Raw genomic sequence first — 54,131 nt, 5'->3', positions numbered from 1 at the left:
CGGACTAAGCCGCACGTCAACATCGGCACCATCGGTCACATTGACCACGGTAAGACGACCCTCACGGCCGCCATTACCAAGGTGCTGCACGACGCGTACCCGGACCTGAACGAGGCCTCGGCCTTCGACCAGATCGACAAGGCTCCTGAGGAGCGCCAGCGCGGTATCACGATCTCGATCGCGCACGTCGAGTACCAGACCGAGTCGCGTCACTACGCCCACGTCGACTGCCCCGGTCACGCGGACTACATCAAGAACATGATCACGGGTGCCGCGCAGATGGACGGCGCGATCCTCGTGGTTGCCGCCACCGACGGCCCGATGCCGCAGACCAAGGAGCACGTGCTCCTGGCCCGCCAGGTCGGCGTTCCGTACATCGTCGTCGCCCTGAACAAGGCCGACATGGTGGACGACGAGGAGATCCTGGAGCTCGTCGAGCTCGAGGTCCGTGAGCTCCTCTCCGAGTACGAGTTCCCGGGCGACGACCTGCCGGTCGTCAAGGTCTCGGCGCTCAAGGCGCTCGAGGGCGACAAGGAGTGGGGCCAGTCGGTCCTGAACCTGATGGCCGCCGTCGACGAGGCGATCCCGCAGCCCGAGCGTGACGTCGACAAGCCGTTCCTGATGCCGATCGAGGACGTCTTCACGATCACCGGTCGTGGCACCGTCGTCACCGGTCGTATCGAGCGTGGTGTCCTCAAGGTCAACGAGACCGTCGACATCGTCGGTATCAAGACCGAGAAGACCACCACCACGGTCACCGGCATCGAGATGTTCCGCAAGCTGCTCGACGAGGGCCAGGCCGGTGAGAACGTCGGTCTGCTCCTCCGTGGCATCAAGCGCGAGGACGTCGAGCGCGGCCAGGTCATCATCAAGCCCGGTTCGGTCACCCCGCACACCGAGTTCGAGGCCCAGGCGTACATCCTGTCCAAGGACGAGGGTGGCCGTCACACGCCGTTCTTCAACAACTACCGCCCGCAGTTCTACTTCCGTACGACTGACGTGACCGGTGTCGTTACCCTCCCCGAGGGCACCGAGATGGTCATGCCGGGCGACAACACCGCCATGACGGTCGCGCTGATCCAGCCGGTCGCCATGGAGGAGGGCCTGAAGTTCGCCATCCGTGAGGGTGGCCGGACCGTGGGCGCCGGCCAGGTCGTCAAGATCGTCAAGTAAGTACCTGACGATTGACCTGGTAGCTCGCTGAGCTGTCAGAAGAGCCCCGCACCTTTCGAGGTGCGGGGCTCTTCGCGTGGTCCGGAGGTTTCGGGCCGCGCGCCATGGGGCCTCAGGGCCGCCAGGACCACGGCCGGGCGTCCACCCCGAGCCCCACGGCGAGGACCCGGCCGTCGCGCACGTACAGGGTGGGCGGCCCGACGGGCACGACACCCCGCGCCCGCTTCACCACCCGCCCCGCGCCCGCCAGTTGGACGAGCCCCTGCTCGTCCGTGCCCAGCACGTACCCGCCCGCGGCGCCGACCGGCCCGTACCCGTCGAGCGTGACCGCGGGCGCGGCGCCGCCGTCGGGCCGTACGGAGGTGAGGCGCGGCGACGCGGGGGAGCCGGGGTCCCGCAGCGCCTTCTTCGGGTCGGTGGACGTGCGGTACAGCAGCTGTACGCCGTCGCCCAGCGGGACCGGCGCCACCGCGTCGACGGCGAGCGGCAGCCGGGAGGCGGCGGGGGCGAGCTGCCTGTCGGGCGCGGACTGCGTCCAGTGGTGCACGGTGTCGGCGCCCGCCGCGAAGACGTGCACGCGCCCGCCCCGGTCGACGACGGCGCTCAGTCCCTCCTGCACCGACTCCCCGCCGAGATCGCGCCAGGGCGACCAGGCGCCGTCGGCCGCGCGGATCCGGGTGCTGATGCCGCGGTCCGCGTTGCGCACGAAGAGGTGGACGCGCCCGTCCGGCGCCGCCACGGCCAGCGGCGGCCCGATCCGCCGCCCCCGGTCGTCGCCCCGCTCGGGGTTGCCGAGCCCCTTCCACGCGCCGAACTTCCCGTCGGGGGCGGCCTGTTCGAGGAGCACGACCTCCCGGGTGTTGGCGCCGGAGCGCCCCTGGAGCGAGGAGAACCGCAGCCCGAACAGCAGCTGACGCCCGTCGGCCAGGGTCGTACCACCGAGCACCGGGGCGAGCGGCGAGCCGCCGAGGTCCTGCGGCGCGCCCCAGCTGTCGTCCGGGTTCCGGCTCCACCGCACCGCGCGCAGTCCGAGCACACCGTAGGCCCGGGTGCCGTCGTCGGAGACGAGCAGCCGGGTGCCGGGGTGACGGTAGTGGGTGGAGCGCACCCACCCCTTCCAGTTGGTGAGCGGCCGCGTCCCGCCGACGTTGTAGTCCCCGCAGCCCCCGGGATTCCCGCAGTCCCACCGCTTGTCGCCGCCGTACGGGACGAGGTGCGCGGCCTTCTCGGCGAGCACCTTCGGGGGGAGGTTCTTGGGCCAGTGGCGGTTGTAGTAGGCGCGGTAGGCGGTGGCGAGGAAGGCGTTGCCCTGCTCGGCGTGCCGGATCATCGCGGCCCAGGCGAAGGAGGCGGCGGCGGTGTGGTCGGCGTGGTCGGAGTAGCCGGGCTGCTCGGAGTCGTGCGAGCGGTCGGCCGGGGAGCTGTGCTGGATGTCCGGATCGGGGTCGAGGGTCTGTACGAGGGTGGGGGCGTAGTCGGCGAGCAGCCCGGCCAGCACGTCGACCATGTCGTCGTACGTGTAGCTCTTGGCCTGCCGCAACGGTGACCCGGTGGCGATGACGACGGGCAGCTGGAGGCTCCGGTCCTCCCACAAGCTGGGCAGCCCCATCCGCCCCCCGAGCGAAGTGTGCATGGCGGTGTTGAGGAACACCAACTCCACGCTGCGGCCCTGGTGTTGGAGCCTGTTGACCTCGGCGCGGTGTCCGCCGCGCAGCTCGGCCACGGACTTCTCCCAGGGCGTGTACTTGTCGAGCCCGAGGAGGGTGGCGTACGCCTGCCGCAGGCCCTGGTGGCGGGCGGAGGAGTAGGCGGCCTTGTCGTACACGGGCGGCGAGGTGTCACTGACCACCCGGTTGTCCCCGTTGGCCTCCCCGCCGGTGACGTACACGCTGACCAGCGGCACCCCGGAGTCCAGGGTGTGCTGGGTGTCCGGGTTCATGAAGTACAGGTCGTCGTCGGGGTGGGCGAGGATCTGGAGGAGCAGGGGCCTGCGCGCCGGGGCGAGCGGCGCGTCCGGACGGCTCTTCGCGGCCCGCCCGCTCGCGGGCACGGAGCACCCCGTCATCCCGGCAGCGATCCCGACGGCGGCCGCCCCACCGAGAACCGCCCGCCGACTGAACCTGCCTGCGCCACCGCGCTGCGCGCGACCGCTTACGTCGTACACGTACGTTCCGTCCGCCGGATGCCTGGGGGGTCAGGGGCGATGGTATCCAGGGCGCCGGCGGGGGGCGGCGGCGGATGTCTCACGTTCGGCAGCCGGGGCAGTGGCCTGGCTCGGGGGCGCGGAAGGCCCGGTCGCAGGTCTCGCAGGTCTGGAGGGGGTCCGGGCGGGCCGGGGCCGGAGGCAAGGGCGGGGGCAGCAGCACGGCGAGGCGGTGGGCGAGCAGGGATGCCGGGTGGCGCAGGGAGTCCGGGAGGTTCGCGCACAGGGTGCGGCGTACGGCGTCGGGGTCGGCCCCTCGGTCCAGCCAGGCGGTGACGGCCGGGGCGAGACGGCGTATGTCCCGCTCGGCGAGCAGCAGCCGGGGGTCGTCGCGGCGCAGCCGGGCGAGGAGCTCCGCCGCTGCTGGGTGAGGGGCCGTGTCCGGCTCGGGCGTCGGCTGGGCCGGGGGCTCCGTGGAGGGTGGTTCGGGTGGCGGCGCCGAAGGTTGAACTGGCTTTCTGCGGTGGGCTGTTGGGGGAGCGGGGTGGCTCGCGCCGGGCTGGTTGCAGGACACGGTACGGGTGACGACCCGGCCGCTGGGCAGCCGCTCCCGGCTGCGCCGCAGGTAGCCGTGCGCCTCCAACTCCCGCAGCGCGGCGGCGATGCGGGCCTCGCTCTCGGGGAACCGTTCCGCGAGGGCCTTGATGCCGATGCGGGTTCCGGCGGGGAGCGACTGGATGTGGACGGCGAGGCCGATCGCCAGCAGGGAGAGTTCCCGGTGCTGGGCGAGGTGGTTGCCGATGACGGTGTACCGGCTGGTGTGCCGGGTGTTGGCGTGGACGACACCGGACCGGGGGGCGTCGTCGAGAACGGGGGACGAGGTGCGCGAGTGCGCGCTAAGGTGCTGAGCAGCCATGGGGAAGGGTCGCTTCCTTGTTGGTCAGGCCCTCGATCGGGATGCCAGTCCCGGCCGGGGGCCGATGCGTGTAGGGGCTTTGTCGCCGCCCCGCGCCGGTGTCCGCACCCGGGGCCGCCGCGGCGAGCATATGCCAGCCAACTGCCCGCAAATCCACCCGAGTTGGCCGATGTCACCCATCCGGGTGAGGGGGCTGGAGGGGTTTGGAAAGGTGTCACCCCTTCGGTCTCCAAAGCCTTTGATGTCGCGGCCCACCGCACCCCGGCCACCCGCGTCCCGGCCCACCGGGTCGCGGTGCACCGGGTCGCGGGGGGTGCGATGCGGTGCGGCGGGGGAGCGGCGCCGTAGGGGCGCCGCGACGCCGCCCAGGATGATCGTCCCCGGCGCCAAGGAGTCGCCCGAGGACGTGTTTGAGCTCTTTGGTGCGGCCGCACCGGAAGGCGTGGTCGCCGTGGCCGTGCATCACGCTGCGTATAGGGAATGGGATGATTCGGTGAGCGGTGCTGACGAGAATTCCGGGAGCCGGGGGCCATCGGAACCCGTCCTGACCGACGAATTGCGGGCGCAGGCGAAAAGGGCCCCGGGAAGCTGGCTGTATTCCATCGATCCGGCGTACGACCCGAGGGGGGCGGTCCCGCCCTATGCGGTGATCGGCGCCTGGTCGGTCGGCGAGGGTGGCGAGCCGGGGGCGTTCCATCACAATCCCCAGTACCGGCCGTCACCCCTGGCCCTGGGGCTGCCCGCGCCGACGGACGCGGTCGACGCGGCGATGCAGCTGGCGGCCACGGGGCACGGGCCGGACGCGGACGTGGTCGGTCGTCTTGCCGGGGCCACGGTGTTCCTGGTCCCGACGGCCGAACCGGGCCTCGCCCTCTACGCCGACGCGGAGGGCCGCTTCGTTCCCGTGCTGACCGACCCGAAGCACGCCCCGAACGCGGCCCCGCAACTCCAGGCCGTCACCTGCGCCCAGCTCCTCGCATCCCTGCCTTCCGACGTCGCCCTCAAGCTGAACCCCGGCAGCCGGGTTTCGGTGCGGATCCCCTCGGCGGATGTGCGGGCGGTCATCAGCTGACGTAGGCGGTGGGGGCGGCGACCGCCCCCTCGCCCCGGCGAAGGGTGATCACCAGTGGGGCAGGCCGGGCCGGGGTTCAGCGAGCCGGATGCGTGAGCGCGTGTGACGTGGGGTACGCTTCCCGGCTGCGATTGGCCAGGCAATGGCCCCGTATGGCAGACTGTCGGGGTTGCTCGGTTGAGTGCCGATGCTGCGCGCCTCCCGCCGGGAGGACCGGAAGCGAGTCCCACAGTACTCGTCGTCCCTGATCAGGGGCGGACGTACGGGAATCTTCCGGGAAGTGTCAGCGGGGCTCCGGCCAGGCGTCCGGTGGGTGTTCTGCCCCCGTCTGCGAGGTCCTGTGGCCCGCATCCCCTTGGTTGGGAAATCCCGTATGGGATTTCTGCGTAGAGGGAGTGCGACACGCCCGACCGCGTGGGTCGGAGGTGGGAGTCGGTAGAGCCCCCGGGTTCCAGAGCGTTACGAGACAAAGGACTACTAGGTAGCCATGGCGGGACAGAAGATCCGCATCCGGCTCAAGGCCTACGACCACGAGGTCATCGACTCCTCGGCGAAGAAGATCGTCGAGACGGTGACCCGCACTGGTGCGTCGGTCGCGGGCCCGGTGCCGCTGCCCACTGAGAAGAACGTGTACTGCGTCATCAAGTCGCCGCACAAGTACAAGGACTCTCGCGAGCACTTCGAGATGCGCACGCACAAGCGCCTCATCGACATCCTCGACCCCACGCCGAAGACGGTTGACTCGCTGATGCGTCTCGACCTGCCGGCCGGCGTCGACATCGAGATCAAGCTCTGAAGGGACGGGCCGAGATGAGCAAGAACATCAAGGGCGTCCTGGGCGAGAAGCTCGGCATGACCCAGGTCTGGGACGAGAACAACCGCGTCGTCCCGGTCACCGTCGTCAAGGCCGGGCCGTGCGTCGTGACGCAGGTTCGCACCAACGACGTCGACGGCTACGAGTCGGTCCAGATCGCCTTCGGCGAGATCGACCCGCGCAAGGTGAACAAGCCCCTCAAGGGTCACTTCGCCAAGGCCGACGTGACCCCGCGCCGCCACCTGGTGGAGCTCCGCACCCCTGACGCCAGCGAGTACACGCTGGGCCAGGAGATCACTGCCGAGGTGTTCGAGTCCGGCGTCAAGGTCGACGTCACGGGCAAGAGCAAGGGCAAGGGCTTCGCCGGTGTCATGAAGCGTCACAACTTCAAGGGCCTGGGCGCCGGTCACGGTACCCAGCGCAAGCACCGCTCGCCCGGTTCCATCGGTGGCTGCGCCACCCCTGGCCGTGTGTTCAAGGGCCTCCGCATGGCGGGCCGCATGGGCAACGAGCGCGTGACCACCCAGAACCTGACCGTCCACGCTGTTGACGCGGAGAAGGGTCTGCTGCTCATCAAGGGCGCGGTCCCCGGTCCGAACGGCGGCCTCGTCCTGGTCCGTACCGCGGCCAAGGGGGCCTGAGGTAACGATGAGCACCATTGACATCCTTTCGCCGGCAGGCGACAAGGCCGGGACCGTCGAGCTCCCCGCGGAGATCTTCGACGCGAAGACCAGCGTTCCGCTGATCCACCAGGTCGTCGTCGCTCAGCTGGCCGCTGCCCGCCAGGGCACGCACAAGACCAAGACCCGTGGCGAAGTCCGCGGTGGTGGCAAGAAGCCTTACCGCCAGAAGGGCACCGGCCGCGCGCGTCAGGGTTCGACCCGTGCGCCGCAGTTCGCCGGCGGTGGCGTCGTCCACGGCCCCGTGCCGCGTGACTACTCGCAGCGCACCCCGAAGAAGATGAAGGTCGCCGCTCTGCGCGGTGCCCTCTCCGACCGGGCGCGCCACTCCCGCATCCACGTCGTCACCGGCGTGGTCGAGGGAACGGCTTCCACCAAGGCCGCCAAGACGCTGTTCGGCAAGATCTCGGAGCGCAAGAACCTGCTCCTGGTCGTCGACCGCGCCGACGAGGCCGCGTGGCTGTCCGCCCGCAACCTGCCCCAGGTCCACATCCTGGAGCCGGGCCAGCTGAACACGTACGACGTGCTCGTCTCCGACGACGTGGTCTTCACCCAGGCCGCTCTCGAGTCCTTCGTGTCTGGCCCCAAGGCCGATGACAACGAGGGGAGCGAAGCCTGATGGCCGAGATCACCAGCAAGACCTTCACGGACCCGCGCGACATTCTCGTCAAGCCGGTTGTGTCCGAGAAGAGCTACGCGCTGCTCGACGAGAACAAGTACACGTTCATCGTCAAGCCGGGCTCCAACAAGACCCAGATCAAGCAGGCCGTGGAAGCGGTCTTCTCGGTCAAGGTCACCGGGGTCAACACGATCAACCGCCAGGGCAAGCGCAAGCGCACGAAGACCGGTTTCGGCAAGCGTGCCGACACCAAGCGCGCCATCGTGACCCTTGCTGAGGGCGACCGTATCGACATCTTCGGCCAGGCCTCCTAACGGAGCGCCCTGGTCCGAATATCGGACGAGGACTGAGAAATGGGTATCCGCAAGTACAAGCCGACGACTCCGGGCCGTCGTGGCTCCAGCGTCGCCGACTTCGTCGAGATCACGCGGTCCACGCCGGAGAAGTCGCTGGTCCGCCCCCTGCACAGCAAGGGCGGCCGTAACAACACCGGTCGTGTGACCGTCCGACACCAGGGCGGTGGCCACAAGCGCGCCTACCGCGTGATCGACTTCCGTCGTCACGACAAGGACGGCGTGCCGGCCAAGGTCGCTCACATCGAGTACGACCCGAACCGCACCGCGCGCATCGCGCTCCTGCACTACGCAGACGGCGAGAAGCGCTACATCATCGCGCCCCGTGGCCTGAGCCAGGGTGACCGCGTTGAGAACGGCCCCGGGGCCGACATCAAGCCGGGCAACAACCTGGCGCTGCGCAACATCCCGGTCGGTACGACCATCCACGCCATCGAGCTGCGTCCCGGCGGCGGTGCGAAGTTCGCCCGCTCCGCGGGTGCTTCGGTGCAGCTGCTGGCGAAGGAGGGCACGATGGCCCACCTTCGTATGCCGTCCGGCGAAATTCGCCTGGTCGACGCCCGCTGCCGCGCCACCATCGGCGAGGTCGGCAACGCCGAGCAGTCGAACATCAACTGGGGCAAGGCCGGCCGCATGCGCTGGAAGGGCGTCCGCCCGACCGTCCGCGGTGTCGCGATGAACCCGGTTGACCACCCGCACGGTGGTGGTGAGGGCAAGACCAGTGGTGGTCGCCACCCGGTCTCCCCGTGGGGTCAGAAGGAGGGTCGTACTCGCTCGCCGAAGAAGGCATCGAGCAAGTACATCGTCCGCCGCCGCAAGACGAACAAGAAGCGCTAGGAGCGGGTTTAGATGCCGCGCAGTCTCAAGAAGGGACCCTTCGTCGACGGACACCTCATCAAGAAGGTGGACGCTCAGAACGAAGCTGGTACCAAGAACGTCATCAAGACCTGGTCCCGTCGCTCGATGATCATCCCGGCCATGCTCGGCCACACGATCGCGGTGCACAACGGCAAGACCCACGTCCCGGTGTTTGTCTCCGAGTCGATGGTCGGCCACAAGCTCGGTGAGTTCTCGCCGACTCGCACCTTCCGCGGCCACGTCAAGGACGACCGGAAGTCGAAGCGCCGCTAACGCGGGGTGGAATGACCATGACAGACACTGGAAGGACAACCATGGAAGCCAGGGCCCAGGCGCGGTACATCCGCGTTACGCCCATGAAGGCCCGCCGAGTGGTGGACCTTATCCGTGGCATGGATGCCACGGAGGCTCAGGCGGTCCTGCGTTTCGCCCCGCAGGCCGCGAGCGTGCCGGTCGGCAAGGTGCTGGACAGCGCCATTGCCAACGCCGCGCACAACTACGACCACACGGACGCCTCTTCGCTGTTCATCAGCGAGGCGTTTGTGGACGAGGGTCCGACCCTGAAGCGGTTCCGTCCGCGTGCTCAGGGCCGTGCCTACCGGATCCGTAAGCGGACCAGCCACATCACCGTGGTCGTCAGCAGCAAGGAAGGAACCCGGTAATGGGCCAGAAGGTTAACCCGCATGGGTTCCGGCTCGGTATCACCACGGACTTCAAGTCCCGCTGGTACGCCGACAAGCTGTACAAGGACTACGTCAAGGAAGACGTCGCCATCCGTCGGATGATGACGTCCGGCATGGAGCGCGCCGGCATCTCGAAGGTTGAGATCGAGCGCACCCGTGACCGCGTGCGGGTGGACATCCACACCGCGCGTCCCGGCATCGTCATCGGCCGCCGTGGCGCCGAGGCCGACCGCATCCGCGGTGACCTCGAGAAGCTCACGGGCAAGCAGGTCCAGCTGAACATCCTCGAGGTCAAGAACCCCGAGATGGACGCTCAGCTGGTTGCCCAGGCCGTTGCCGAGCAGCTCTCCTCCCGCGTCTCCTTCCGTCGTGCCATGCGCAAGAGCATGCAGGGCACCATGAAGGCCGGCGCCAAGGGCATCAAGATCCAGTGCGGTGGCCGTCTCGGCGGCGCCGAGATGTCCCGCTCGGAGTTCTACCGCGAAGGCCGTGTGCCGCTGCACACCCTGCGCGCGAACATCGACTACGGCTTCTTCGAGGCCAAGACGACCTTCGGCCGCATCGGCGTGAAGGTCTGGATCTACAAGGGCGACGTCAAGAACATCGCCGAGGTTCGCGCCGAGAACGCAGCGGCCCGTGCGGGTAACCGCCCGGCCCGTGGTGGCGCCAACGACCGTCCGGCCGGTGGCCGCGGTGGCCGTGGCGGCGAGCGTGGCGGTCGCGGCCGCAAGCCGCAGCAGGCTGCGCCGGCTGCCGAGGCCCCCAAGGCCGAGGCTCCCGCCGCCGCCGCTCCGGCTGAGAGCACCGGAACGGAGGCCTGACCGAAATGCTGATCCCCCGTAGGGTCAAGCACCGCAAGCAGCACCACCCCAAGCGCCGCGGTATGGCCAAGGGTGGTACGACGGTTGCGTTCGGCGAGTACGGCATTCAGGCCCTCACGCCGGCGTACGTGACCAACCGCCAGATCGAGGCGGCTCGTATCGCGATGACCCGCCACATCAAGCGTGGCGGCAAGGTCTGGATCAACATCTACCCGGACCGCCCGCTGACGAAGAAGCCTGCCGAGACCCGCATGGGTTCCGGTAAGGGTTCTCCGGAGTGGTGGGTCGCGAACGTTCACCCGGGCCGGGTGATGTTCGAGCTGTCCTACCCGAACGAGAAGATTGCTCGTGAGGCGCTCACCCGAGCTGCTCACAAGCTCCCGATGAAGTGCCGCATCGTCCGGCGCGAGGCAGGTGAGGCGTGATGTCGGCCGGAACCAAGGCGTCCGAACTGCGCGAGCTGGGTGACGAGGAGCTTCTCGGCAAGCTCCGCGAAGCCAAGGAAGAGCTGTTCAACCTCCGCTTCCAGGCGGCGACGGGCCAGCTCGAGAACCACGGTCGGCTCAAGTCCGTCCGTAAGGACATCGCCCGGATCTACACCCTGATGCGCGAGCGCGAGCTGGGCATCGAGACGGTGGAGAGCGTCTGATGAGCGAGAAGAATGTGACTGAGACGACTGAGCAGCGCGGATTCCGCAAGACCCGTGAGGGTCTGGTCGTCAGCGACAAGATGGACAAGACCGTCGTCGTCGCTGTCGAGGACCGTGTGAAGCACGCGCTGTACGGCAAGGTCATCCGCCGTACGAACAAGCTCAAGGCGCACGACGAGCAGAACGCTGCCGGTGTCGGCGACCGCGTCCTCATCATGGAGACGCGTCCGCTGTCGGCGAGCAAGCGCTGGCGCATCGTCGAGATCCTCGAGAAGGCCAAGTAAGTAATTCTCTGGGGGGTTTCCCTCAGAGTGGTTCCGCCAGGCTCGGTGGGGGCCGCACCTCGTAAGAGGACCGTGGTCCCCGCCGGGAACCGGCAGACGATCAGGAGATAGACGTGATCCAGCAGGAGTCGCGACTGCGCGTCGCCGACAACACTGGTGCGAAGGAAATCCTTTGCATCCGTGTGCTCGGTGGCTCCGGTCGCCGCTACGCGGGTATCGGTGACGTCATCGTCGCCACCGTCAAGGACGCGATCCCCGGTGGCAACGTGAAGAAGGGCGACGTCGTCAAGGCTGTCGTCGTGCGCACCGTCAAGGAGCGTCGTCGTCAGGACGGCTCGTACATCCGCTTCGACGAGAACGCGGCCGTCATCCTCAAGAACGATGGCGACCCCCGCGGCACCCGCATCTTCGGCCCGGTGGGCCGGGAGCTGCGCGAGAAGAAGTTCATGAAGATCATCTCGCTCGCGCCGGAGGTGCTGTAAGCATGAAGATCAAGAAGGGCGACCTGGTTCAGGTCATCACCGGTAAGGACAAGGGCAAGCAGGGCAAGGTCATCGCGGCCTTCCCCCGCGAGGACCGCGTCCTGGTCGAGGGTGTCAACCGGGTCAAGAAGCACACCAAGGCCGGCCAGACCGCTCGCGGTTCGCAGACCGGTGGCATTGTGACGACCGAGGCCCCGATCCACGTGAGCAACGTTCAGCTCGTCGTGGAGAAGGACGGCAACAAGGTCGTTACCCGCGTCGGTTTCCGCTTCGACGACGAGGGCAACAAGATCCGCGTTGCCAAGCGGACGGGTGAGGACATCTGATGGCTACCACCACCACTCCGCGTCTCAAGACGAAGTACCGCGAGGAGATCGCGGGCAAGCTGCGTGAGGAGTTCTCGTACGAGAACGTCATGCAGGTTCCCGGCCTCGTGAAGATCGTGGTCAACATGGGTGTGGGCGACGCCGCCCGCGACTCCAAGTTGATGGATGGCGCGGTTCGCGACCTCACCACGATCACCGGCCAGAAGCCGGCCGTCACCAAGGCCCGCAAGTCCATCGCGCAGTTCAAGCTGCGTGAGGGTCAGCCGATCGGCTGCCACGTCACCCTCCGTGGTGACCGCATGTGGGAGTTCCTGGACCGTACGCTGTCGCTCGCGCTGCCGCGTATCCGTGACTTCCGTGGTCTGTCGCCGAAGCAGTTCGACGGCCGTGGCAACTACACCTTCGGTCTCACCGAGCAGGTCATGTTCCACGAGATCGACCAGGACAAGATCGACCGTACCCGGGGTATGGACATCACCGTGGTCACCACGGCGACCAACGACGACGAGGGCCGCGCGCTCCTTCGTCACCTCGGCTTCCCCTTCAAGGAGGCGTAAGCGAGATGGCGAAGAAGGCTCTCATCGCGAAGGCTGCCCGCAAGCCCAAGTTCGGTGTGCGTGCGTACACCCGCTGCCAGCGTTGCGGTCGCCCCCACTCCGTGTACCGCAAGTTCGGCCTGTGCCGCGTGTGCCTCCGTGAGATGGCTCACCGTGGCGAGCTGCCGGGCGTGACCAAGAGCTCCTGGTAATTCCCCTCTGTCCTCAGGGACTTGGGAATTTCCGGACGCTCTCGGTAAGTATCTGGTCGGCGGATGCCCTCCCTCACATGCCGTAGGCTTGTGGGGTTGGGCGTCCGCCGCCCATAACGACTTACTACGCCGTAGGTCCCCGCACCGCACCCGTCCCGCCACTGAGTGGGGAGAGGGATGGCGCATACAGGAAACCGCGGCGAGAGAGGCCGAAGGCCGATTCATGACCATGACTGACCCGATCGCAGACATGCTCACTCGTCTGCGCAACGCAAACTCGGCGTACCACGACACCGTCGTGATGCCGCACAGCAAGATCAAGTCGCACATCGCGGAGATCCTCCAGCAGGAGGGCTTCATCACCGGCTGGAAGGTCGAGGACGCCGAGGTCGGCAAGAACCTCGTCCTCGAGCTGAAGTTCGGGCCGAACCGTGAGCGCTCCATCGCGGGCATCAAGCGGATCTCGAAGCCCGGTCTGCGTGTGTACGCGAAGTCCACCAACCTGCCGAAGGTGCTCGGCGGCCTGGGCGTGGCGATCATCTCCACGTCGCACGGTCTGCTCACCGGTCAGCAGGCAGGCAAGAAGGGCGTAGGTGGGGAAGTCCTCGCCTACGTCTGGTAGTCGGGAACGGAGGAAAAGCTAATGTCGCGAATCGGCAAGCTCCCCATCCAGGTTCCCGCCGGTGTGGACGTCACCATCGATGGCCGTACGGTTCACGTGAAGGGCCCCAAGGGCTCCCTCACGCACGCCGTTGCGGCTCCCATCGAGATCGTGAAGGGTGAGGACGGCGTTCTGAACGTCACCCGCCCCAACGACGAGCGTCAGAACAAGGCCCTGCACGGCCTGTCCCGCACGCTGGTGGCCAACATGATCACCGGTGTGACCCAGGGATACACCAAGGCGCTCGAGATCAGCGGTGTCGGTTACCGCGTCCAGGCGAAGGGCTCCAACCTGGAGTTCGCGCTGGGCTACAGCCACCCGATCACCGTAGAGGCCCCCGAAGGCATCACCTTCAAGGTCGAGTCGCCCACGAAGTTCTCGGTCGAGGGCATCGACAAGCAGAAGGTCGGCGAGGTCGCCGCCAACATCCGCAAGCTGCGGAAGCCCGACCCGTACAAGGCCAAGGGTGTCAAGTACGCCGGCGAGGTCATCCGCCGCAAGGTCGGAAAGGCTGGTAAGTAAGCCATGGCATACGGTGTGAAGATCGCCAAGGGCGACGCTTACAAGCGTGCCGCCAAGGCACGTCGCCACGTCCGCATCCGCAAGCACGTGTCGGGTACGGCGGAGCGTCCGCGCCTCGTCGTGACGCGTTCCAACCGCGGTATCACCGCTCAGGTCATCGACGACCTCAAGGGTCACACCCTGGCGTCGGCGTCGAACCTGGACGCTTCGATCCGCGGTGGCGAGGGCGACAAGTCCGCGCAGGCCAAGCAGGTCGGTGCCCTGGTCGCTGAGCGCGCCAAGGCCGCCGGCGTCGAGGCCGTCGTGTTCGACCGTGGTGGCAACAGGTACGCCGGGCGCATTGCCGCTCTGGCTGACGCCGCCCGCGAAGCCGGGCTGAAGTTCTAAGCCCCGGTTCCGGGACTAACGGACGTAACAGAGAGAGGTAAATCCAATGGCTGGACCCCAGCGCCGCGGAAGCGGTGCCGGTGGCGGCGAGCGGCGGGACCGGAAGGGTCGCGACGGTGGCGCTGCCGCCGAGAAGACCGCTTACGTTGAGCGCGTTGTCGCGATCAACCGCGTTGCCAAGGTTGTCAAGGGTGGTCGCCGCTTCAGCTTCACCGCGCTGGTCGTGGTGGGCGACGGTGACGGCACCGTAGGTGTCGGTTACGGCAAGGCCAAGGAAGTTCCCGCGGCCATCGCCAAGGGTGTCGAAGAGGCCAAGAAGCACTTCTTCAAGGTCCCGCGCATCCAGGGCACCATCCCGCACCCGATCCAGGGCGAGAAGGCGGCCGGCGTTGTCCTGCTGAAGCCTGCTTCCCCCGGTACCGGTGTTATCGCCGGTGGCCCGGTGCGCGCGGTGCTCGAGTGCGCCGGCGTTCACGACATCCTGTCGAAGTCGCTCGGCTCCGACAACGCGATCAACATCGTGCACGCGACCGTGGAGGCCCTCCGTGGCCTGCAGCGTCCCGAGGAGATCGCGGCGCGCCGTGGTCTGCCCCTCGAGGACGTCGCCCCCGCGGCTCTGCTTCGTGCGCGTGCGGGAGCGGGTGCGTAATGGCCCGTCTCAAGATCACGCAGACGAAGTCGTACATCGGCAGCAAGCAGAACCACCGCGACACCCTGCGTTCGCTCGGGCTCAAGCGCCTGAACGACGTGGTTGTCAAGGAGGACCGTCCCGAGTTCCGCGGCATGGTGCACACCGTCCGCCACCTCGTGACGGTTGAGGAGGTCGACTGACATGGCGGAGCAGAACCCGCTGAAGGTCCACAACCTCCGGCCCGCCCCGGGTGCCAAGACCGCCAAGACCCGTGTGGGTCGTGGTGAGGCGTCCAAGGGTAAGACCGCAGGTCGTGGTACCAAGGGCACCAAGGCTCGTTACCAGGTGCCGGAGCGCTTCGAGGGTGGCCAGATGCCCCTTCACATGCGTCTCCCGAAGCTCAAGGGCTTCAAGAACCCGTTCCGCACCGAGTACCAGGTGGTCAACCTGGACAAGCTCGGCGCTCTCTACCCCGAGGGTGGAGAGGTCACGGTGGCCGACCTGGTCGCCAAGGGCGCGGTGCGCAAGAACAGCCTCGTCAAGGTCCTGGGCCAGGGCGAGATCTCCGTGGCGCTGCAGGTGACGGTTGACGCCGTCTCCGGCTCCGCCAAGGAGAAGATTGCCGCCGCCGGCGGCACCGTCACCGAGCTCGTCTGAGACAGCTTGATGGCTTGAACATCCGACCGGGGATGCCTCTCAAATGGGGCATCCCCGGTTGGTCGTTCCTAGGGGGGCACGGTCGCCGGTAAGGTGGCGTGCACTGTCTAAGTTCCGTGCTGTGTGCCTGGACGGCTCCGGCACGGTTTTTTGGCAGATCAAGACTTCCGTCCTTATTCGTCGAACCTCAAGACCGTCACCCTGACGCACTTGCGCGGGGGTCGCAGGAGGCACCGTGCTCACCGCGTTCGCCCAGGCGTTCAAGACGCCTGACCTGCGCAAGAAGCTGCTCTTCACACTCGGCATCATCGTGATCTACCGGCTCGGTACGCATGTGCCGATGCCTGGGGTGAGCTACAAGAACGTCCAGATCTGTGTGGACCAGGCTCAGCAGAACAGCGGTCTGTTCAGCTTGGTGAACATGTTCAGCGGCGGTGCGCTGCTGCAGATCACGATCTTCGCGCTCGGCATCATGCCGTACATCACGGCGAGCATCATCCTGCAGCTGCTGACCGTGGTGATCCCACGCCTGGAAGCCCTCAAGAAGGAGGGGCAGGCGGGTACGGCGAAGATCACGCAGTACACGCGTTACCTGACCGTCGCGCTGGCCATCCTGCAGGGCACCGGCCTCGTCGCCACCGCCCGCAACGGCGCGCTCTTCAACGGCTGCCAGGTCGCCACCGAGATCATCCCGAACCGCTCGATCTTCACTACCATCACCATGGTCATCACGATGACCGCCGGTACCGCCTGTGTCATGTGGCTCGGTGAGATCATCACCGACCGCGGCATCGGCAACGGCATGTCCATCCTGATGTTCATCTCGATCGCCTCCAGCTTCCCGGGCTCCCTGTGGGCCATCAAGAAGCAGGGCCACCTCGCCGGTGGCTGGATCGAGTTCGGCACCGTGGTCCTGGTCGGTCTCGTCATGGTTGGGCTCGTGGTCTTCGTCGAGCAGGCCCAGCGGCGCATCCCGGTGCAGTACGCGAAGCGCATGATCGGCCGCCGTTCGTACGGCGGCACCTCGACCTACATCCCGCTGAAGGTCAACCAGGCCGGTGTGATCCCGGTCATCTTCGCCTCGTCGCTGCTCTACATTCCGGCGCTGATCGTCCAGTTCTCGAACTCCAAGGCGGGCTGGGCGACCTGGATCAAGGACAACTTGACCAAGGGCGACCATCCTTACTACATCGTCAGCTACTTCCTCCTGATCGTGTTCTTCGCCTTCTTCTACGTGGCGATCTCGTTCAACCCCGAGGAAGTCGCCGACAACATGAAGAAGTATGGTGGCTTCATCCCGGGCATCCGGGCTGGCCGACCGACCGCTGAGTACCTGAGCTACGTACTCAACCGGATCACCTGGCCGGGGTCGCTGTATCTGGGGCTGATCGCGCTCGTTCCGACAATGGCGTTGATCATCTTCGGCGGCGTCCAGAGCTTCCCGCTCGGCGGGACGAGCATCCTCATCATCGTGGGTGTGGGTCTGGAAACCGTTAAGCAGATCGAGAGCCAGCTTCAGCAGCGCAATTACGAAGGGTTCCTCCGCTGATGCGAATCGTCCTCGTCGGACCGCCCGGTGCAGGCAAGGGAACGCAGGCCGCGTTCCTTGCCCAGAACCTGGCGATCCCGCACATCTCCACGGGCGACCTCTTCCGTGCCAACATCAGCCAGGGCACGGACCTCGGCAAGCAGGCCAAGGCGTACATGGACGCCGGCAACCTGGTGCCGGACGAGGTCACCATCGGGATGGCCAAGGACCGCATGGAAGCGCCGGACGCCGAGAACGGCTTCCTGCTCGACGGCTTCCCGCGCAATGTGGTGCAGGCCGAGGCGCTGGACGAGGTGCTCAAGGCCGACGGTGTGAAGCTGGACGCCGTGCTCGACCTGGAAGTCCCCGAGGACGAGGTCGTCAAGCGCATCGCCGGTCGGCGCATCTGCCGCAACGACAGCTCGCACGTCTTCCACGTGGCGTACAACGCCCCGCAGCAGGACGGCGTCTGCGACAAGTGCGGCGGTGAGCTGTACCAGCGCGGTGACGACACCGAGGACACCGTGCGCAAGCGGCTCGAGGTCTACCACAGCGAGACCGAGCCGATCATCGACTACTACCGTGCGCAGGGGCTGGTCATCACCATCTCCGCCCTCGGGAAGGTCGACGAGGTCACCAAGAAGGCGATGGACGCGTTGCGCCGCGAAGCGGCGTAGTTCGCGCCCGGTGCGGGTTGCGGCCGCGGTGCCCCCTGGCGGGGGTGCCGCGGCCGTTCTGCGTCTCCGGGTGCCGTTCCCGGGGGCTCCGCCCCCGGACCCCCGTTCGCGCCTCAAGGGCGCTCGTCCTCAATCTCCCCCAAGGCCTTGAGGGCCAGGGGGGACCCCCATGACGGGCTGAGGATGCGCATGCTGGCCAGCACCAGCACTGCCAGGGGCGCGGGGAACTGCGCGAGGAGCGAGCACGGTCCGCAGGGCCTGAGCGGGCTGGGGGTGCGCGACGCCGCACGGTCGGCCACGTACGGGCCGGACCCGAAGACCGAGGCCCCGGGGCTTGGGCGGGAAGCCTTATCGTTGGGGGTGACCCGTAGCCGTCCAGAAAGGCGTGAGCCGCACATGGTGGAGATCAAGACCCCCGAGCAGATCGCGAAGATGCGCGAGGCGGGGCTGGTCGTCGCCGCGATCCACGCCGCCACCCGCGAGGCCGCGGTGCCCGGGTCCACGACGAAGGACCTGGACGAGGTGGCCCGCAAGGTGATCGCCGAGCACGGTGCCAAGTCGAACTTCCTGGGGTACGGCGGTTTCCCCGCGACGATCTGCACCTCGGTCAACGAGGTCGTCGTGCACGGCATCCCGGACGACAAGACCGTCCTCAAGGACGGCGACATCATCTCGATCGACGCCGGCGCGATCATCGACGGCTGGCACGGCGACGCCGCGTACACCGCGTTCGTGGGCAGCGGGCACGCGCCCGAGCTGGTCGAGCTCTCCCGGGTGACCGAGGAGTCGATGTGGGCCGGTATCGCCGCGGTGAAGAAGGGCAACAAGCTCATCGACGTCTCGCGCGCGATCGAGTCCTACATCCGCCGCCAGCCGCGCCCCTCGACCGGCAAGTACGGCATCGTCGAGGACTACGGGGGCCACGGCATCGGGTCCGAGATGCACATGGACCCGCACCTGCTGAACTACGTCGACAAGCGCCGCATGCTGGGCCGCCACAACCCGAAGCTGATCCCGGGCTTCTGCCTGGCGATCGAGCCGATGGTCTCGCTCGGCACCCCCCGCACCGAGGTCCTCGAGGACGACTGGACGGTCATCACGACGGACGGTTCCTGGTCCTCGCACTGGGAGCACTCCGTGGCCCTGACCGAGAACGGTCCGCTGGTCCTGACGATGCCGGACTGCGGCAAGGCGAAGCTGGCGGAGTACGGCGTCACCACCGCACCGGACCCGCTGGGCTGAGGCCCCGCGCCCGTGCGGAGCCGGGGGCCGGACCCCCTGGCGTAACGATCTCCGCGTTGGGGCAAACTCATCTGATTCGTCTTTTCGAGTGCCCTGACGTAGACTGATGCGTCGGCTCTCGTGTACCCGTGTGTCCACACACGGCTGCGGGAGTCGATCAAGGTAGCCGATTCGAAAGGCGAAGCGTGGCCAAGAAGCAAGGTGCCATCGAAATCGAGGGCACCGTGATCGAGTCCCTCCCGAACGCCATGTTCAAGGTGGAACTCCAGAACGGTCACAAGGTCCTCGCGCACATCAGCGGCAAGATGCGGATGCACTACATCCGTATCCTCCCGGATGACCGGGTCGTGGTGGAGCTTTCTCCCTACGACCTGACGCGTGGCCGGATCGTCTACCGGTACAAGTAGATCTTGCCCACGCCGCCGTTCCGGCGGTGGTGGCACTGACCCGGAGAACCTGACATCCCATGAAGGTCAAGCCGAGCGTCAAGAAGATCTGCGACAAGTGCAAGGTGATCCGCCGTCACGGCCGGGTCATGGTCATCTGCGACAACCTGCGCCACAAGCAGCGCCAGGGCTGACGCACGCCGACCGACCTGCACTTCGCAGTTCTTCCCGCGACGCGAGCAAAACGTACATACGCAGCATCCACCTGGCCGGTTTCCCCGGCTGGTGACACCTCCGGCGGGGGCCGGGGACCCGAAACGTACCTAGTACGGCGGTCGGGAGCGGTGCTGCGGAAGACCCCCGAAAACAACTGGAGCCAGTAAATGGCACGCGTTTCCGGTGTTGACATCCCGCGCGAAAAGCGTGTGGAGATCGCACTCACCTACGTCTTCGGTATCGGGCGCACCCGGTCCAAGGAGATCCTCGCCTCGACCGGCGTGAACCCGAACACCCGCGTTCGTGACCTGGCCGAAGAGGACCTGGTCAAGATCCGCGAGTACGTGGACGCCAACCTCCGCACCGAGGGTGACCTTCGCCGTGAGGTTGCCGCCGACATCCGCCGCAAGGTCGAGATCGGCTGCTACCAGGGTCTGCGCCACCGTCGTGGTCTGCCGGTCCACGGTCAGCGCACCAGCACGAACGCTCGTACCCGCAAGGGCCCGCGTCGCGCCATCGCCGGTAAGAAGAAGCCGGGCAAGAAGTAGTCCACAGCGGACGCTTTTCAGCGGTCTTCGCTGTAGGACCGATCACCTCCCCTCTCCAGCTGGAGTAAGACATGCCCCCCAAGGGTCGTCAGGGCGCTGCCAAGAAGGTGCGCCGCAAGGAAAAGAAGAACGTCGCTCACGGCCACGCGCACATCAAGAGCACGTTCAACAACACCATCGTCTCGATCACGGACCCCTCGGGCAACGTGATCTCCTGGGCGTCCGCCGGCCACGTCGGCTTCAAGGGCTCCCGCAAGTCGACTCCGTTCGCCGCGCAGATGGCCGCCGAGTCGGCCGCCCGCCGCGCGCAGGAGCACGGCATGCGCAAGGTTGACGTCTTCGTCAAGGGCCCGGGCTCCGGTCGCGAGACCGCGATCCGCTCCCTCCAGGCCACTGGCCTCGAGGTCGGCTCGATCCAGGACGTCACCCCGACGCCGCACAACGGCTGCCGTCCCCCGAAGCGCCGCCGCGTCTGACGCACGGCCTGGTGTCGGCTCGGCAGTCGGCTGGGGGTCCGGGGGTTATCCCCCGGGACATCGCAGTACGGCTGCCGTCCCCCGAAGCGCCGCCGCGTCTGACGCACGGCTGCTTCGAGGATTGCCTTGAAGGATCGGGCGGTACGGCTCATTCGGGCCGTGCCGCCCGTACCCTTGCAGTACGCAGTACCCAGCAGGGCATCAAATAGTGGGTGCCCATGACTGAAGGATCTCCCCATGCTTATCGCTCAGCGCCCTTCGCTGACCGAAGAGGTCGTTGACGAGTACCGCTCGCGGTTCGTCATCGAGCCCCTGGAGCCCGGCTTCGGCTACACGCTCGGCAACTCCCTGCGTCGTACGCTCCTCTCCTCGATCCCCGGTGCCGCTGTCACCAGCATCCGGATCGACGGTGTCCTGCACGAGTTCACCACCGTGCCGGGCGTCAAGGAGGACGTCACCGACCTCATCCTGAACATCAAGCAGCTGGTCGTCTCCTCGGAGCACGACGAGCCGGTCGTGATGTACCTGCGCAAGCAGGGTCCCGGCCTGGTCACCGCTGCTGACATCGCCCCGCCGGCCGGTGTCGAGGTGCACAACCCCGACCTGGTGCTCGCCACGCTCAACGGCAAGGGCAAGCTGGAGATGGAGCTGACCGTCGAGCGCGGTCGCGGCTACGTCTCCGCCGTGCAGAACAAGCAGCTGGGCCAGGAGATCGGCCGCATCCCGGTCGACTCCATCTACTCCCCGGTGCTCAAGGTCACGTACAAGGTCGAGGCGACCCGTGTCGAGCAGCGCACCGACTTCGACAAGCTGATCGTCGACGTCGAGACCAAGCAGGCCATGCGTCCCCGTGACGCCATGGCGTCGGCCGGTAAGACCCTGGTCGAGCTGTTCGGTCTGGCGCGCGAGCTCAACATCGACGCCGAGGGCATCGACATGGGCCCGTCCCCCACGGACGCCGCCCTCGCTGCCGACCTGGCGCTGCCGATCGAGGAGCTTGAGCTCACCGTTCGGTCGTACAACTGCCTCAAGCGTGAGGGCATCCACTCCGTGGGTGAGCTCGTGGCGCGCTCCGAGGCCGACCTGCTCGACATCCGCAACTTCGGTGCGAAGTCGATCGACGAGGTCAAGGCGAAGCTGGCCGGTATGGGCCTCGCCCTGAAGGACTCGCCTCCCGGCTTCGACCCGACCGCCGCGGCCGATGCGTTCGGCGCGGACGACGACGCGGATGCCGGGTTCGTGGAGACCGAGCAGTACTAAGAGCTCGGGCCATCCGGTCCGTTCTTGGGTGCGGGTGCTCTGTGCTTGATCGCGCAGTTCCCCGCGCCCCTTCCGGAAGCGCCCCTTCGGGGCAGCTCCCGGATCTCCGACGGGCGACCGCCCTGCTCGGACACTGACCCCGGTACCTGATACGGCCGGGGCAGACATCAAGGAGAAACACCATGCCGCGTCCCGCAAAGGGTGCTCGTCTCGGCGGCGGCGCCGCGCACGAGAAGCTGCTCCTCGCCAACCTGGCGAAGTCGCTCTTCGAGCACGGCCGCATCACGACGACCGAGGCCAAGGCCCGCCGCCTGCGTCCGGTCGCCGAGCGCCTGATCACCAAGGCGAAGAAGGGCGACATCCACAACCGTCGCCTGGTGCTGCAGACGATCACCGACAAGGGCATCGTCCACACCCTCTTCACCGAGATCGCGCCCCGCTACGAGGAGCGTCCGGGTGGCTACACCCGTATCACCAAGATCGGCAACCGCCGTGGTGACAACGCTCCGATGGCCGTGATCGAGCTGGTCGAGGGCGAGATCGCCAAGAAGGCGACCGTCGCCGAGGCCGAGGCCGCCACCGTGCGCGCCGTCAAGGAGTCCGACGCCAAGGCTGCTGAGGCCGAGGTCGTCGAGGACGCCAAGCCGGCCGACGAGGCGAAGGACGCGTAAGCGTTCTGAAGGCTGGTGAACGGGCCCGTTCCCTTCGGGGGGCGGGCCCGTTCTGCTGTGTGGATGCTTTGAGAGGATCTGTTACGTGAGTGATGAGGTGGAGCCCGGCCTCGTCCGGGTGCGGCTCGATCTGTCGTACGACGGCAAGGACTTCTCCGGCTGGGCCCGGCAGCCGCTGGGGCGCCGGACGGTGCAGGGCGAGATCGAGGACGCGCTGCGCACGGTGACGCGGTCGGACGTGAACTTCGACCTGACGGTCGCCGGGCGCACGGACGCCGGGGTGCACGCGCGCGGTCAGGTCGCGCACGTCGACCTGCCCGAGGCGGTGTGGGCCGAGCACCGCGAGAAGCTGCTGCGGCGCATGGCCGGGCGGCTGCCGCACGACGTGCGGATCTGGCGGATCGAGGAGGCCCCGAGCGGCTTCAACGCGCGGTTCTCGGCGATCTGGCGGCGGTACGCGTACCGGGTGACCGACCATGTGGGCGGTGTGGACCCGCTGTTGCGCGGTCATGTGCTGTGGCACGACTGGGAGTTGGACGTCGAGGCCATGAACGCGGCCTCCGCCGCCCTGCTCGGCGAGCACGACTTCGCGGCGTACTGCAAGAAGCGCGAGGGCGCCACCACCATCCGCACGCTCCAGGAACTGTCCTGGGTGCGCGGCGACGACGGGATCGTCACCGCGACCGTGCGCGCGGACGCCTTCTGCCACAACATGGTGCGCTCACTGGTCGGGGCGCTGCTGCACGTGGGCGACGGGCACCGGGGCCCGGAGTGGCCCGGGAAGGTGCTCGCGGCGGCGGTGCGCGACTCCTCCGTGCACGTGGTGAAGCCGCACGGCCTCACCCTGGAGGAAGTCGGTTACCCCGCCGACGAGTTGCTGGCCGCGCGCAGCAAGGAGGCGCGCAACATGCGGACGCTGCCCGGGAGTTCAGCCGGCGGGCCGGGCGGCTGCTGCTGAGGCCTGGTTGCGGCCGCGGGCGACGATCTGGTCGAAGGTGAACTTGGCGAGGTCGTCGCCCGCCGAGAAGACGGCTCCGTCGCCCTTGGTCACGTTCTTGCCGTTGGCGAAGCCGCCGGTCGTGAAGTAGGCGTAGCGGCCATAGGAGTTGGTGGTGCTGCGGCAGACCGAGCCGCCCCGGCAGAAGGTGTCCACGCCCGCGCCGGACAGCGAGGCGATGCCGCCGGAGGCCTGGTCCTTCGCCTTCTTCGCCGCGGTGTCGGTGTCGAAGACGGCGACCCCCACCGTGACCGCGATCCCGTCCTTGGTGAAGGTGGCCCGGATGACCTGGCGGCAGCCGTTGCCGCTCAGGGCCGAGCCGAGCGAGCCCTGGGTGACCGAGGAGCAGTCGGTGACCTGGTCGGTGGGGCCCTTGGCGTAGACGCCGCTGCCCAGCGTCAGGCTCTTGCCGGGGAAGAGGGTGTCGGCGCCGAGCGGGGCCGTGTCCTTCTTCGCGCTGGAGACGTAGTCGTACGGGTTGGGCGGGGGCGGCGGGGCCACCTGGGAGAACGACGGCTGCGGCCGCGCGCTGCTGCTGGGCAGCGCCTGGGGAGAGGGCAACTGGTCGGCGGACTTGCCGTCGTCCGAGGAGCCCGCGTTGACGATCACGGTGGCCACGACCGCGACGACCGCCGCCGTCGCCACCGCGCCGCCCCCCAGGAACAGCCATTTCCTGCGTCTGCTGCGCGCGGCCGACTGGTCGGCGAGCGCCGCCCAGTCGGGTGTCTGCTGATCCCCCGGGCCCCACCCGGGTCCCCCATGCCCAAAGCTCATGCCGCGCATCCTAATTCGATTGTTCAGGGGGGCACGGCCTGGGTGACAATCCGCCCATGGGACATCTTGAGGCTGCACACCTGGAGTACTACCTGCCGGACGGGCGGGTGCTGCTCGGCGACGCTTCGTTCCGGGTGGCGGAGGGCTCGGTGGTGGCCCTGGTCGGCGCCAACGGGGCCGGAAAGACGACGCTCCTTCGCATGATCTCCGGTGAGCTCCAGCCGCATGGCGGCTCGGTGTCGGTGAGCGGCGGGCTCGGGGTGATGCCGCAGTTCGTCGGTTCGGTGCGCGACGAGCGGACCGTGCGCGACCTGCTGGTCTCCGTCGCGCAGCCGCGGATCAGGAAGGCGGCGGCCGAGGTGGACGCGGCCGAGCACCTGATCATGACGGTGGACGACGAGGCCGCGCAGATGAAGTACGCGCAGGCGCTCAGCGACTGGGCCGAGGCGCACGGCTACGAGGCCGAGACGGTCTGGGACATGTGCACGATGGCCGCGCTCGGCATGCCGTACGACAAGGCCCAGTTCCGCGAGGTGCGCACGCTCAGCGGGGGCGAGCAGAAGCGCCTGGTCCTCGAGGCGCTGCTGCGCGGGCCCGACGAGGTGCTGCTCCTGGACGAGCCGGACAACTATCTGGACGTGCCGGGCAAGCGCTGGCTGGAGGAGCGGCTGCGCGAGACCCGCAAGACCGTCCTGTTCGTCTCGCACGACCGGGAGCTGCTCTCGCGGGCCGCCGAGCGGATCGTGAGCCTGGAGCCGAGCCCGGCGGGGACGGACGTGTGGGTGCACGGCGGCGGGTTCTCCACCTACCATGACGCCCGCCGGGAGCGGTTCGCGCGGTTCGAGGAGCTCAAGCGGCGCTGGGACGAGGAGCACGCGCGGCTGAAGGCGCTGGTGCTGCGGCTGCGCAACCAGGCGGCGAGCAGCCCGGACATGGCGTCGCGCTACCACGCGATGCAGACCCGCTTCAAGCGGTTCGAGGAGGCGGGCCCGCCGCCGGAGCCGCCGCGCGAGCAGGAGATCACCATGCGGCTGCGCGGCGGCCGTACCGGGGTGCGCGCTCTGACCTGCGAGAACCTTGAGCTCACCGGGCTGATGAAGCCGTTCTCGCTGGAGGTCTTCTACGGCGAGCGGGTCGCGGTCCTCGGCTCCAACGGCTCCGGGAAGTCGCACTTCCTGCGGCTGCTGGCGGGGGACCCGTCGGTGGCGTACACCGGGAACTGGAAGCTGGGGGCGCGTGTCGTTCCCGGGCACTTCGCGCAGACCCACGCCCACCCCGAGCTGCTCGGGCGCACGCTCGTCGACATCCTGTGGAGCGAGCACGCCAAGGACCGCGGGGCGGCGATGGGGGTGCTGCGCCGCTACGAGCTGGAGCGGCAGGGGGACCAGCCCTTCGAGAAGCTGTCGGGCGGCCAGCAGGCCCGCTTCCAGATCCTGCTCCTGGAGCTGGCCGGCACCACGGCGCTGCTGCTCGACGAGCCGACGGACAACCTCGACCTGGAGTCGGCGGAGGCATTGCAGGACGGTCTGGAGTCGTACGACGGCACGGTGCTCGCGGTCACCCACGACCGCTGGTTCTCGAAGTCGTTCGACCGCTATCTGGTCTTCGGTTCGGACGGGGTGGTGCGTGAGACGCCGGAGCCGGTGTGGGACGAGCGCCGCGTGGAGCGTGCGCGCTAGGCGTTTGCCCAGCTCAGACCCCGATAGGGCCGGAAGCGGCCAGGATGCCCCCGGGCCGTTTTGACCCGCTCGGGGGCGCCCGGGTATTCTTCTGGTTTGTTATGCGTATTGGCTTGGTCGTTCTCACGCGATGGGCCCTTACGTAAGTTTCCTGGAGCAGTTACCAGTGGCTCGCATACGGGCAGCGTCCCCGGCATTGTGAGCCCCAGCTGCATGATCGCTTCAGGGTGCAGTGTGTTTGGACCCCATCCACTAAGAAGCGAAGGCTACGAAGTGCGTACGTACAGCCCCAAGCCCGGCGACATCACTCGCCAGTGGCACGTCATTGATGCCCGGGACGTCGTCCTGGGTCGTCTGGCGACCACCGCCGCGAACCTCCTCCGGGGCAAGCACAAGCCCGTGTATGCGCCCCACATGGACATGGGTGACTTCGTCATCATCATCAACGCCGACAAGGTTCACCTGTCCGGCAACAAGAAGACCCAGAAGATGGCCTACCGCCACTCCGGCTACCCGGGCGGTCTCCGCTCGGTGCGCTACGACGACCTCCTGGCGAACAACCCGGAGAAGGCCGTCGAGAAGGCCATCAAGGGCATGATCCCCAAGAACACCCTGGGCCGTCAGATGCTCTCGAAGCTGAAGGTCTACTCGGGCGACCAGCACCCCCACGCTGCCCAGCAGCCGGTGCCGTTCGAGATCACCCAGGTCGCGCAGTAGTTCCGGCCACCCCCTAAGACGTAAAGAAATCTGAGGAGAATCGTGGCCGAGACCACCGTCGAGACCCCGCTCGAGGGCGACGAGACCTACGCCGAAGTGACCACCTTCGAGTCCGAGGTGCCCGTCGAGGGCGAGTACACCTCCGAGTCGATGGCCTCCCGCTTCGGGGACCCGCAGCCGGCCGCCGGCCTGGGTCGTCGCAAGAACGCCATCGCCCGCGTCCGGATCGTCCCGGGCACCGGCAAGTGGAAGATCAACGGGCGTACGCTCGAGGACTACTTCCCGAACAAGGTCCACCAGCAGGAAGTCAACGAGCCCTTCAAGGTGCTCGAGCTCGACAACCGCTACGACGTCATCGCCCGCATCTCGGGTGGCGGCGTGTCCGGTCAGGCCGGCGCCCTGCGCCTCGGCGTGGCCCGTGCGCTGAACGAGGCTGACGTGGACAACAACCGCGGCGCCCTCAAGAAGGCCGGCTTCCTCTCCCGCGACGACCGTGCGGTCGAGCGCAAGAAGGCCGGTCTCAAGAAGGCCCGCAAGGCCCCGCAGTACAGCAAGCGCTAAATCCGCGCCTGCCACTACGGCTCTCGTTCGCCCCGGCAGCACTCTCGGTGCTGCCGGGGCGTTCGTCTATCTACCCCGCACTTTGAGGTTTTCGGAGGACAGACGTGGGACGACTCTTCGGCACGGACGGCGTGCGCGGCGTCGCCAATTCGGATCTGACGGCGGAGCTCGCGCTCGGCCTGTCGGTCGCGGCGGCACACGTGCTCGCCGAGGCGGGGACCTTCGAGGGCCATCGGCCGACCGCGGTGGTCGGGCGGGACCCCCGGGCGTCGGGAGAGTTCCTGGAGGCCGCGGTCGTCGCGGGCCTCGCGAGCGCGGGCGTGGACGTCCTGCGGGTCGGTGTGCTGCCCACCCCCGCGGTGGCGTACCTCACCGGTGTGCTGGGCGCCGACCTCGGTGTGATGCTCTCGGCCAGCCACAACGCCATGCCGGACAACGGTGTCAAGTTCTTCGCGCGCGGCGGCCACAAGCTCGCCGACGAGCTGGAGGACCGCATCGAGTCGATCTACGAGCAGCACCGCACGGGTGAGCCCTGGGAGCGCCCGACCGGGGCCGGCGTGGGCCGGGTCCGGACGTACGACGAGGGCTTCGACCGGTACGTGGCCCACCTCATCGGGGTGCTGCCCAACCGCCTCGACGGGCTGAAGGTCGTCCTGGACGAGGCGCACGGCGCGGCCGCCCGGGTCTCGCCGGAGGCGTTCGCGCGGGCCGGCGCCGAGGTCGTCACGATCGGTGCCGAGCCGGACGGGCTCAACATCAACGACGGCTGCGGCTCGACCCACCTCGACCTGCTGAAGGCGGCCGTCGTCGAGCACGGCGCCGACCTCGGCATCGCGCACGACGGCGACGCCGACCGCTGCCTGGCCGTGGACGGCGCGGGCAACGAGGTCGACGGCGACCAGATCCTCGCGGTCCTGGCCCTCGCCATGCGCGAGGCGGGCACGCTGCGCGGCAACACCGTCGTCGGCACCGTGATGTCCAACCTGGGCTTCAAGCTCGCCATGGAGGGCGAGGGCATCCAGCTCGTCCAGACCGCGGTCGGCGACCGCTACGTCCTGGAGTCGATGAAGGAGCACGGCTACGCGCTCGGCGGCGAGCAGTCCGGCCACGTGATCATCCTGGATCACGCGACCACCGGCGACGGCACGCTGACCGGCCTGATGCTGGCCGCCCGGGTGGCCGCCACCCGCCGCACGCTCGCCGACCTCGCCGGGGTCATGGAGCGCCTGCCGCAGGTGCTGGTCAACGTCCCCGACGTCGACAAGTCCCGCGTCTCCACCTCCGCCGAGCTGGGCGCCGCGGTCGCCGAGGCCGAGCGCGAGCTGGGCGCCACCGGCCGGGTGCTGCTGCGCCCCTCGGGGACCGAGCCGCTGGTCCGCGTCATGGTCGAGGCCGCCGACATCGAGCAGGCCCGCTCGGTGGCGGGCCGCCTCGCCGATGTCGTCAAGTCGGCGCTCGGTTAAGGCGGTCGACGCTCGCGCGGCCCGCCCGGAGAACCTTCCGGGCGGGCCGCGTGTGTGTGCGGGGCCCTGTCAGAGCTTGCGCAGGGAGATCTTCTGGATCTTGTGGTCGGGCCCCTTGCGCACGACCAGGGTGGCCCGGCCGCGCGTGGGGGCCACGTTCTCCACCAGGTTGGGCCGGTTGATGGTCCGCCAGGTCGTCCGGGCGTAGTCGAGCGCCTCCTCCTCGGACACCTGGGTGTACTTGCGGAAGTACGAGAACGGGTTCTGGAAGGCCGTCTCGCGCAGCTTGCGGAAGCGGTTGAGGTACCAGGTCTCGATGTCCTCGGTCCGCGCGTCCACGTACACGCTGAAGTCGAAGTAGTCCGCGAGGCCGACCCGGGTGCGGCCGTCCTGGCCCGGCAGCGCGGGTTGCAGGACGTTGAGGCCCTCCACGATCAGGATGTCCGGGCGGCGCACCACGAGCCGCTCGTCCGGGACGATGTCGTAGATCAGGTGGGAGTAGACGGGCGCGCTGACCTCGTCCTTGCCCGCCTTGATGTCCGCGACGAACCGGGTCAGGGCGCGCCGGTCGTACGACTCGGGGAAGCCCTTGCGCGACATCAGGCCGCGGCGCTGGAGCTCGGCCATCGGGTACAGGAAGCCGTCGGTGGTGACCAGTTCGACCCGGGGGTGCTCGGGCCAGCGGGCCAGCAGCGCCTGGAGCAGTCGGGCCACCGTCGACTTGCCGACCGCCACGGAGCCCGCGACCCCTATGACGAACGGGGTGCCGCGCTGGGTGCCGTGGCCGTTGCCCGCGTCGCCCAGGAACGTGTTGAGGGTGCCGCGCAGCTGGGCGGTGGCCTCCACGTACAGGTTCAGGAGCCGGGACAGCGGCAGGTAGATGTCGCGCACTTCGTCGAGGTCGATGACGTCCCCGAGCCCGCGCAGCCGCTCGACCTCCTCGGCGGTGAGCGGCAACGGCGTCTTGTCGCGCAGGGCGCTCCACTCTGCGCGCGTCAGGTCCACGTAGGGAGTCGCCTCCGGCTTGCGGTGGGCGCTCCGTGGCGGCGAAGTGATCACGACTCCATTGTTGCGGCTGTATGACGTGCGTGGGGGGTGGGGTGGGTCACGTGGCGCACAGCACGAAATCCGGACGAAGGGACGGACCGGGCGCCGGGTGTCCCGGGAACGGGGGGTCTCGGTCGTAGGCTGCCGCCATGTGCGGAATCGTGGGTTATGTGGGCGGGCAGTCGGCGCTGGACGTCGTGGTGGCGGGGCTGAAGCGGCTGGAGTACCGCGGCTACGACTCGGCGGGCGTCGCGGTCCTCGCGGACGGCGGGCTGGCCGCGGCGAAGAAGGCCGGGAAGCTGGTCAATCTGGAGAAGGCGCTCCTGGAGGCGCCGCTGCCCGCAGGGGCGACCGGCATCGGGCACACCCGGTGGGCCACGCACGGCGGGCCCACCGACGCGAACGCGCACCCGCACCTGGACAACGCCGGGCGGGTCGCGGTCGTGCACAACGGGATCATCGAGAACTTCGCCGCGCTGCGGGCCGAGCTCGCCGAGCGCGGCCACCAGCTGGACTCCGAGACGGACACCGAGGTCGTCGCGCACCTGGTCGCCGAGTGCTACTCCTCGGTCGAGGACCTGGCCGAGGCCATGCGGCAGGTGTGCCGTCGGCTCGAAGGCGCGTTCACGCTGGTCGCGGTGCACGCCGACGAGCCGGACGTCGTGGTGGGCGCGCGGCGCAACTCGCCGCTCGTGGTGGGCGTGGGCGAGGGCGAGGCCTTCCTCGCCTCCGACGTCGCCGCGTTCATCGCGCACACCCGCTCGGCGATCGAACTCGGCCAGGACCAGGTCGTCGAGCTGCGCCGCGACGGCGTCACCGTCACCGACTTCGACGGGGCGCCCGCCGAGACCCGGGCCTACCACGTCGACTGGGACGCCTCCGCCGCCGAGAAGGGCGGCTACGACTACTTCATGCTCAAGGAGATCGCCGAGCAGCCCAAGGCCGTCGCCGACACGCTGCTCGGCCGGATCGACGCGGCGGGCTCGCTGACCCTGGACGAGCTGCGCATCCCCGACTCGGTGCTCCGCGAGGTCGACAAGGTCGTCGTGGTGGCGTGCGGTACGGCGTACCACGCGGGCATGATCGCCAAGCTCGCGATCGAGCACTGGACCAGGATTCCCTGCGAGACGGAGCTGGCCAGTGAGTTCCGCTACCGGGACCCGATCCTCGACCAGCGCACGCTCGTCATCGCCATCTCGCAGTCCGGCGAGACCATGGACACCCTGATGGCGCTGCGGCACGCCCGCGAGCAGGGGGCGAAGGTGCTGGCGATCTGCAACACCAACGGCTCCACGATCCCGCGCGAATCCGACGCCGTCCTGTACACGCACGCGGGTCCCGAGGTCGCCGTCGCCTCGACGAAGGCCTTCCTCACCCAGCTGGTGGCCTGCTACCTCGTCGCGCTGTACCTCGGCCAGGTGCGCGGGACCAAGTGGGGCGACGAGGTCCGGGCCGTCGTCCGCGACCTCGCCGCGATCGCCTGCGAGGTGGACCAGGTCCTCGAAACCATGGAGCCCGTACGGGAGTTGGCGCGCTCGCTCGCCGACAAGAACACCGTGCTCTTCCTCGGCCGGCACGTGGGCTACCCGGTCGCCCTCGAAGGCGCGCTCAAGCTCAAGGAGCTGGCGTACATGCACGCCGAGGGGTTCGCGGCGGGCGAGCTCAAGCACGGGCCGATCGCGTTGATCGAGGAGGACCTGCCGGTGGTCGTGGTCGTCCCGTCGCCGCGCGGGCGTTCCGTTCTGCACGACAAGATCGTGTCGAACATCCAGGAGATCCGGGCCCGGGGGGCGCGGACCATCGTGATCGCGGAGCAGGGGGACGAGGCGGTGGTGCCGTACGCCGACCACCTCATCCGCATCCCGGTCACGCCCACGCTGCTCCAGCCGCTCGTGGCGACCGTGCCGCTCCAGGTCTTCGCGTGCGAGCTGGCCACGGCGCGGGGCAACGAGGTCGACCAGCCGCGCAACCTCGCCAAGTCCGTGACGGTGGAGTAAGCGCGTGATCATCGGGGTCGGGATCGACGTGGCCGAGGTCGAGCGGTTCGGGGAGTCCATCGAGCGGACTCCCGCGATGCTGCGGCGGCTGTTCGTGGACAGCGAGCTGATACTGCCCGGCGGGGAGCGGCGCGGGGTCGCCTCGCTTGCGGTGCGGTTCGCCGCGAAGGAGGCGCTCGCGAAGGCGCTGGGGGCGCCGGCGGGGCTGCTGTGGACGGATGCGGAGGTGTACGTGGAGGAGAGTGGGCAGCCGCGGCTTCGGGTGCGGGGGTCTGTTGCCGCTCGGGCGGCCGAGCTGGGGGTTCGGCACTGGCATGTTTCGCTCAGCCACGATGCGGGGGTGGCGTCGGCGGTGGTCATCGCCGAGGGCTGACCCCTGGGGCCCCGCCCCAGACCCCCTGAGGGGCTCCGCCCCTCGGACCCCGGCGGGGGCTCCGCCCCCACACCCCCGTTCGCGCCTAAAGGGCGCTCGTCCTCAAACGCCGGACGGGCTGAGGTTGCCCCTGCTGGCCCCCCCTACAGGGGCGCGGTCACCGCATGCTGCCAGGGGCGCGGGGAACTGCGCGAGAAGCGAGCACGGTCCGCGGGCGGAGGCGGGGTTGGCGGGTGCGGGGGACTGCGGCTGGGCGGGGCTGGCCGGGAGCCCGGCGGGTTTCGGGGAGGGGCGGGGTGGGGGAGAGTGGGCGGCATGCGTACTGGCTATGACGTCGACACCGTCCGGGCCGCGGAGGCCGAGCTCATGGCCCGGCTCCCACCCGGCACCCTCATGCAGCGCGCCGCCGCAGGCCTCGCCGCCGCCTGCGCGGACCTGCTCGGCCGGGTGTACGGCACCAGAGTCGTCCTGCTCGTCGGCAGCGGCGACAACGGCGGGGACGCCCTGTACGCCGGCGCCCGCCTGGCCCGCCGCGGCGCGGGCGTCAGCGCGGTGCTGCTCGCCCCCGACCGCGCCCACCCCGAGGGGCTCGCCGCCCTCACCCGGGCCGGCGGCCGGGTCGCCGACGACCCGTACGAGGTGCTGGCCGTCGCCGACCTCGTACTCGACGGCATCACCGGCATCGGTGGCCGCGGCGGTCTGCGCCCCGACGCGGTGCCCGTGGCCCGCGCCGCCCGCGGCTCCAACGCGCTGGTCGTCGCCGTGGACCTGCCCAGCGGCGTGGACGCGGGCACCGGCGCGGTGTCCGGCGAGGCGCTGCGGGCGGACGCCACGGTCACGTTCGGCGCGTACAAGCCAGGCCTGCTCATCGACCCGGCGCGCGAGTACGCGGGGGCCGTGCGGCTCGTCCCGATCGGCCTCGACCTCCCCTCCGTCCCGGCCGTCGAGGCCCTCCAGCACGCCGCCGTGGCCGACCTGTTGCCCACCCCGGCCGCCGAGAGCGACAAGTACCGCAGGGGTGTCGTCGGGGTCGTGGCCGGGTCGGCCCGCTACCCCGGCGCGGCCGTCCTCGCGGTCGCCGGGGCGCTGCGCGGCGGGGCCGGGGCCGTGCGTTATGTCGGCCCCGGCGGCGACGCGGTGATCGCGCGCTTCCCCGAGACCCTGGTGTCGGACGGGCCGCCCGCCAAGGCCGGCCGGGTGCAGGCCTGGGTGGTGGGCCCCGGGCTCGGCGACGGCCCGGGCGTCGAGGAGGTGCTCGCGTCGGACGTGCCGGTCCTGGTGGACGCGGACGGACTGCGCGGGCTCGACCCCGATGCCGTACGGGCCCGCCCCGCCGCCACCCTGCTGACCCCGCACGCGGGCGAGGCGGCCGCGCTGCTCGGCGTCCCGCGCGAGCGGGTCGAGGCGGAGCGGCTCGTCTCGGTGCGGGAGCTGGCCGCGCGCTATGGCGCCACCGTCCTCCTGAAGGGTTCGACCACTCTGGTCGCGGACGCCGACGGGCCGGTCCGGGTCAACCCGACCGGCACCCCCTGGCTCGCCACCGCGGGCAGCGGCGACGTCCTCTCGGGCCTCGCGGGCTCCCTGCTCGCCACCGGCCTGCCCGCCCGGGACGCGGCGTCGGCGGCCGCCTACCTGCACGGCCTGGCCGGGCGGCACGCCGCCCAGGGCGCCCCCACGACGGCGTACGCGGTGGCCGAGGCGCTGCCGGGCGTGTGGCGGGACGTGGCTCGCGCTTCGGCCGGGTGAGGGCGCCGGGCGGGCGCCGCGGCTGACGGGGGCCGCCTTCGCGGGGCCCCCGCACACCGCCGCCGCGCCCGCGGGGGCGCCCCGCCGCCCGCCGCCGGGTGACATGTGCCGCGCGGCTTCCGCGACACGCCCGGGGCGCGGGGTTCGCTGGGCACATGAGCCAGGGACAAAAACGTAAGAAACGCCAGAAATGGGGAGCCTGCGGGCTGGTGCTCGCGGCCGTCCTCACGGTCGGGGCCGCCGCGCCCGGTACCGGGGACCCGCTGCCCCCGCCGCCCGTCCGCCCCGTCGCACCGGCGCCTCCCGCCCCGCCCGCGCCGGGCGAGGCCGACACCGGCGGCATCGCGCCCGCCGTCCCCGCGCCGGGCGGCGGCCTGCACGAGACCGCCGAGGTGCTGGTGCCGGGGGTCGTGACCGAGGGGCAGGCGGCGCCGATGGACACCCCCGACCAGGTGCTGCCGCCGCTCGTCTACCAGCCCGGCGCCGCGGAGGACCGGGTCGAACCCGTCGCGGCGCCGGAGGGCGCGTACCGGCTCGTGGAGTACGTACCGCAGAGCGAGGTCGCCGCGAAGCCCGGAAGTTGCACCGCCAAGACCGGGCCGTACCAGAAGCAGGTCGAGCGCTGGCTGGGGCTCAAGGCGGACGGCAGGCAGTCCGCCTCGGACTGCGCCGCCATCCGCAAGTTCCAGCAGGCGCAGGGGATTTCCCCGGCCATCGGGTTCGCCGGGCCGGTCACCTGGTCCAGGATGCAGTTCCTGTCCGCGCGCAAGAATCCCAACGCCGCGCACAAGTGCCCGGTGAAGGCGCAGCGGGTCGCGTGCGTGGATCTGACGCGGCAGTTGATGTGGGTGCAGAGCGGCAGGAAGGTGACCTTCGGGCCGGTGCCCATCCGCAGCGGACGGGCCTCGCTGCCCACCCGGGGCGGCTGGCACAAGGTCTACTGGCGGCACAAGAACCACTGGTCGACGATCTACCACCAGTCCATGCCGTACGCCCAGTTCTTCGACGGCGGGCAGGCCTTCCACGCCATCTACCACAGCGTGTACACCTCGGTCGGCAGCGAGGGCTGTGTGAACCTCAGCCTGACCGACGCGCGCAAGCTGTGGGACGTCCTGCGCACCGGCGACGCCGTCTATGTGTGGGGACACCGCGACGGCACCTGAACCCGGCCGCGGGGGCGGTGTGTCCTGCGGCACAATCCGAGTCCTCGTGCGCTCTGAGAGACTGGGCGCGATGACCGCGAAGACTCTTGCCCCCGCCGAACGCGCCCGCGCCGAGATCGACCTGGGCGCGCTGCGCGCCAACGTACGGACGCTGCGCGCCCGTTCGTCCGGCGCGCTGCTGATGGCCGTGGTGAAGGCGGACGCCTACGGGCACGGCGCGGTGCCGTGCGCCCGGGCGGCGCGCCAGGCGGGCGCCGCCTGGCTCGGCACCGCCACCCCGCAGGAGGCGCTGGCCCTGCGGGCGGCCGGCGACCGGGGCCGCATGATGTGCTGGCTGTGGACGCCGGGCGGGCCCTGGCGGGAGGCGATCGAGGCGGACATCGACGTCTCGGTCAGCGGCATGTGGGCGCTGCGGGAGGTCACCGACGCCGCCCGCGCCGCCGGGCGCACGGCCAGGATCCAGCTCAAGGCCGACACGGGGCTCGGCCGCAACGGCTGCCAGCCCGCCGACTGGCCGGAACTGGTGCACGCGGCGCTCGCCACCCCCGAGGTGAACGTCACCGGTCTGTGGTCGCACCTGGCCTGCGCCGACGAGCCGGGCCACCCCTCGATCGCCGCCCAGCTCTCGGTGTTCCAGGAGATGACCGCGTTCGCCCGGAAGGCGGGCGCCGAGCCGGAGGTGCGGCACATCGCCAACTCCCCGGCCACGCTCACCCTCCCCGAGGCCCACTACGACCTCGTCCGGACCGGCATCGCGATGTACGGCATCTCCCCGGCGCCGGAGCTCGGCACCTCGCGCGAGCTCGGCCTGCGGCCGGTCATGACGCTGTCCGCGTCGGTCGCGCTCACCAAGCAGGTCCCGGCGGGTCACGGCGTCAGTTACGGGCATCACTACGTCACCGAGCACGAGACCACGCTCGGTCTCGTGCCGCTCGGGTACGCGGACGGCATCCCGCGGCACGCCTCGGGGCGCGGTCCGGTTCTGGTGGGCGGGAAAGTACGTACCGCGGCGGGCCGCATTGCCATGGATCAGTTCGTGGTCGACCTTGAGGGGGACAGGGTCGAACCGGGTGACCGGGCCGTGCTGTTCGGACCGGGTGACCACGGGGAGCCCACGGCCGAGGACTGGGCGCGGGCGGCCGACACCATCGGCTACGAGATCGTGACGCGCATCGGTTCACGGGTGCCCCGCGTCTACGTGAATGAGTGTTCCGACGACGACGAGTAAGAGCGGAGCGGCACGGTGAGCGAGAGCAGTACGGGGGACGCCGTCGTATCCGCGGTCCAGGATGCCCAGTCGGCGGTGGGGAACTGGCGCCTCGCCGGGATCGCGGGGGCGGCGATAGGCGTGGTCGCGGCGGGCGCGGCGGCCGGGGTCGCCATAGAGCGGCTGACGGTGGGGCGCGGGATGCGCAGGAAGGCGCGGCTCGCGCTCGACGCGTCCGGGCCCTACGGGTCGCTGCGCGGCATGCCGGGCAAGGCGGTCGCCGACGACGGTACCGTCCTGTACTACGAGACCGACGAGGTCGAGCCGGAGGCGGGCGCCAACGGCTCGCGCAAGCGCCGGCTCTTCGGCCGCAAGGTCCCGGCCCCGGTCACCGTGGTGTTCTCGCACGGCTACTGCCTCAGCCAGGACTCCTGGCACTTCCAGCGGGCGGCCCTGCGCGGGGTGCTGCGCACGGTGCACTGGGACCAGCGCAGCCACGGCCGCTCGGACCGCGGCAAGGCCCAGCGCGACGGCGTGCCGGTCGACATCGACCAGCTCGGCCGCGACCTGAAGGCCGTCATCGACGCGGCCGCCCCCGAGGGCCCGCTCGTCCTGGTCGGCCACTCCATGGGCGGCATGACGATCATGGCCCTGGCCGACCAGTTCCCCGAGCTCATCCGGGACCGCGTGGTGGGCGTCGCCTTCGTCGGCACGTCCTCGGGAAAGCTCGGCGAGGTCAACTACGGGCTGCCGGTGGCCGGGGTCAACGCGGTGCGCCGGGTGCTGCCCGGCGTGCTCAAGGCGCTGGGCTCGCAGGCCGAGCTGGTGGAGCGGGGGCGGCGGGCGACGGCCGACCTGTTCGCGGGCATGATCAAGCGGTACTCGTTCTCCTCCAAGGACGTCGACCCGGCGGTCGCCCGGTTCGCCGAGCGGATGATCGAGGGCACCCCGATCGACGTGGTCGCGGAGTTCTACCCGGCGTTCTCCGAGCACGACAAGACGGCGGCCCTGGCGATCTTCGCGGAGGTCCCCGTCCTGGTCCTGGCCGGCGACCGCGACCTGGTCACGCCCAGCTCGCACAGCGAGGCCATCGCCGATCTGCTGCCCGACGCGGAGCTGGTCATCGTGCCGGACGGCGGCCACCTGGTGATGCTGGAGCACCCCGAGACGGTCACCGACCGCCTCGCGGATCTCCTGGCCCGGGTCGGGGCGGTGCCGCAGGCCGCTAACGTTGGGACGTATGGAAGCACCGCACAGCAGCCCGGCGGCTGACGCCGGCACCCGTCTGACCCTCAACTCCCCTTCCGAAATGCAGGAGTTGGGGCGCCGTATCGCCAAACTGCTCCGCCCCGGCGACCTGGTGATGCTCACCGGGGAGCTCGGCGCCGGAAAGACGACCCTCACCCGCGGGCTCGGCGAGGGCCTCGGCGTGCGCGGCGCCGTCACCTCTCCCACCTTCGTCATCGCCCGGGTCCACCCCTCGCTGGTCGGCGGTCCCGCGCTGGTGCACGTGGACGCGTACCGGCTCGGCGGCGGGCTCGACGAGATGGAGGACCTCGACCTCGACGTGTCGCTGCCCGAGTCCGTGGTGGTCGTCGAGTGGGGCGAGGGCAAGGTCGAGGAGCTGTCCGAGGACCGGCTCCAGGTGCTGATCGACCGCGCCGTGGGCGAAACGGCCGTCGACTCCGACGACCGCCGGATCGTCACGATCACCGGAATCGGGCCGCGCTGGGCCGGTGCCGGGGTCGAGGGCCTCTGAGGCGGAACCCGGGCGGGGCTTGAGCGAGCCGTACGTTCCGACAAGACGTCGGCAAAATGTTGCGCGGGTCGCACCAGGCGTGGTCACATGGAGTCAGAGACCTGGTTAGGTCTACCTAACCGCGCCTTCTCCCGCAGCCTCAGGAGGCCGCCATGACCGTGCCGGAACGCGAAGCGAAGCCGCAGGCCCCGCGGGGCGTCCCGGTGCAGTCCGGGGTGTCGATACACGATCTGCTCGCCTCGTGCGCCGCGGCCAGCGCCGTGTCGACCCCGCCGCGCGAGCAGGCCCCGGCCGCCGACGAGGGTGACGCGCGCCAGGACGCCGCGTAGTCCTATCGGGTGTCGGCCGGGCCCGCGGCGCCGTACCGCACGATGTGCGGCCGTGGTCCTACGGAACGACGACGACCTTCGAGTTGCGGGTGGCGAACGTCCACATCGCGTCGCCGTCCGCCCGCGTCATGCGGATGCCGCCGGTCTTCTTGTCCCCCTTGGGGCCCGCCATCGAGCCGTTGACCGCCGCGCTGAAGCCGATCGCCACGTTGTCGCTGCTGGCGAACCGCACCACGTGCTCGACGGCCACGCCGTCCGAGCCGGTCACGTTGCCCGAGCGGGACATCACGAAGTACGTGCCCGGCTTGGGGCTGATCGAGGACGGCACGACCTCGAAGGTCCGCGGCGTCTTCGTCACGCCCGCCAGCCACACCCGCTTCGCGCCGAGCGAGTACACGACCCGGACGCCGGTGCCGGAGTTGGCCGGCACCGTGAGGTCGGGCTTGGAGGCGGGGGAGCCGGCGGGCGGCGCGTTCGACGGCTTCGCGGACGGGGACGCGCTGGTGCCGGGGGCAGCGAGCGCACCGGCCGGGGGCGCGCTCGCCGATGCCTGGTAGGCGAGGAAGCCGACCACCGCGAGAGCGGCCGCGGTGAGCCCGGCCACGAATCCCGTGCTGCTCCTTGCCACCTGGGCTTCCCCTTTCGTACGTACGTGCATGTCTACGGTCATACCTGCGGCTGACGGTAGCAGCAGGTGACGGCTCGGGCGGGACGCCGTGCCCCCGCCGCCTTGGTCGTAGGCTGTTCGCGTGCTCTTGCTCGCCGTTGATACCGCCACCCCCGCCGTCACCGTCGCCCTGCACGACGGCACCGCCGTCGTCGCCGAGTCGAGTCAGGTCGACGCCCGCAGGCACGGGGAGCTGCTGCTGCCCGCCGTCGACCGGGTGCTCACCGAGGCCGGCCTGACCCTCGAAGCCGTGACGGACCTGGTCGTCGGCGTCGGCCCCGGCCCGTACACCGGACTGCGGGTCGGCCTGGTGACCGCCGCGACCTTCGGCTCGGTGCTGGGCGTCCCCGTCCACGGCCTGTGCACCCTGGACGGGCTCGCCTACGCCTCGGGCATCGAGGGCCCCTTCGCGGTCGCCACCGACGCCCGCCGCAAGGAGGTCTACTGGGCCCGCTACGACGACTTCCGGACGCGCTCGGGCGAGCCCGCCGTCGACCGGCCCGCCGACATCGCGGACCAGCTGGCCGGACTGCCGGTCGTCGGCGCGGGCGCCCTGCTCTACCCGGAGGCGTTCCCCGAGGCGCGGGGTCCCGAGTACCAGTCGGCGGGCGCGCTCGCGGCGCTGGCCGCGTACAAGCTCGCCGAGGGCTCGGAGTTCCTGCCGCCGACGCCGCTGTACCTGCGCCGCCCGGACGCGCAGGTGCCCAAGAACTACAAGGTGGTCACCCCGCAGTGACCTCCAGTCCCGCGCCCGGCCACGGCCCCTCGGCGGCACCGTCCGGCGGCGACCTCCCTCCGTCGCTGCGCGAGATGCGCTGGTGGGACATCGCGCCGGTGCTCGACCTCGAACACGAGCTGTTCCCCGAGGACGCCTGGTCGCCGGGGATGTTCTGGTCCGAGCTCGCCCACGCCCGCGGACCCGGCGCCACCCGCCACTACGTGGTCGCCGAGGACGCGCGGGGGCGGATCGTGGGCTACGCCGGGCTCGCCGCGGCGGGCGGCCTCGCCGATGTCCAGACCATCGCCGCCGCCCGCGACCAGTGGGGCACCGGGCTCGGCGCCCGCCTACTGACCGACCTGCTCAAGCACGCCACCGCCTTCGAGTGCGACGAGGTCCTGCTCGAAGTGCGCGTGGACAACACCCGGGCCCAGAAGCTCTACGAGCGCTTCGGCTTCGAGCCCATCGGCTTCCGGCGCGGCTACTACCAGCCGGGCAACGTCGACGCGCTCGTCATGCGACTGACCGTCCAGGAACACGTCCAAGGAACAGAAGAGACTGACTGATGGCTGACGAACCGCTCGTACTGGGCATCGAGACCTCCTGCGACGAGACCGGCGTCGGCATCGTGCGCGGTACGACGCTGCTCGCCGATGCCGTGGCCTCCTCCGTGGACACGCACGCCCGGTTCGGCGGCGTGGTCCCCGAGATCGCCTCGCGGGCCCACCTCGAAGCGATGGTGCCGACCATCGAGCGCGCCCTGAAGACCGCCGGCATCTCGGCGAAGGACCTCGACGGCATCGCCGTCACCGCGGGCCCCGGCCTCGCGGGAGCGCTGCTCGTCGGCGTCTCGGCGGCCAAGGCGTACGCGTACGCCCTGAACAAGCCGCTGTACGGGGTCAACCACCTCGCCTCGCACATCTGCGTCGACCAGCTGGAGCACGGGCCGCTGCCCGAGCCGACCATGGCGCTGCTGGTCTCCGGCGGCCACTCCTCGCTGCTGCTCGCCCCCGACATCACCGCCGACGTCCGCCCCATGGGCGCCACCATCGACGACGCGGCCGGCGAGGCCTTCGACAAGATCGCCCGGGTGCTCGACCTCGGCTTCCCCGGCGGCCCGGTCATCGACCGGCTCGCCCGGGAGGGCGACCCGAACGCCATCGCGTTCCCGCGCGGCCTGACCGGCTCGCGCGACCCGGTGTACGACTTCTCCTTCTCCGGCCTGAAGACCGCCGTGGCCCGCTGGATCGAGGCCAAGCGCAAGGCGGGCGAGGAGGTGCCGGTGCGCGACGTCGCCGCGTCGTTCCAGGAGGCCGTGGTGGACGTCCTGACCCGCAAGGCCGTACGCGCCTGCAAGGACGAGGGCGTCGACCACCTGATGATCGGCGGCGGGGTCGCCGCCAACTCCCGGCTGCGGGCGCTCGCCCAGGAGCGCTGCGAGCGGGCCGGGATCCGGCTGCGGGTGCCGCGGCCCGGCCTGTGCACCGACAACGGCGCGATGGTCGCGGCTCTCGGCGCGGAGATGGTGGCCAGGAACCGGCCCTCCTCCGACCTGGAACTCTCGGCGGACTCCTCGCTTCCGGTCACCGAGCCGCACGTACCGGGTGAGGCGCACTCCCACTCCCACCCGCACGACCACGTGCACGAGGTCAGCAGGAAGAACCTGTACTCATGACCGTCGCGCTGATGTGGGAGGCCCGGGCCGCCGAGGGCCGCGGCGCCGAGCTGCTCGCCTGGGTGCGGGAGCGGCCGCTGGACGGTGTGCCGCTGCGCCGCGAGGTCCTGCGCGCGCCGGGCGACCGGGTCCTCGTCATCACCTGGTGGGACGCGCCCTACGACGCCGAGCTGCCCGAACTTGCCGAGCCCGAGGGGGAGTTGCTGGCCCGGCCGGTGCACCGCTGGCGCTTCGAGTCGGTCGGCTGACGCCCCTGGCTCCCTCCGTGGACCGGGTCACCCCCGTCGGGTTCCCCGGCCGCCACCGGGGCGACGCGTGTCCCCGCCTGATCGTTCAAGGCAACCTTGTGACCGTTTTTGGCATCAAACTATGAGCAGGTGATGGCCGAAACGGACGGGTAATTGAACATGGGCTGGCTCGTGCGCAAGAAGGCGGTCGGTGCGGCCGTCTTCGGACTTCTGATGGTCGCGGGCTGTTCGTCGGGCGGTGGCTCGGGCAGCACACCGTCCGCGGCCACCCCGTCCGGCAAGGACAGCGGCACGTCCTCGTCGGCGTCGCCGGGCACCGACACCGCCGGGGCCGAGGCCGCGTACCGCAAGTGGGGGCTCAAGCCCTTCGCGGCGCCGCCCGCCCCACCGGCCGAGAAGCCGGTGAAGGCGAAGCCGGGCGAGGTGCCGGTGGTGAGCGACATCCCCACCAAGGAGAAGATCGTCTTCGTGACGTTCGACGACGGGGCCGAGAAGGACCCCAAGTTCGTCGAGATGATGAAGGACCTGAAGATCCCCTTCACGATGTTCCTGACCGACGACATCATCCGCAACGACTACGGCTACTTCAAACCGCTGCAGGAACTCGGCAACTCGATCGAGAACCACACGCTCTCGCACCCCAACATGCGCACCCTGGGCGAGGCCGCGCAGAAGAACGAGATATGCACCCAGGAACAGAAGCTGGGCAAGGAGTACGGAAAGACGCCCCGGCTCTTCCGGCCGCCGTACGGCAACTGGAACGAGAACACGCGGACGGCCGCCAAGTCCTGCGACCTCCAGGCGATCGTGCTGTGGCGCGAGTCGATGCAGATCACGAACATGCAGTACCAGCGCGGTGACAAGAAGCTGCACCCGGGCGACATCATCCTGGCGCACTTCCGCGGCCCCAAGGAGCTCAAGGGCGCCTCCATGACGGAGATGACCGCGAACATGCTGCGCCACATCCAGGAGCAGGGTTTCACCGTGGCCCGCCTGGAGGACTACGTCTAGGACGACGAGGACGGGCCCCCGCGAGCCCCGACGGAAATCCGGCGGAACCCGGTGGAAAACCGACGAAGCCCCGAGCAAAAGGGCCGCGGGTCGACAGAAGGCCCGGACAAAAAAAGAGGGCAAGGAGTAAATCCTCTCCTTGCCACTCTCAAGATATAGCGCACCGGGGGGCTTGCGGCAAGGCCCCCCTAGTGCCGCAGAATCGCTCGCCTCAGGCCAGTACCTGCGGAAATGGGAGATTCACGAAGTGCGTGCTCAGTTGTCGGATTCTGAATTCCGCGGTGCCACCACCAGCGCCTTCGACCTGCCCGACCGTCTTTCCCCCAAGGCCGACCCGGCGCTCATCGCGGAGGACGAGCGGCACTTCGCCGCCGTCGCGCGGAGCCTCGACCAGACGATCACCGAGCTGTCCGCCCGGCTCGACGAACTGCGCCGGTCACCCGGCGGCATCGGCCGGGCGGCGATGGACCGGGACATCGAGGTCCATCACACCACCAGCCGTCTGCGCACCCTGCGCCGCTTCGGCCTCGACCTGTGCCTCGGCCGCATCGTGGGCGCGGACGACGCCGAGCCGCTGTACGTCGGACGCCTCGGCCTCACCGACAGCGAGGGCCGGCGGCTGCTGCTCGACTGGCGTTCCCCCGCGGCCGAGCCGTTCTTCGCGGCGACCCACGCCGAGCCGATGGGCCTCGCGAGCCGCCGCAGGTACCGCTGGACCGGCGGCCGGATCAGCGACTACTGGGACGAGGTGTTCAGCGCCGACGGGCTCGAAGGCCATGCCGCGCTCGACGACCAGTCCGCCTTCATCGCGAGCCTGGGCACCAACCGCTCGGCCCGGATGCGCGACGTCCTCTCCACCATCCAGGCCGACCAGGACGCCATCATCCGGGCGGGCTCGCGCGGCGCCCTCGTCGTGGACGGCGGCCCCGGCACCGGCAAGACCGTCGTCGCCCTGCACCGCTCCGCCTACCTGCTCTACTCCGACCCGCGCCTCGGCCACCGCCGCGGCGGCGTCCTCTTCGTCGGCCCGCACCGGCCCTACCTCGACTACGTGGCCGACGTCCTGCCCAGCCTCGGCGAGGAGGGCGTGCGGACCTGCGTGCTGCGGGACCTCGTCGCCGAGGGGGCCTCGGCCGGGGACGAGAGCGACCCCGAGGTGGCCCGGCTGAAGGCGTCCGCGGAGATGGTGAAGGCCGTCGAGAGGGCCGTCCGGTTCTACGAGGAGCCGCCCACCGACCCCATGACCGTCACCACCCCCTGGTCCGACCTCCGGCTCGGCGCCGACGACTGGGCCGAGGCGTTCGCGGCGCCCGGGCCCGGCACCCCACACAACGAGGGGCGTGAGCAGGTCTGGGATGCGCTGGTCACGATCCTGCTCGACCGGCACGACGGCGACGAGGTGACGCCCGAGGAGTTCCGCGGGGTGCTGCTCCAGGACCGGGAACTGGTCGACACCGTCAACGGCGCGTGGCCGCTGCTCGAAGCGACCGACCTCGTCGGCGACCTGTGGTCGGTGCCCGCCTATCTCCGGCTGTGCGCGCCCTGGCTCGGCCCCGACGACGTACGCCGACTGCAACGCGCGGACGCGCAGGCCTGGACCGTGTCCGACCTGCCGCTCCTGGACGCCGCCCGGCAGCGGCTCGGCGACCCGGGGACGGAGCGGCGCAGGCGGCGGCACGACGCGGTGGTCGCCGCCGAGCGGGCCCGCATGGCCGGCGTCATCGACGAGATCGTCACGGCCGCGAACTTCGACTCGGCCGGAGACGACTCCGAAGGCGCCGTGCGGATGCTGCGCGGCAAGGACCTCCAGGACACCCTGATCGACGAGAGCGCCCTGCCCACCGCCGAACCGGACCTGCTCGCCGGCCCGTTCGCGCACGTCGTCGTGGACGAGGCCCAGGAGCTGACGGACGCGGAGTGGCAGATGCTGCTGCTGCGCTGCCCGTCGAAGAGCTTCACCATCGTCGGGGACCGCGCCCAGGCCCGGCACGGCTTCACCGAGTCGTGGCGCGAACGCCTTGAGCGGATCGGCCTCGACCGCTGCGACGTGGCCTCCCTGAGCATCAACTACCGCACGCCGCAAGAGGTGATGACGCACGCCGAGCCGGTGATCCGGGCCGTGCTGCCGGACGCCAACGTGCCGACCTCGATCCGCGGCAGCGGCGTCCCGGTGGGCCACGGGTCCGTCGCGGAGCTCGACGCGGTCCTGGAGGACTGGCTCGCCGGGCACACGGACGGGATCGCCTGCGTCATCGGCACCGGCGAGCTGGGGGCGAGCCGGTTCCGGGACACCGCCCGCGTGCGGTGGCTGACCCCGGAGCTGTCGAAGGGGCTGGAGTTCGATCTGGTCGTCCTCGTCGACCCGGACGGCTTCGGCGACGGCGTGGAGGGGGCGGTCGACCGCTATGTCGCGATGACCCGGGCGACCCAGCGGCTCGTGATCCTCACGAGCCCCTGAGGGCGCCGGAAAAAAATTCCGGCGGATTTCGCGGGTGGTGTCGATCGGGCCGTCTCCCGTTCGACGTATGAGTGAGAGGCGGGGAACGAGCCCCGCACCGCACGCTTCGCACGAACGGAGACGGTCATGCCGCGCTACCTTTCCATGGTCCGCATCGACGAGAACAACACCCCCGCGGGCGGCCCGAGCCCCGAGCTCATGGAGCGGATGGGCGAGCTCATCGGCGAGATGACCAAGGCCGGGGTCCTGCTCGACACCGCGGGCCTCACGCCCTCCGCCCAGGGCACCCGGGTCCGCTGGAACCACGGCGAGCTGACCGTCACCGACGGCCCGTTCACCGAGTCCAAGGAGGTCATCGGCGGTTACGCCCTGATCCAGGCCAAGGACAAGGCGGAGGCCCTGGAGTGGACCAAGCGGTTCCTGCAGATCCACGGCGCCGAGTGGGACGTCACCTCGGAGGTGCGGGAGATCGCCGAGGGCTAGGACGCACGCCGGACGCGGCCGGGGCTCCGGCTCCGGCCGCCCGGCACGTGTTGCCGCCCGCCCCGCGCGGTGCTCTGCTGGAACGGCCGGGCCGCGAGGAGGCGACACCAGGGCCCGCACGGCGATGAGTTCCGTGCGCGGGTCCGGTCTACCTGTTGATGCCGCCCGCAGGGGGCCAGGCAACGGCAAGGAGGCCGACCGATGTCCGCGAAGATCACCCAGAAGATCACCCCCTTCCTCTGGTTCGACACCCAGGCCGAGGAAGCCGCCCAGCACTACGTCTCCGTCTTCGGCGGCGACGCGCGCATCGTGGGGATCACCCACTACGCCGCGTCGGCCCCCGGCGAGACCGGCTCGGTCATGACCGTCGACTTCGAGCTGGCGGGCCAGCGCTTCACCGCCCTCAACGGCGGCCCGCAGTTCTCCTTCACGGAGGCGCTCTCGCTCGCGGTGTCCTGTGAGGACCAGGACGAGATCGACCGGTTCTGGTCGCGGCTGAGCGAGGGCGGCGAGGAGGGACCGTGCGGCTGGCTGAAGGACAAGTACGGCCTCTCCTGGCAGATCGTCCCCGCCGAACTGCCCGAGCTGCTCGGCCAGGACGCGGAGAAGTCCGACCGGGTCATGGCGGCCGTCATGGGCATGAAGAAGCTCGACCTCCAGGCCCTGCGGGACGCGTGAGGCGACGCCCGCGCGGCGGAACGGGCCCCGCTGACCGTCCGCCCCCGTCCGAGCCCGTGTCACCTGCGGTTTAGGCTCAGGGAGCCGCGGGTGACGGGCCCGGGCGGGGAGGGGAGTCATGAACGGGTCCAGCACGTCGATCGCCGGAGTGGACATGCCGCGCGGCCGGGCCTGCGAGGCCGCGCGGACGGTGTGCGCGGAGTACGCGGACCAGGCGCTGTACCACCACTCGGTACGGTCCTACGTCTTCGGCGCCGCGTACGCGCGGGAGCGCCGACTCTCCTTCGACGCCGAGCTGTTGTACGTCTCGGCGCTGCTGCACGACCTCGCGCTCACCCCGCCCTTCGACAGCCACACGCTGCCCTTCGAGGAGGCCGGGGGCCATCTCGCCCGGGTGTTCACGGCCGGGCTCGGCTGGGACACGGCGCGGCGGGACCGGGCGGCCGAGATCATCGTGCTGCACATGCGGGACGACGTGTCGGCGGAGCAGGACGTGGAGAGTCACCTCCTCCAGATCGGCACCACCGCCGATGTCTCCGGCGGCGGGCTCGACGCGTTCGACGCGGGCTTCCCGGACGAACTCCTGCGCCGCTACCCGCGGTTGGGCTTCGGTGCGGCCCTCGTCGGGCTCTTCCGGGACCAGGCGGCGCGCAAGCCGGACTGTGCGGCCGCCGGTCTGGTGGCGGCCGGCTTGTCGGGGCGCGTCGCGGCCAACCCCCTCGAACGGGCCTGACACCCCGGGGGCCCGATACCAGCCAACTGTTGTGCACATGACGCAGGGCGGGCTCCTGTCCGTGCGGCGCCCCCGATAATCTTCGGCGCATGTCGCCCCGTTCGTCGCTGCCCCCTTCTCCGCCCCCGGCCGAGATACGGGCCTGGCCCGACCGCAACGCGCTGCTCGCCGATCGCGCGCGGGTCCTCGAGGCGCTGGTCAGAGGGTATTTGGGGGTGGGGCGACTAGGGCTGCACTGGCTGTGCGCGGCGCTGTTCGCGCTCGGCTGGTCGCTGGTCGGCACGGCGCTCACCTCGCTGACCGACGTCCTCACCGCGATCGTCGGCGGGGTGTTCCTGCTGCTCGGCCTCGGCGTGATGATCCCGACCGGGCTCGCCGTCGGGTTCGGGCTGCGCAAGGACCGGCGCATCCGCCAACTCCTGCACCAATGGGGCGAGTTGGACCGCGACCCGGTGCTCGACCGGAACCTGCGCAGGCCCGGCCTGAGCCTGGCCTGGCTGGTGCCCTCGGTGCTGCTGTGCGCGGCGGGGCTCGGCGTCTGCCTGGTGCTGCCCGCGACCGCCGACCCGGGCCGCGACACGTACGCGCTGGTCGTGTACGGCATGGGGCTCGGCCTCATCTGCTGGCTGACCGGGCTGGTCGGCGTGGTGAAGGCCGCCGCGCACCGGCGCTGGGTGCTGCGGTCCCTGGCGCTGGGAGCACCGCGCTGACCTCGGGCCTATTCTGGAGCTGCCGCGCAGGGCGCGGTGACATCCCGGGGGAAGGACGGTCGTCATGGCCTGGTATTGGTGGATTCTGATCGTTTTCTGGATGGGCGGCTTCGGCTGGGCCATCGACAACGGCCGCACCGCGCTGCGTACGCGGCACGAGCGCAGGATGGAGCGTCTGGAGGCGGCCCGGCAGGAACGGCTCGCGCTGGAGGCCGCGCACAAGCCCCCGGAGCCGGTGTGCGGGTGCACGCACCACTTGGCCAAGCATGACAAGGCGGGGAAGTGTCATGAGCGGGTTGAGGTTCCGGTCGCCTGGGACGAGAACAAGAAGCCGCTGCGGTTCGAGTCGGCGCAGTGCAACTGCCAGCAGTATGTGGGGCCTCAGCCCCTCTCCCAGGTCTACGCGGACGAACTGACGGACCTCACGTAGGCCTTGCGGGGGCCCGCCCCCCGCTTTCGTCCGCGGCCCGTGCGGGGTCGCTCGCGCCCCTCAACCCCCTTCGATCTGCGGACCGTGCCCGCTCCTCGCGCAGTTCCCCGCGCCCCTGTAGGGGGCCCAGCGCTGGCACCCTCAGCCCGTCCGGCGATTGAGGACGTTACGCGGGGTGGCCGATGAGCATGGTGGGGGCGCCGGCCACTCTGGTGAGGAAGACCGTCGCCGAGTGCGGCCCCCGCGGCTTCACCTTGCGGCGCACCTCCTCCGGCTCCACGGCGGACCCGCGCTTCTTCACCGTCAGCACCCCCACCCCCCGCTCCCGCAGCAACGCCTTCAACTTCTTCATGTTGAACGGGAGTTGGTCGGTGATCTCGTACGCCGAGGTGTACGGGGACACATACGGCTCGTCGCTCGTCACGTACGCGATCGTCTCGTCGATCAGACGACCGCCGCACCGCTCGGCGATCTCGGCGACGAGGTGGGCCCGGATGACCGCGCCGTCCGGCTCGTGCAGGTAGCGGCCGACCGGCCCGACCGGCGGCGCGGGGAGCGGGGCCGCGGCCCACAGCGCGGCGGCCGCGGGCAGCACGGTGGCGCGGAAGGCGCCCGGGGTCACGCCGGTGCCGAACCAGAGCACGGCCTCCTTGACGTCGCCCCCGTCGGAGATCCACTCCGCCTCGGCCTGCGGCGGGATCGCCTCGTGCGGGATGCCGGGGGCGATCTTCAGCGCGGCGAAGGGCGCGGCGAGCGCCGCCGAGGTCGCCCAGGAGAGCGGGGGCGAGTACGCCTCGGGGTCGAAGATCCGGCCCCGGCCGCCGCGCCGGGCGGGGTCCACGAAGACCGCGTCGTACCCGGCCGTGTCGATGTCGGTGACGTCGGCGCAGCGCACCTCGATCAGGTCCGCGAGGCCGAGCGCCTCCGCGTTGGCGCGGGCGACCGCCGCCGTCAGCGGGTCGCGGTCGACGGCGAGGACGGAGATCCCGGCCCGGGCGAGCGCCAGCGCGTCGCCGCCGATGCCGCAGCACAGGTCGGCCACGCCGCGTACGCCGTGTGCGGCGAAGGTCTTCGCGCGGTGGGTGGCGACCGAGGTGCGGGTGGACTGCTCGACGCCGTTGGGCGTGAAGAACATCCGGTGCGCGTCGGCCGCGCCGAACTTCGCCACCGCCCGCTGCCGCAGCCGCGCCTGCCCGAGCGCCGCCGACACCAGGCCCGCCTCGTGGTCGCGGCGCAGCCGGGTGGCGACCGACAGCTCCTGGGCGGGGTCGTACTCCCGCAGGGAGGCGAGCAGGGCGCGGCCCTCGTCGGTGAGCAGCAGGGAGAAGGTGTCGAGGTCGTTCACCCCGTCATTGTCGTCCAGCCGCCGCCGCGCTGTGGGCCAGCCGGGCGATGGTGCGCCGGCGGCCGCGGTGTCGGCCGGGCGGCGGGGCGCGGGCCTGACAGGATGCGGCGCCATGCAACTAGTACGACAAAAGGGTAAATCCCGGACGAAGGTCGCCTGTGTCGCCCTCGGGCTCGGCGCCGCCCTGCTCGTCTCCGGCTGCTCCTCCGAGGACGGCGGGTCCGGCAGACCCGGCGCCCAGGCCGCCCAGCAGGGCCCCGCCGGAGCCCTCACCGGCTACTCCGAGCAGCTCAAGCGCGCCGAGGCCGCCCGGCTCGCGGCCGTCAAGAAGTGGGGACTCGCCAAGCCCCCGCTGCTCGCGCCCGCCCCGCCCGCGGTCAAGCCGCGGATCACCAACCGCCCCGGGTTCGAGACGGAGGGGGGAGACTCGCTGCCGCCCGTCTTCACCACCGTCCCCACCAAGGACCGCATCGTCTTCCTGACGATCGACGACGGCGCCGAGAAGGACCCCACCTTCCTGAAGATGATGCAGGAACTGCGCATCCCCTACAGCGCGTTCCTCAGCGACTACCTGGTCAAGAACGACCACGAGTACTTCAAGAAGATGCAGGGCCTCGGGGTCACGCTCAACAACCACACCCTCAACCACCGCTACATGCCCGCGCTCTCCTACGACGAGCAGCGGCACGAGATCTGCGACCAGCAGGACAAGATCGGGCAGTGGGCGGGCGCCCGGCCCCGGCTGTTCCGGCCGCCGTACGGCAACTACAACGAGGACACCCTCAAGGCCGCCCAGTCCTGCGGCATCAAGGCCGCCCCGCTGTGGGCGGAGGAGGCCTTCACTGACCACATGGAATGGCGCGAGTGGGACCGCGACCTGCACCCCGGCGACATCATCCTCACCCACTTCCGCGGCCGCGAGGACTGGAACGGCACCATGCCCGACATGGTCCGCCAGGTGATGAAGGTGATCACCGACAAGGGGTACGCCGTGGCCCGCCTAGAGGACTACGTGTGACCGTGCCAGGGGAGCCGCGGTGAAGCGCGCGCACCGGCTCCGGGCGGCCCTGGCCGGGCTGCTCGCCGCCGGTGCGCTGCTTGGCCCGCTGGCCGGATGCACCGAGCCGACCGCCCCCGTCGACCCGTTCGAGCGGCTCGGGCGCAAGGCCGCGCAGAAGGTCGCGCCGCGGGCCGGTCCCGACACCCGGGCCGCCGCCCGGCGCTGGGGCCTGGCCGCGCCGCTCACGCCCGCCCCGCGCCCGACCGGCGCCCGGCCCGCGCTGCCCTTCGTCGTCGACCGCGTCCCGGTCCGCTCCGACGTGGTCTTCCTGACCTTCGACGGCGGGCCCGGCACCGACCCGGCCCTTCCCCGGATGGTCCGCGACCTCAAGCTGCCGATCGCCCTGTTCCTCACCGGCAGCGTGGCCGCGCCCGGCTACGACCGCGTCGACGCGCTGCGCGCGCTGGGCGCCGGGGTGCACAACCACACCCTGCACCACCCCGACCTGCGCACCCTGGGCCACCCGGCGCAGCGCGCGGAGATCTGCGGCCAGCAGGACCGGCTCGCCGCCCGGTTCGGCACCCGCCCGCACCTGTTCCGGCCGCCGTACGGTGCCTACGACGCGACCACCCTGCGTGCCGCGCGCGAGTGCGGGGTAACGGCGGTGGTGCTGGCCCGCGCCACGATGACGGCCGACGGGCTGCGGTACGCCGAGGGCCCCCACCGGCTGCGGCCCGGCGACATCGTGCGGGCCCACCTGCCGGGCCCCGGCGCGGGCGGGGACGCGGGCGCGACCCGGCTGACCGCGCGGATCCTCGACGAGATCGAGGCGCAGGGACTCACGGTGGGCCGCCTGGAGGACTACCTCTGAGCACACCCGGAGCGCCAGGCCCGGATCAGTTCACGCACGGGATGCGGCCGCCGTCGATGACCGCACCACCCGGCGCCCGGCCCGGCCCGGGGGCCTTGCTCGGTCCCGGCTTCGGCGGGTCCTGGGGCGCGGCGGGCGGGGTGGAGCGCACCGGCGCGATGCCTTCGGCGACCAGCCGCTTGATCGTCGCGGGGTCGACGATGTTGACGTCCTCGCCCCGGTGCTTGGCGAACCGCTCGATCGGCAGCGTCGTGAACTCCACGTTCCCGCCCGAGAGGTTCTTGGCCTGCTTGACGAAGGACAGCAGGTCCCAGCCCTTGTCGGTGACGAGGTCCCGCTTGGCCGTGTTCATCAGGTTCAGCAGCCGGACCGGGTCGGTGAAGGTGCCCGCCGAGTCGAGCTTGTGCGTCGCCGAGGCGAGGAAGGCCTGCTGGCGGCGCGTACGGTCCAGGTCGCCGCCGTCGAGCCCGTGCCGCTGCCGTACGAACGCCAGCGACTGCTGCCCGTCGAGGGTCTGCTTCCCGGCCGGGAAGTCGGCCCCCGAGTACCGGTCCTTCACCGGCTTCTTCAGACAGACCGTCACCCCGTCCAGGGCGTCGGCCAGGTGGTAGAACCCGGCGAGGTTGATCTCGGCGAAGTGGTCGATCGGCACGCCGAGGAAGGCGCGCACGGTCTCGATCTCGGCCCGGCGTCCCGCCTCGCGGCCCGCCGTCTCCAGCTTCCGCCGGTCGGTGACGCCCTGGGCCGCCAGCTTCTCCTCGGTCCGGGCCTTCTCAAGGCCGTACGCCTTCTTGATCTTGTCCTGGCCGTGGCCCGGAGATCCCCCCGCCGGTGGCTTGGGGAAGATGTCGACCAGGTCGTCGCGGGGCACGGAGAACGCCTTCGCCCGGCCGCCGCCGGCCGGCACGTGCAACAGGATCAGGGTGTTGGTGTTGTAGCCGCCGATGTCGCCGCTGCCCGCGTGCAGCTTGTCGAGGACCTCCGGCGGCAGGTCCTCGCCGTTCTGGTCCTTGCGGCTGTCCAGGCCCATCAGCAGGATGTTGGTGTCCCCGCCCACCGACCTCGGCGCGTCGTCGCCGAGCGCGTGCGAGGTGCCGATGCTTCCGGCCAGATCGCGGTAGAGGTACCAGCCGCCGGCCAGCGCGCACAGCACCAGGACGACGGCGGCGACGGCGAACGCGCGCACCAGGCGCACCGGGCCGGAGCGCTTCCGGCGGCGGCTGGTCGTTCGGCTGCGGCTCGTTCGACGGTGGCTCACGCCGACCGATGCTGGGCCCCCGGCGCTGAAGGAATCCTGAGAGTCCTGAAGACGCCTTCAGAACCCGTACGCCCTCCCTCGTGGACGCGCCGGCTCAGAACCGCCCCGGCAGGCGCACCGTGAACGTCGCGCCCGGGCCCGCCCCGGCCGACAGCTCGCCGCCGTGCGCCCGCGCGATCTCCCGGGCGATGGCGAGCCCGAGCCCGGTGCCGCCGCTCTCCCGGGCGCGGGCGGTGTCCAGGCGTACGAAGCGCTCGAAGATCCGGGACCGGTCGGAGGCCGGGACGCCGGGCCCGTCGTCGCTGACGGCGAGGACCGCGTCCGGGCCTTCGCGGGCGGCCCGCACCCGTACCGCCGTACGGGCGTGGCGCACCGCGTTGTCGACGAGGTTGGCCAGCATCCGCTCCAGCTGCGCCGGGTCGCCGCGCACCGGCACGGGAGCGTCGGCCAGCAGCTCGACCGGGACCCGGGCGCCGCGGCGGCGGGCGGTGTCCTCGGCCGCGAGCAGCGCCAGGTCGACCGGCTCGGCCAGGGGCTGGGGGTGGGCGTCGAGGCGGGCCAGGAGCAGGAGGTCGGCGGCGATCCGCTGGAGCCGCTCGGTGTCGTCGAGCGCGGCCCGCACCGAGGCCGAGTCCGGTGCGGCGAGGGCGATTTCGAGCCGGGAGCGGACCGCGGCGATGGGGTTGCGCAGTTCGTGCGAGGCGTCGGCGACGAACTCGCGCTGGCGGACGTGGGCCTGTTCGAGGCGGTCCAGGGTGGCGTTCACGGTCCGGGCGAGCAGCGCGATCTCGTCGGCGCCGCCGGGGTCGGGCACCCGGCGGTCCAGCTCGCTGGAGCTGACCTCGGCGAGCTCGGTGCGGATCGAGGTCACCGGGCGCAGCGCGAGCCCGGTGCCGGCCCAGGCGATGGCCGCGGCGAGCGCGATCAGCGGCGGGGCGCTGGCGAGCAGGGCCCAGGCGATGGCCGCGGTCGCGTCGTCCACGTCGCTGAGCACGGTCATCCCGTACACATAGCTCGCGGGGCCGCCCGGCAGCTGGGCGCGGACGACGACGGCGACCTCGTGGCGGCCCTGATCGTTCAGGGTCCGGGACGCCGAGTCCTGGCCCTCGGGCGGCCGGAATCCGGCCAGCTCCTCCGGGGCGGCCGTCTCCTGGCTCGCCGCGGTCACCCGGCCCCGCTCGTCCAGGACCATGACCAGGTCGACCCCGCCGTCCGGCGGCAGCAGCAGCTCGCGTGCGGTGCCCGCGTCGACCTGGGCGGCGACCTTGCGGGCGGCCAGTTCGGTGCGGCCGGTGGTGTTGTCCAGGAGGTTGGAGCGCAGCACGATGTAGAGCCAGATCCCGCCCGCGGCGAGCAGCAGCGCCATCGCGAGGGCGGCGGCCGCGGCGACCTTCCCGCGCACGGTCCGGGGCAGCGGCCGCCGGGCCCCGCGCGGCGGTTCAGCCGCCATCGGGAGCCAACCGGTAGCCCACCCCGTGCACGGTCAGGATCGAGCGGCGGCCGAACGGAGCATCGATCTTCTTCCTGAGCGAGGAGACATAGACCTCGACG

67 protein-coding genes (2 of these 67 running past the window's edge) are annotated in these 54,131 nt (G+C 70.5%); 58 read left to right on the top strand and 9 right to left on the bottom strand.

Going from position 1 to position 54,131, the window contains the following annotated elements:
• Positions 1–1,173: the 3' portion of an elongation factor Tu gene (gene tuf / locus DT019_RS14570; RefSeq protein ID WP_053731194.1), read on the top strand. It extends 21 nt beyond the left edge of the window; only the last 1,173 of its 1,194 coding nucleotides appear in the window; its start codon lies off the left edge, out of view; its stop codon occupies positions 1,171–1,173.
• Between the two features lie 112 nt (positions 1,174–1,285).
• On the opposite strand, the gene DT019_RS14565 is transcribed toward tuf, so the two are convergent.
• Together DT019_RS14565 and DT019_RS14560 are read right to left on the bottom strand one after the other, a co-directional pair.
• Positions 1,286–3,238, bottom strand: coding sequence for a PIG-L family deacetylase (locus DT019_RS14565; protein WP_114037191.1), 1,953 nt, complete (start codon positions 3,236–3,238; stop codon positions 1,286–1,288).
• Between the two features lie 178 nt (positions 3,239–3,416).
• Positions 3,417–4,232: a helix-turn-helix domain-containing protein gene (locus tag DT019_RS14560; protein ID WP_114037190.1), complete on the bottom strand. Its 816-nt coding sequence runs from the start codon at positions 4,230–4,232 to the stop codon at positions 3,417–3,419.
• Positions 4,233–4,602: 370 nt separating this feature from the next.
• Between DT019_RS14560 and DT019_RS14555 the strand changes: the two genes are divergently transcribed.
• The 32 genes from DT019_RS14555 (at position 4,603) to truA (ending at position 23,441) form a co-directional block, all read left to right on the top strand.
• Positions 4,603–5,304, top strand: coding sequence for a type VII secretion system-associated protein (locus DT019_RS14555; protein WP_114037189.1), 702 nt, complete (start codon positions 4,603–4,605; stop codon positions 5,302–5,304).
• 487 nt (positions 5,305–5,791) lie between these two features.
• Complete coding sequence (gene rpsJ / locus DT019_RS14550; protein ID WP_003948644.1) at positions 5,792–6,100, top strand: 30S ribosomal protein S10; 309 nt, start codon at positions 5,792–5,794, stop codon at positions 6,098–6,100.
• Between the two features lie 14 nt (positions 6,101–6,114).
• Entirely contained in the window at positions 6,115–6,759 is a 645-nt protein-coding gene (rplC, locus tag DT019_RS14545; RefSeq protein ID WP_114037188.1) for a 50S ribosomal protein L3, read from the top strand.
• Positions 6,760–6,766: 7 nt separating this feature from the next.
• Positions 6,767–7,417 carry a 50S ribosomal protein L4 gene (gene rplD / locus DT019_RS14540; protein WP_114037187.1) on the top strand — a complete coding sequence of 217 codons (651 nt, stop codon included), beginning with the start codon at positions 6,767–6,769 and terminating at the stop codon, positions 7,415–7,417.
• A complete protein-coding gene (gene rplW / locus DT019_RS14535) occupies positions 7,417–7,731 on the top strand; it encodes a 50S ribosomal protein L23 (protein ID WP_053727606.1) in 315 nt (104 codons plus the stop codon). Before rplD ends, rplW begins: the two co-directional genes overlap by 1 nt.
• Positions 7,732–7,770: 39 nt before the next feature.
• Positions 7,771–8,607: a 50S ribosomal protein L2 gene (gene rplB, locus DT019_RS14530; RefSeq protein WP_114037186.1), complete on the top strand. Its 837-nt coding sequence runs from the start codon at positions 7,771–7,773 to the stop codon at positions 8,605–8,607.
• Positions 8,608–8,619: 12 nt separating this feature from the next.
• Positions 8,620–8,901 carry a 30S ribosomal protein S19 gene (gene rpsS / locus DT019_RS14525; RefSeq protein WP_053727608.1) on the top strand — a complete coding sequence of 94 codons (282 nt, stop codon included), beginning with the start codon at positions 8,620–8,622 and terminating at the stop codon, positions 8,899–8,901.
• A 41-nt stretch (positions 8,902–8,942) separates the two neighbouring features.
• Positions 8,943–9,290: a 50S ribosomal protein L22 gene (gene rplV, locus DT019_RS14520; RefSeq protein WP_030359020.1), complete on the top strand. Its 348-nt coding sequence runs from the start codon at positions 8,943–8,945 to the stop codon at positions 9,288–9,290.
• Positions 9,290–10,132 carry a 30S ribosomal protein S3 gene (rpsC, locus tag DT019_RS14515; protein WP_053727609.1) on the top strand — a complete coding sequence of 281 codons (843 nt, stop codon included), beginning with the start codon at positions 9,290–9,292 and terminating at the stop codon, positions 10,130–10,132. Before rplV ends, rpsC begins: the two co-directional genes overlap by 1 nt.
• Before the next feature lie 5 nt (positions 10,133–10,137).
• Complete coding sequence (rplP, locus tag DT019_RS14510; protein WP_053727610.1) at positions 10,138–10,557, top strand: 50S ribosomal protein L16; 420 nt, start codon at positions 10,138–10,140, stop codon at positions 10,555–10,557.
• On the top strand, positions 10,557–10,781 hold the full coding sequence (gene rpmC / locus DT019_RS14505; RefSeq protein ID WP_114037275.1) for a 50S ribosomal protein L29: 225 nt from the start codon (positions 10,557–10,559) through the stop codon (positions 10,779–10,781). The genes rplP and rpmC overlap by 1 nt, the downstream gene beginning before the upstream one ends.
• Positions 10,781–11,065 carry a 30S ribosomal protein S17 gene (gene rpsQ / locus DT019_RS14500; protein ID WP_008739702.1) on the top strand — a complete coding sequence of 95 codons (285 nt, stop codon included), beginning with the start codon at positions 10,781–10,783 and terminating at the stop codon, positions 11,063–11,065. Before rpmC ends, rpsQ begins: the two co-directional genes overlap by 1 nt.
• Positions 11,066–11,178: 113 nt before the next feature.
• Positions 11,179–11,547: a 50S ribosomal protein L14 gene (gene rplN, locus DT019_RS14495; protein WP_053727611.1), complete on the top strand. Its 369-nt coding sequence runs from the start codon at positions 11,179–11,181 to the stop codon at positions 11,545–11,547.
• A gap of 2 nt (positions 11,548–11,549) precedes the next feature.
• Positions 11,550–11,873, top strand: a complete 324-nt coding sequence (gene rplX, locus DT019_RS14490; RefSeq protein WP_053727612.1) for a 50S ribosomal protein L24 — start codon at positions 11,550–11,552, stop codon at positions 11,871–11,873.
• Positions 11,873–12,430, top strand: coding sequence for a 50S ribosomal protein L5 (rplE, locus tag DT019_RS14485; RefSeq protein ID WP_053727613.1), 558 nt, complete (start codon positions 11,873–11,875; stop codon positions 12,428–12,430). Before rplX ends, rplE begins: the two co-directional genes overlap by 1 nt.
• A gap of 5 nt (positions 12,431–12,435) precedes the next feature.
• A complete protein-coding gene (locus tag DT019_RS14480) occupies positions 12,436–12,621 on the top strand; it encodes a type Z 30S ribosomal protein S14 (RefSeq protein WP_003956452.1) in 186 nt (61 codons plus the stop codon).
• A 223-nt stretch (positions 12,622–12,844) separates the two neighbouring features.
• Positions 12,845–13,243 (top strand): 30S ribosomal protein S8, encoded by a 399-nt coding sequence (rpsH, locus tag DT019_RS14470; protein WP_067163170.1) that lies wholly within the window; start codon positions 12,845–12,847, stop codon positions 13,241–13,243.
• Between the two features lie 21 nt (positions 13,244–13,264).
• Positions 13,265–13,804, top strand: coding sequence for a 50S ribosomal protein L6 (gene rplF / locus DT019_RS14465; protein ID WP_114037184.1), 540 nt, complete (start codon positions 13,265–13,267; stop codon positions 13,802–13,804).
• 3 nt (positions 13,805–13,807) lie between these two features.
• Positions 13,808–14,191: a 50S ribosomal protein L18 gene (rplR, locus tag DT019_RS14460; RefSeq protein WP_114037183.1), complete on the top strand. Its 384-nt coding sequence runs from the start codon at positions 13,808–13,810 to the stop codon at positions 14,189–14,191.
• 46 nt (positions 14,192–14,237) lie between these two features.
• Complete coding sequence (gene rpsE / locus DT019_RS14455) at positions 14,238–14,840, top strand: 30S ribosomal protein S5 (protein ID WP_030742217.1); 603 nt, start codon at positions 14,238–14,240, stop codon at positions 14,838–14,840.
• Positions 14,840–15,022 (top strand): 50S ribosomal protein L30, encoded by a 183-nt coding sequence (gene rpmD, locus DT019_RS14450; protein WP_005313525.1) that lies wholly within the window; start codon positions 14,840–14,842, stop codon positions 15,020–15,022. The genes rpsE and rpmD overlap by 1 nt, the downstream gene beginning before the upstream one ends.
• 1 nt (position 15,023) lies before the next feature.
• Positions 15,024–15,479 (top strand): 50S ribosomal protein L15, encoded by a 456-nt coding sequence (gene rplO, locus DT019_RS14445; RefSeq protein WP_114037182.1) that lies wholly within the window; start codon positions 15,024–15,026, stop codon positions 15,477–15,479.
• Positions 15,480–15,714: 235 nt separating this feature from the next.
• Positions 15,715–17,028 carry a preprotein translocase subunit SecY gene (secY, locus tag DT019_RS14440; RefSeq protein WP_114037181.1) on the top strand — a complete coding sequence of 438 codons (1,314 nt, stop codon included), beginning with the start codon at positions 15,715–15,717 and terminating at the stop codon, positions 17,026–17,028.
• Positions 17,028–17,684: an adenylate kinase gene (locus DT019_RS14435; RefSeq protein WP_114037180.1), complete on the top strand. Its 657-nt coding sequence runs from the start codon at positions 17,028–17,030 to the stop codon at positions 17,682–17,684. The genes secY and DT019_RS14435 overlap by 1 nt, the downstream gene beginning before the upstream one ends.
• Before the next feature lie 396 nt (positions 17,685–18,080).
• Complete coding sequence (gene map / locus DT019_RS14430; RefSeq protein WP_114037179.1) at positions 18,081–18,926, top strand: type I methionyl aminopeptidase; 846 nt, start codon at positions 18,081–18,083, stop codon at positions 18,924–18,926.
• A 185-nt stretch (positions 18,927–19,111) separates the two neighbouring features.
• Positions 19,112–19,333 (top strand): translation initiation factor IF-1, encoded by a 222-nt coding sequence (gene infA, locus DT019_RS14425; protein ID WP_003956442.1) that lies wholly within the window; start codon positions 19,112–19,114, stop codon positions 19,331–19,333.
• 59 nt (positions 19,334–19,392) lie between these two features.
• Complete coding sequence (rpmJ, locus tag DT019_RS14420; RefSeq protein WP_003956441.1) at positions 19,393–19,506, top strand: 50S ribosomal protein L36; 114 nt, start codon at positions 19,393–19,395, stop codon at positions 19,504–19,506.
• A gap of 189 nt (positions 19,507–19,695) precedes the next feature.
• Complete coding sequence (gene rpsM, locus DT019_RS14415) at positions 19,696–20,076, top strand: 30S ribosomal protein S13 (RefSeq protein ID WP_053727621.1); 381 nt, start codon at positions 19,696–19,698, stop codon at positions 20,074–20,076.
• Positions 20,077–20,147: 71 nt separating this feature from the next.
• Positions 20,148–20,552 (top strand): 30S ribosomal protein S11, encoded by a 405-nt coding sequence (rpsK, locus tag DT019_RS14410; protein WP_003956432.1) that lies wholly within the window; start codon positions 20,148–20,150, stop codon positions 20,550–20,552.
• 237 nt (positions 20,553–20,789) lie between these two features.
• Positions 20,790–21,812, top strand: a complete 1,023-nt coding sequence (locus DT019_RS14405) for a DNA-directed RNA polymerase subunit alpha (RefSeq protein ID WP_010473911.1) — start codon at positions 20,790–20,792, stop codon at positions 21,810–21,812.
• A gap of 182 nt (positions 21,813–21,994) precedes the next feature.
• Positions 21,995–22,483, top strand: a complete 489-nt coding sequence (gene rplQ / locus DT019_RS14400; RefSeq protein ID WP_114037178.1) for a 50S ribosomal protein L17 — start codon at positions 21,995–21,997, stop codon at positions 22,481–22,483.
• An 85-nt stretch (positions 22,484–22,568) separates the two neighbouring features.
• Positions 22,569–23,441 carry a tRNA pseudouridine(38-40) synthase TruA gene (gene truA / locus DT019_RS14395; RefSeq protein WP_114037177.1) on the top strand — a complete coding sequence of 291 codons (873 nt, stop codon included), beginning with the start codon at positions 22,569–22,571 and terminating at the stop codon, positions 23,439–23,441.
• Here truA and DT019_RS14390 read toward each other — a convergent pair.
• Positions 23,412–24,254: a hypothetical protein gene (locus DT019_RS14390; protein ID WP_114037176.1), complete on the bottom strand. Its 843-nt coding sequence runs from the start codon at positions 24,252–24,254 to the stop codon at positions 23,412–23,414. The two genes, truA and DT019_RS14390, sit on opposite strands and share 30 nt — an antisense overlap.
• Before the next feature lie 56 nt (positions 24,255–24,310).
• Here DT019_RS14390 and DT019_RS14385 point away from each other — a divergent pair, with 56 nt between their 5' ends.
• From DT019_RS14385 to glmM, 4 genes are all read left to right on the top strand, one after another.
• A complete protein-coding gene (locus DT019_RS14385) occupies positions 24,311–25,933 on the top strand; it encodes an ABC-F family ATP-binding cassette domain-containing protein (RefSeq protein WP_114037175.1) in 1,623 nt (540 codons plus the stop codon).
• A 273-nt stretch (positions 25,934–26,206) separates the two neighbouring features.
• Positions 26,207–26,650 (top strand): 50S ribosomal protein L13, encoded by a 444-nt coding sequence (gene rplM, locus DT019_RS14380; protein ID WP_053727625.1) that lies wholly within the window; start codon positions 26,207–26,209, stop codon positions 26,648–26,650.
• A gap of 42 nt (positions 26,651–26,692) precedes the next feature.
• Positions 26,693–27,211 (top strand): 30S ribosomal protein S9, encoded by a 519-nt coding sequence (rpsI, locus tag DT019_RS14375; protein ID WP_053727626.1) that lies wholly within the window; start codon positions 26,693–26,695, stop codon positions 27,209–27,211.
• 104 nt (positions 27,212–27,315) lie between these two features.
• Entirely contained in the window at positions 27,316–28,674 is a 1,359-nt protein-coding gene (gene glmM / locus DT019_RS14370) for a phosphoglucosamine mutase (protein ID WP_114037174.1), read from the top strand.
• A gap of 69 nt (positions 28,675–28,743) precedes the next feature.
• On the opposite strand, the gene coaA is transcribed toward glmM, so the two are convergent.
• On the bottom strand, positions 28,744–29,733 hold the full coding sequence (gene coaA, locus DT019_RS14365; protein ID WP_114037173.1) for a type I pantothenate kinase: 990 nt from the start codon (positions 29,731–29,733) through the stop codon (positions 28,744–28,746).
• 137 nt (positions 29,734–29,870) lie between these two features.
• Here coaA and glmS point away from each other — a divergent pair, with 137 nt between their 5' ends.
• From glmS to DT019_RS39545, 8 genes are all read left to right on the top strand, one after another.
• Complete coding sequence (gene glmS / locus DT019_RS14360; RefSeq protein WP_114037172.1) at positions 29,871–31,718, top strand: glutamine--fructose-6-phosphate transaminase (isomerizing); 1,848 nt, start codon at positions 29,871–29,873, stop codon at positions 31,716–31,718.
• A 4-nt stretch (positions 31,719–31,722) separates the two neighbouring features.
• Positions 31,723–32,091 carry a holo-ACP synthase gene (locus DT019_RS14355; RefSeq protein ID WP_114037171.1) on the top strand — a complete coding sequence of 123 codons (369 nt, stop codon included), beginning with the start codon at positions 31,723–31,725 and terminating at the stop codon, positions 32,089–32,091.
• A gap of 315 nt (positions 32,092–32,406) precedes the next feature.
• Positions 32,407–33,837 (top strand): NAD(P)H-hydrate dehydratase, encoded by a 1,431-nt coding sequence (locus DT019_RS14350; RefSeq protein WP_114037170.1) that lies wholly within the window; start codon positions 32,407–32,409, stop codon positions 33,835–33,837.
• Between the two features lie 155 nt (positions 33,838–33,992).
• On the top strand, positions 33,993–35,000 hold the full coding sequence (locus tag DT019_RS14345) for a L,D-transpeptidase (protein WP_114037169.1): 1,008 nt from the start codon (positions 33,993–33,995) through the stop codon (positions 34,998–35,000).
• Positions 35,001–35,070: 70 nt separating this feature from the next.
• Entirely contained in the window at positions 35,071–36,228 is a 1,158-nt protein-coding gene (gene alr, locus DT019_RS14340; RefSeq protein ID WP_114037168.1) for an alanine racemase, read from the top strand.
• Between the two features lie 15 nt (positions 36,229–36,243).
• Positions 36,244–37,479, top strand: coding sequence for an alpha/beta fold hydrolase (locus DT019_RS14335; RefSeq protein WP_114037167.1), 1,236 nt, complete (start codon positions 36,244–36,246; stop codon positions 37,477–37,479).
• Positions 37,448–37,966 carry a tRNA (adenosine(37)-N6)-threonylcarbamoyltransferase complex ATPase subunit type 1 TsaE gene (tsaE, locus tag DT019_RS14330; protein WP_114037166.1) on the top strand — a complete coding sequence of 173 codons (519 nt, stop codon included), beginning with the start codon at positions 37,448–37,450 and terminating at the stop codon, positions 37,964–37,966. The genes DT019_RS14335 and tsaE overlap by 32 nt, the downstream gene beginning before the upstream one ends.
• Positions 37,967–38,118: 152 nt before the next feature.
• Complete coding sequence (locus DT019_RS39545; RefSeq protein ID WP_189389521.1) at positions 38,119–38,295, top strand: hypothetical protein; 177 nt, start codon at positions 38,119–38,121, stop codon at positions 38,293–38,295.
• Positions 38,296–38,353: 58 nt separating this feature from the next.
• Here DT019_RS39545 and DT019_RS14325 read toward each other — a convergent pair whose 3' ends face one another.
• Entirely contained in the window at positions 38,354–38,899 is a 546-nt protein-coding gene (locus DT019_RS14325; protein WP_114037165.1) for a hypothetical protein, read from the bottom strand.
• A gap of 145 nt (positions 38,900–39,044) precedes the next feature.
• Here DT019_RS14325 and tsaB point away from each other — a divergent pair, with 145 nt between their 5' ends.
• The 11 genes from tsaB to DT019_RS14270 all read left to right on the top strand — a co-directional run bounded on the left by tsaB (position 39,045) and on the right by DT019_RS14270 (position 48,106).
• The gene (gene tsaB, locus DT019_RS14320; protein WP_114037164.1) at positions 39,045–39,698 is read left to right on the top strand and encodes a tRNA (adenosine(37)-N6)-threonylcarbamoyltransferase complex dimerization subunit type 1 TsaB; all 654 of its coding nucleotides are present in this window, start codon (positions 39,045–39,047) and stop codon (positions 39,696–39,698) included.
• Positions 39,699–39,772: 74 nt separating this feature from the next.
• Positions 39,773–40,246 carry a ribosomal protein S18-alanine N-acetyltransferase gene (gene rimI, locus DT019_RS14315; RefSeq protein ID WP_114037274.1) on the top strand — a complete coding sequence of 158 codons (474 nt, stop codon included), beginning with the start codon at positions 39,773–39,775 and terminating at the stop codon, positions 40,244–40,246.
• Positions 40,246–41,355, top strand: coding sequence for a tRNA (adenosine(37)-N6)-threonylcarbamoyltransferase complex transferase subunit TsaD (gene tsaD / locus DT019_RS14310; RefSeq protein WP_114037163.1), 1,110 nt, complete (start codon positions 40,246–40,248; stop codon positions 41,353–41,355). The genes rimI and tsaD overlap by 1 nt, the downstream gene beginning before the upstream one ends.
• Positions 41,352–41,603, top strand: a complete 252-nt coding sequence (locus DT019_RS14305) for a hypothetical protein (protein ID WP_114037162.1) — start codon at positions 41,352–41,354, stop codon at positions 41,601–41,603. Before tsaD ends, DT019_RS14305 begins: the two co-directional genes overlap by 4 nt.
• 159 nt (positions 41,604–41,762) lie before the next feature.
• Positions 41,763–42,614: a polysaccharide deacetylase family protein gene (locus tag DT019_RS14300; RefSeq protein WP_114037161.1), complete on the top strand. Its 852-nt coding sequence runs from the start codon at positions 41,763–41,765 to the stop codon at positions 42,612–42,614.
• Positions 42,615–42,873: 259 nt separating this feature from the next.
• Entirely contained in the window at positions 42,874–45,072 is a 2,199-nt protein-coding gene (helR, locus tag DT019_RS14295; RefSeq protein ID WP_114037160.1) for an RNA polymerase recycling motor ATPase HelR, read from the top strand.
• A 126-nt stretch (positions 45,073–45,198) separates the two neighbouring features.
• A complete protein-coding gene (locus DT019_RS14290) occupies positions 45,199–45,555 on the top strand; it encodes a YciI family protein (protein ID WP_114037159.1) in 357 nt (118 codons plus the stop codon).
• A 201-nt stretch (positions 45,556–45,756) separates the two neighbouring features.
• Positions 45,757–46,233, top strand: a complete 477-nt coding sequence (locus tag DT019_RS14285; RefSeq protein ID WP_114037158.1) for a VOC family protein — start codon at positions 45,757–45,759, stop codon at positions 46,231–46,233.
• A gap of 118 nt (positions 46,234–46,351) precedes the next feature.
• The gene (locus DT019_RS14280) at positions 46,352–46,966 is read left to right on the top strand and encodes an HD domain-containing protein (protein ID WP_114037157.1); all 615 of its coding nucleotides are present in this window, start codon (positions 46,352–46,354) and stop codon (positions 46,964–46,966) included.
• 89 nt (positions 46,967–47,055) lie between these two features.
• Complete coding sequence (locus DT019_RS14275; protein WP_114037156.1) at positions 47,056–47,676, top strand: hypothetical protein; 621 nt, start codon at positions 47,056–47,058, stop codon at positions 47,674–47,676.
• A 64-nt stretch (positions 47,677–47,740) separates the two neighbouring features.
• Positions 47,741–48,106, top strand: a complete 366-nt coding sequence (locus tag DT019_RS14270) for a hypothetical protein (protein ID WP_114037155.1) — start codon at positions 47,741–47,743, stop codon at positions 48,104–48,106.
• 166 nt (positions 48,107–48,272) lie between these two features.
• On the opposite strand, the gene DT019_RS14265 is transcribed toward DT019_RS14270, so the two are convergent.
• The gene (locus tag DT019_RS14265; protein ID WP_411292708.1) at positions 48,273–49,451 is read right to left on the bottom strand and encodes a THUMP-like domain-containing protein; all 1,179 of its coding nucleotides are present in this window, start codon (positions 49,449–49,451) and stop codon (positions 48,273–48,275) included.
• Between the two features lie 112 nt (positions 49,452–49,563).
• Here DT019_RS14265 and DT019_RS14260 point away from each other — a divergent pair, with 112 nt between their 5' ends.
• The gene (locus DT019_RS14260) at positions 49,564–50,469 is read left to right on the top strand and encodes a polysaccharide deacetylase family protein (protein ID WP_114037154.1); all 906 of its coding nucleotides are present in this window, start codon (positions 49,564–49,566) and stop codon (positions 50,467–50,469) included.
• 19 nt (positions 50,470–50,488) lie between these two features.
• Positions 50,489–51,322, top strand: a complete 834-nt coding sequence (locus DT019_RS14255) for a polysaccharide deacetylase family protein (protein WP_223279492.1) — start codon at positions 50,489–50,491, stop codon at positions 51,320–51,322.
• 25 nt (positions 51,323–51,347) lie between these two features.
• Here the strand turns inward: DT019_RS14255 and DT019_RS14250 are convergent, their stop codons facing one another.
• The 3 genes from DT019_RS14250 to DT019_RS14240 all read right to left on the bottom strand — a co-directional run.
• Positions 51,348–52,580 (bottom strand): LCP family protein, encoded by a 1,233-nt coding sequence (locus DT019_RS14250; protein ID WP_223279491.1) that lies wholly within the window; start codon positions 52,578–52,580, stop codon positions 51,348–51,350.
• 94 nt (positions 52,581–52,674) lie between these two features.
• Entirely contained in the window at positions 52,675–54,030 is a 1,356-nt protein-coding gene (locus DT019_RS14245; protein WP_114037153.1) for a sensor histidine kinase, read from the bottom strand.
• A protein-coding gene (locus DT019_RS14240; RefSeq protein ID WP_114037272.1) for a response regulator transcription factor crosses the window boundary here: on the bottom strand, positions 54,020–54,131 show its 3' end. 578 nt of this gene lie beyond the right edge of the window; the window shows 112 of its 690 coding nt (coding positions 579–690); its start codon lies beyond the right edge, outside the window; it ends in the stop codon at positions 54,020–54,022. The genes DT019_RS14245 and DT019_RS14240 overlap by 11 nt, the downstream gene beginning before the upstream one ends.

The organism is Streptomyces sp. SDr-06 (assembly GCF_003324565.1).
Taxonomy (GTDB): domain Bacteria; phylum Actinomycetota; class Actinomycetes; order Streptomycetales; family Streptomycetaceae; genus Streptomyces.
This window is presented reverse-complemented; position numbering and strand designations above follow the sequence as displayed.

Coding starts and splice junctions, on each gene's coding strand:
- DT019_RS14565 (WP_114037191.1), bottom strand. CDS start 3,238: ATGACGGGGTGCTCCGTGCCCGCGAGCGGGCGGGCCGCGAAGAGCCGT.
- DT019_RS14560 (WP_114037190.1), bottom strand. CDS start 4,232: ATGGCTGCTCAGCACCTTAGCGCGCACTCGCGCACCTCGTCCCCCGTT.
- DT019_RS14555 (WP_114037189.1), top strand. CDS start 4,603: ATGATCGTCCCCGGCGCCAAGGAGTCGCCCGAGGACGTGTTTGAGCTC.
- rpsJ (WP_003948644.1), top strand. CDS start 5,792: ATGGCGGGACAGAAGATCCGCATCCGGCTCAAGGCCTACGACCACGAG.
- rplC (WP_114037188.1), top strand. CDS start 6,115: ATGAGCAAGAACATCAAGGGCGTCCTGGGCGAGAAGCTCGGCATGACC.
- rplD (WP_114037187.1), top strand. CDS start 6,767: ATGAGCACCATTGACATCCTTTCGCCGGCAGGCGACAAGGCCGGGACC.
- rplW (WP_053727606.1), top strand. CDS start 7,417: ATGGCCGAGATCACCAGCAAGACCTTCACGGACCCGCGCGACATTCTC.
- rplB (WP_114037186.1), top strand. CDS start 7,771: ATGGGTATCCGCAAGTACAAGCCGACGACTCCGGGCCGTCGTGGCTCC.
- rpsS (WP_053727608.1), top strand. CDS start 8,620: ATGCCGCGCAGTCTCAAGAAGGGACCCTTCGTCGACGGACACCTCATC.
- rplV (WP_030359020.1), top strand. CDS start 8,943: ATGGAAGCCAGGGCCCAGGCGCGGTACATCCGCGTTACGCCCATGAAG.
- rpsC (WP_053727609.1), top strand. CDS start 9,290: ATGGGCCAGAAGGTTAACCCGCATGGGTTCCGGCTCGGTATCACCACG.
- rplP (WP_053727610.1), top strand. CDS start 10,138: ATGCTGATCCCCCGTAGGGTCAAGCACCGCAAGCAGCACCACCCCAAG.
- rpmC (WP_114037275.1), top strand. CDS start 10,557: ATGTCGGCCGGAACCAAGGCGTCCGAACTGCGCGAGCTGGGTGACGAG.
- rpsQ (WP_008739702.1), top strand. CDS start 10,781: ATGAGCGAGAAGAATGTGACTGAGACGACTGAGCAGCGCGGATTCCGC.
- rplX (WP_053727612.1), top strand. CDS start 11,550: ATGAAGATCAAGAAGGGCGACCTGGTTCAGGTCATCACCGGTAAGGAC.
- rplE (WP_053727613.1), top strand. CDS start 11,873: ATGGCTACCACCACCACTCCGCGTCTCAAGACGAAGTACCGCGAGGAG.
- DT019_RS14480 (WP_003956452.1), top strand. CDS start 12,436: ATGGCGAAGAAGGCTCTCATCGCGAAGGCTGCCCGCAAGCCCAAGTTC.
- rpsH (WP_067163170.1), top strand. CDS start 12,845: ATGACCATGACTGACCCGATCGCAGACATGCTCACTCGTCTGCGCAAC.
- rplF (WP_114037184.1), top strand. CDS start 13,265: ATGTCGCGAATCGGCAAGCTCCCCATCCAGGTTCCCGCCGGTGTGGAC.
- rplR (WP_114037183.1), top strand. CDS start 13,808: ATGGCATACGGTGTGAAGATCGCCAAGGGCGACGCTTACAAGCGTGCC.
- rpsE (WP_030742217.1), top strand. CDS start 14,238: ATGGCTGGACCCCAGCGCCGCGGAAGCGGTGCCGGTGGCGGCGAGCGG.
- rpmD (WP_005313525.1), top strand. CDS start 14,840: ATGGCCCGTCTCAAGATCACGCAGACGAAGTCGTACATCGGCAGCAAG.
- rplO (WP_114037182.1), top strand. CDS start 15,024: ATGGCGGAGCAGAACCCGCTGAAGGTCCACAACCTCCGGCCCGCCCCG.
- DT019_RS14435 (WP_114037180.1), top strand. CDS start 17,028: ATGCGAATCGTCCTCGTCGGACCGCCCGGTGCAGGCAAGGGAACGCAG.
- map (WP_114037179.1), top strand. CDS start 18,081: ATGGTGGAGATCAAGACCCCCGAGCAGATCGCGAAGATGCGCGAGGCG.
- rpmJ (WP_003956441.1), top strand. CDS start 19,393: ATGAAGGTCAAGCCGAGCGTCAAGAAGATCTGCGACAAGTGCAAGGTG.
- rpsM (WP_053727621.1), top strand. CDS start 19,696: ATGGCACGCGTTTCCGGTGTTGACATCCCGCGCGAAAAGCGTGTGGAG.
- rpsK (WP_003956432.1), top strand. CDS start 20,148: ATGCCCCCCAAGGGTCGTCAGGGCGCTGCCAAGAAGGTGCGCCGCAAG.
- DT019_RS14405 (WP_010473911.1), top strand. CDS start 20,790: ATGCTTATCGCTCAGCGCCCTTCGCTGACCGAAGAGGTCGTTGACGAG.
- rplQ (WP_114037178.1), top strand. CDS start 21,995: ATGCCGCGTCCCGCAAAGGGTGCTCGTCTCGGCGGCGGCGCCGCGCAC.
- DT019_RS14390 (WP_114037176.1), bottom strand. CDS start 24,254: ATGAGCTTTGGGCATGGGGGACCCGGGTGGGGCCCGGGGGATCAGCAG.
- DT019_RS14385 (WP_114037175.1), top strand. CDS start 24,311: ATGGGACATCTTGAGGCTGCACACCTGGAGTACTACCTGCCGGACGGG.
- glmS (WP_114037172.1), top strand. CDS start 29,871: ATGTGCGGAATCGTGGGTTATGTGGGCGGGCAGTCGGCGCTGGACGTC.
- DT019_RS14350 (WP_114037170.1), top strand. CDS start 32,407: ATGCGTACTGGCTATGACGTCGACACCGTCCGGGCCGCGGAGGCCGAG.
- DT019_RS14345 (WP_114037169.1), top strand. CDS start 33,993: ATGAGCCAGGGACAAAAACGTAAGAAACGCCAGAAATGGGGAGCCTGC.
- alr (WP_114037168.1), top strand. CDS start 35,071: ATGACCGCGAAGACTCTTGCCCCCGCCGAACGCGCCCGCGCCGAGATC.
- tsaE (WP_114037166.1), top strand. CDS start 37,448: ATGGAAGCACCGCACAGCAGCCCGGCGGCTGACGCCGGCACCCGTCTG.
- DT019_RS39545 (WP_189389521.1), top strand. CDS start 38,119: ATGACCGTGCCGGAACGCGAAGCGAAGCCGCAGGCCCCGCGGGGCGTC.
- rimI (WP_114037274.1), top strand. CDS start 39,773: ATGCGCTGGTGGGACATCGCGCCGGTGCTCGACCTCGAACACGAGCTG.
- tsaD (WP_114037163.1), top strand. CDS start 40,246: ATGGCTGACGAACCGCTCGTACTGGGCATCGAGACCTCCTGCGACGAG.
- DT019_RS14305 (WP_114037162.1), top strand. CDS start 41,352: ATGACCGTCGCGCTGATGTGGGAGGCCCGGGCCGCCGAGGGCCGCGGC.
- DT019_RS14300 (WP_114037161.1), top strand. CDS start 41,763: ATGGGCTGGCTCGTGCGCAAGAAGGCGGTCGGTGCGGCCGTCTTCGGA.
- DT019_RS14290 (WP_114037159.1), top strand. CDS start 45,199: ATGCCGCGCTACCTTTCCATGGTCCGCATCGACGAGAACAACACCCCC.
- DT019_RS14285 (WP_114037158.1), top strand. CDS start 45,757: ATGTCCGCGAAGATCACCCAGAAGATCACCCCCTTCCTCTGGTTCGAC.
- DT019_RS14280 (WP_114037157.1), top strand. CDS start 46,352: ATGAACGGGTCCAGCACGTCGATCGCCGGAGTGGACATGCCGCGCGGC.
- DT019_RS14275 (WP_114037156.1), top strand. CDS start 47,056: ATGTCGCCCCGTTCGTCGCTGCCCCCTTCTCCGCCCCCGGCCGAGATA.
- DT019_RS14270 (WP_114037155.1), top strand. CDS start 47,741: ATGGCCTGGTATTGGTGGATTCTGATCGTTTTCTGGATGGGCGGCTTC.
- DT019_RS14260 (WP_114037154.1), top strand. CDS start 49,564: ATGCAACTAGTACGACAAAAGGGTAAATCCCGGACGAAGGTCGCCTGT.
- DT019_RS14245 (WP_114037153.1), bottom strand. CDS start 54,030: ATGGCGGCTGAACCGCCGCGCGGGGCCCGGCGGCCGCTGCCCCGGACC.